This window comes from Luteibacter sp. NPDC104163, assembly GCF_055584245.1.
In genome coordinates, this window is sequence record NZ_JBVJMK010000013.1 from 1 (window position 1) to 55484 (window position 55484).

Sequence of the window (55484 nt, forward strand, 5' to 3'; positions counted from 1 at the left end):
AATGGCCTGAGTCCGGTTGAATACCGGACCCAGGCCCTAGCCGCCTGACCCCGCTGTCCAACTTTTGGGGGTCACCTCATTGCGCGCGATGGCGTTACGGCAAGCACCCATCGCGCGCGAGCGCGCTCCCACAAAAAAGATAAGCAGCGGGGTTACGAAACCAGCGGCGCCTCATACATGTAGTAATGGCACCGCTCCATCCCCAACCCACCATACGTCGCCTGCGCCCGCGCATTCTCCGTCTCGACGTAAAGCCGCAACCCCACCGCCCCGGCACCCTCAGCCATCGCCTTCACATGGTGGTACATGGCCTTGAACACCCCGTGCCGCCGCGCCTCCTGCGCCACGTAGACACTCTGTACCCACCAGAAGTCGCCGCAACGCCAGTCGCTCCATTCGTAGGTGACCAGCAGGCAACCCACGGGCGCGCCATCGAGTTCCGCCACGAGATAGAACCCGCGCCGCGGCTCATCGAACACCGCGCGCACGCCGCGGCCGATGGTCTCGGGATCGAGCCGCTTCTCCTCGGTCTCCCAAGCCATGGCGATGTTCCAGCGGGCGATGTGGTCCGCGTCTTCGACGGCGGCGCGGCGTACTTCAAGCGTCATGATTGTTGTCCGGTGATGGGCGCCGCTTGCGCGACGCGCCCAGTTTGCGTGTCAGGGTATTGCGGCCGACGCCCAAGGCGATGGCTGCCTGCTGGCGGTGGCCTTCGTTGGCGACCAGCGCGGCCTGCAACAGGGTCTTGTCCATGGCTTCGCGGGCACGCGCGTGGATATCCGGCTCGCCCTGGGCCAAGGCGTCCTGTGCCCAGGCGCGCAGGGCGTCGGTCCACTCACCCGTGCGCGTGCCACGCGGCGGCAGCGCGCCGAGGTCGGCGCTCTGGATTTCCACGCCCGGCGAGATGACGGCGAGGCGTCGGCAGAGGTTTTCCAGTTCGCGGACGTTGCCGGGGTAGTCGCGCTGTTCGATCAGCTTCATGGCACCGCGCGAGAAGCGCTTCACCGGCAGGTTCAGTTCCGCGGCGGCTTTCGCGAGGAAGTGCTTTGCGAGCAGCGGAACATCGCCACGGCGCTCGCGCAGCGATGGCAGCGGAATGCGGACGACATCGAGGCGGTGTTTGAGGTCGGCACGGAACAGGCCTTGCGCGACGCGTGATTCGAGGTCCTGGTGCGTGGCGGCGATGATGCGGACATTGCCGCGCATCAGCTCGCGACCACCCACGCGGTAGAACTCGCCGCCCGCCAGCACACGCAGAAGACGCGTCTGAAGGCCGAGCGGCATGTCGCCGATTTCATCGAGGAACAGCGTGCCGCCGTCGGCCTGCTCGAAGCGGCCAGCCACGCGACGCGTCGCGCCGGTGAACGCGCCTGCTTCGTGGCCGAAGAGTTCGCTTTCCAGCAGCTCGGAGGGAATGGCCGCGGTGTTCAGTGCGACATACGGTTTGCCGGCCCGGGCGCTTTCTTCGTGCAGGGCGCGGGCGACCAGCTCCTTACCCGTACCGGTTTCGCCCGTAATCAGCACGTTGAGGTCGCTTGCCGCCACGCGGCCGATCAGGCGGAAGACTTCGCGCATCGCGGCGCTCTCGCCAATCAGCGCGTGCTCGTCGGTGCGCTGCACCGGGATGCTGACTTCTTCGTTCGCCGCGGCGAGCGCGCGCTCGACCGTGCCCACGGCCTGGTCCAGGTCGAACGGCTTGGCCAGGTAATCCGCCGCGCCGGCGCGATAGGCCGCGGCCGTCGTGGCTACATCGGTGAAGGCGCTCATGACGATCACCGGGCCGATATTCCGGCGCGTGAGGTCTTCAAGCAGCCGAAGACCGTTCTCCCCGGGCATGCGCACGTCGGTGACGAGCAAGGCCGGGCGGCTTTCTTCTAGCGCGGCCCGTACCGCATCGCCGGCGCTGAATTCGCGTACCGTGTGGCCGGCATCGCGCAATGCTTCGGCCAGGACAAAGCGCACGCCACGGTCATCGTCGGCGATCCAGATCTCACTCATGCGGGCGTTCCATGGGGAGGTAGAGGGAGAACACGGTGTCACCGGGGCGGCTCACGTAACGCAGGTCGCCGCCGTGCTCCAGCGCGATCTCGCGCGACAGCGCAAGCCCGAGGCCGGTGCCGTCGGGGCGGCCGCTGACCAGCGGCTGGAACAGCACATCGCGAAGCTCGTCCGGCACACCCGGGCCGTCATCCGTCACGTCCACGCGCAAAGCCGCACGCACCGTGCGATCGCCAAGGCGCGCCCCGTGTTCGATGCGCGTGCGCAGCGTGAGCGTGCGCGCGCCGGCTTCAATGGCATTGCGGGTGAGGTTGAGCAAGACCTGCAGGAGGCGGTCGTTGTCGCCGAGCACGTCCGGGAGGCTCGGGTCGTAGTCGTGGCGCACGGCCGGCGCATTCGCCTCCGCCGTCACCAGCCCCTCCAGACGTTCCAGCAATTCGTGGATGTTCACCGGGCCGATGCGCGCGGCGCCGCCATGGCGGAGCAGACCATCGGCGAGAGCAGCGAGGCGGTCCGCCTCGGCAATGACCATGGCCGCCAGCGAGCGGAGGTCGTCATCCGCCACCCGGCGCTCCAGCAGCTGCGCCGCACCACGCAGGCCAGCGAGCGGGTTCTTCACTTCGTGGGCGAAGCCACGGAGGGTCGCGGAGAGGGGGGTCTCGGTGACGCTGAGGTCAGGGGCCAGCGGGTGGACTTCGATCAGGACCCGCCCATCACCAATCGGCTGGAGCGCCAGGTCGGCCGTGATGTCCCGGCCGCGGGCGGTGCCGAAGGTGATGGCGCGGAGGTTGAAGCCGCGGGCCTCCGAGGTGGTGCGGGCCAGCTGAGCAGCCAGATTGGGCTCGCGGATGAGTTGGCCCACGAGCTGGCCGACCGCCGTCCGGGGGCCGACATCCAGCATCTCGCCCAGGGCCGGGTTGATCCACGCGACACGCAGGTCCGCGCCCACGACCGCCAGGCCGGTGCCGAGAAGGGTTAGGAGTTCAGCCTGATCGGGTGCATGCATTGCACCAATTTAGGGAGGGTTTTGTTGCGGTGCAACTGGAGGGATTCCTAGGGGTACGCTTTCTTAAAATGAAGGCCACTCCCCGCCCTTGCGTCTGATGCGTGCGGCTCAAGGCATGTCACATGGCTCGTGACGGCTGCGCAATCCAGCATTGGACGGGTCAGGATGCAAGGGACGCTGGAACTTCCGATCTTGGCAAGTAGTTCGCCATGCCGCCCGAGAGTCGACCTGCGGCGCTGCGCGGCCGCTAGTGTCGTCGTATTGACGGACGCCGCATATGAAGTATTTGACTGGACGTTGAACGCGCTGCGCGCACGTATAACCAACTGGTTGATTTCCGTATATATTGCTCATGACAAAGTAGATCTGACACGAAAGAAACCATGCATAGGCATGATTCTTGCTTCAGATTAGGATGAGGTCACGTTACCACGGCAGGGAATGATGAAAGCGCCCAACACGAGCTTAAGCCCATGAAGCCACAAGAAATTTTGCTGGCGGCCCTGGCTTCCGGATCGCGGCCCGACTTCTCGCCAGTGCAGCTTCAGAAGCTGATGTTTTTAATTGATAGGAACATCGGCGAACCGCTAGGCGGGCCGTTCTTTGATTTTGCTCCATACGACTACGGCCCTTTTGACGTGGGCGTGTACAACGCATTTTCCGGCCTTGAGTTCCAGGGTTTAGGCGAGGCATCGGGTTACGGCAAGGAACGCCGATACAGTCTCACGGCCGCTGGGTATGCGAATGCCCAGGAAATTGTAAATACGCTGCACCCCGCTTATGCAAATTACATAATCGAAGTTGCTCAATTTGTCCAAAGGGTATCTTTCACCGAGCTTGTTTCATCGATTTACAAAACTTATCCGGAAATGAGAGCCAACAGCGTATTTCGAGGCTGACCGTGACAGCACTTGTAGGAATTTATTGCAAGGATGGAGTGGTAATTGGTGCCGACAGTGCAGCCACTTCCTCCACGGCAGGGGGACAAAGGACCATCGAGCAGCCGGTAATGAAGATAGAGATCGTTGACGATCGGATCATTATCGCGGGAACTGGACAGATTGGCCTTGGTCAGCGCTTTTGCGCGCACGTTCGCGGTCTGTGGGCGGCGAACAGGTTCTCCGGTTTAGACGCGTTCGCGATGACTAGTCTGATTACTAGCACCACTGTCAGGGACTTTCAAACGACTGGTGCTCCCATGCACCAATACGGGGCTTTAATGGCGTTCCCGTGCAAACGTGATCGTCATCTTGTGGAGTTCGCAACAGCAGACTTTCAGCCCGAGTTTAAGAACCAGAACCTGTGGTACGTATCAATGGGCAGCGGGCAGACGATTATTGATCCGTTCCTCGGTTTGATGCGTGAGGTCTTTTGGAGTGATGGCCCGCCCTCCGTCAAAGATGCCATATTTGCTACGACCTGGATGCTTGATCATGCCGTTGCCATTAATCCTGGCGGCGTTAATGCTCCGGTCAAGATTGCTGTAATGGAAAAGCAACGGGACGATTGGCAGGCTCGAATTCTCACTGAGGACGAGCTGTTGGAGCACCGCGCAAGTGTGGGCGCGGCGAAGGAAGCCCTCCGAAACTACAAGCGAAATCTCGGTGGCGAAAGTGCGGTGGACCTGCCTGTTGTGCCGCCGGTTCCAGTTAATGGCGCTCAGGCCCGAAGCGCAGTAGCTGACCAGCCCTTGGGATTATGAGATGCTAGGAAGACTATTGTTCGCTCGACAGGGATGAACTCGGTCGAAGCCGAATCCATATCGACGCACGTCTAAACCAGCGGTCGTACGCAGTCCTAGTCACACGGATACTATGAGAATTCAACATTTCGATCGTGTGGTTTACAAGAATAACCCTCTGGCCGAGGTCATCTGCCAAGCGAGATTTTTGCGCGGTAGCGATCTCATCGACCCAGATGGCTTCGTTAGTGATCTCAGGACCGCGGGCTATCCAATTGCTCGTATAAACGCGCCGCTCAGCATTCATATCAACATTGCTGGTCATGCAGTTGCGGCCGAACAATCGGCCAACACTGAGGGTGAACGAGCCGCTGTTGCAGACCCGCAACAAGCCACACTCCGGCCGTCGTACACCAGCACTAGCGCAGATGGCGTTTGGTCGGTCGCCTTCAACGAAGAATCAATTTCACTGACGTGTACAACGTACAGCGGCTGGCAGGACTTCATGCCGCGATTCACCGAGCTGGTTGAACTGTACGGAAAATGGTTCCCTGGCGCCAAAGCGGTTCGCCTAGGTCTCCGCTATAAAGACGTCATTGACCGAGAAAAAATTGGTCGACCTGGCGAGCATTGGCACACGTTCATCGAACCCTTCTTGCTAGGCGCACTTGCTGAAGGTGTGTTTGCTGATGATGCTGTAATTCCCGAAGAAAGCGTATCGGCCTCGCTAACGCAAGCGATCGTGAAGCTCGACGAGTGCGCGCTCACACTTCAGAGCGCGCTCCTTCGTGCTGTCTTAGACCCAACAAAGACCGTCTTCCTAATCGATGCGGACTTTTCAACAGATTCTGACGACATACGGGACATCGCGTATTCCGAAGATCAGCTCAAACGTAACCTAGCTGTACTTCACGAACATGCCGGTGCAATGTTCAGGCGTAGCATAAAGGAGAAGTTGCATGTCGCTCTCGACCCTGCTTGATTATGCCGAGGTTGAAAGCTCCATCAGTGGTGAGCGCATGGTTACCGCTGCGAGGATGTACCACATCGCCACGCTAAGCGTCCCTGGCTATGGAAACGCGTATCAGCTCGACGGAACCGAGGGCGTGAACGAAAACGTGTGGGGTTACCTCTACCGAGAGACCAAGAATGCACTGGTCACGCAACCGTGGCTAAAGTGGATAAGCGCTAAATACGCTCCCGTCGACTCGGCTGCGCTACAAATGACTGCCGACGCGGCTTTCGCCGCAATTCGCGCGGGCGGACCGTCGTCGATTGATCTTTCTTTGGTTGATCCGGTGGAGGTAAACGGTGAGCATCTTGCGATGCTACTCCGTTGCATCTCGTCATGGGAAAGCCAGCTGCCTGGTTGGGACCGAGCGATCCGTATTGCTACCGCCGCTTTGGAGCGGGAGCGAAAACTGCCTGAAGATGCGCTTTTCGGAATGATCTAGAATGGCATTAGCTCCACTGAACCCAATCGCCTTCACTGCAGACGAAGTCGTCGTGACGCTGTCTCGCGCCCGCACCCCCGAGGGACATACAGGCATTGGCTTTTATGACGAGCAGGGCAATGCGATGGTCTATCACCTCGATGGCCATCACAACGTAAAACTAGAGCCAGCAGGCGCTAAGGCCGCAGGCTGGCTATTCGAGACGCTTGATTTAAGTCCGTTGGTACGCAAGCAACTTGCCGTGTATGTCCGGTCCGTTGTCAAATGGCTTTCATCGATCAACAACGCTGTCGACTACGGCATTGACTTCGTTGCAGCGAAAGGGAGCTTTGCCGCGAACGGCATATATACGCCTCCAGCGAATTCCACCGGACTGACATGCGCCTCGTTCGTCGTGGAGATACTGCGTGGAGCACGCATCAACCTCATAGACGAAACCACTTGGATCAGTTCTCCAGCGAACGTGCAATGGGCGAATGACTTGGCCGATCTTCTTGATCACATTTCGCTTGGGCGCCGGCAAGCTGGGGACAACGCCCTCGCAGACACTCTGGCTGAGCGTGCGGTCTTGATCCGCAACTCGGCACCGTTAGGCTTGCGGCTGCTTCCTGTTGAGGTCGCCGCGATCGCAGCGATGCCGAGGGTGACGTGGCCAGTAGCCTATAACGACGCGCAAGGACCTGCTGGCGTCGCGCGCGCGACACTCGCCGCGATCTAAGTGACCGATTGTCCCATTCTTGACGCAGTCGATCGATAGCCCGACTAAGGCTTGGAGCAAGATCTCAATCGTAGAAGGGGATGCAGACGAATCGCTTTCAATGGCGTATGGCCTGGCCTCGAAGGTGGACCCGGTCAGCGGCCAACAGGCTCTCAGGCGACCGAGGCGTCCACAGCATCGCGTATGTGTCATGACTCTTGAATGGCCGACCAGAACGCTTGCCCATTTCTGTCGCGCACATTCGATACTGACTGCATTGCAGTTGCCCGACGGTGCCGTACAGAGGATGTCATGCCAGGCACTTCCATATCTTAGGTCATCGGCCGTTCGCGGCTGATTTCCCAAGCCCATTTAGCATGAGCACGCGCAACGCCCTCAGTTCCCGTCCGCATCATCGCCGCGACCGCTTCCAGCGACAAGGCCAACTGCTTCGTCTCGATACCCTCAGCTTCATGGACCAGGTCAGCCAAGGTAGCCAAGACTCCCCGGGCATACTGCAGCCAAGCTGTCGCTTCATTCAAAAGCTCATGCACCGTCGGCTCATCGGCCGAAACCTCGCCCCGGCTCGCGCCCGCAGTGCTGAAATCAAAATCCCTCATACCTTCCCTCCGCTGCCACACCAACACGACCTAACGTGGCACAACAGTCAACCACCGACCTGCCATGCCACGGACCATACGATCGCGGGTTCACCGGCTGCCTGTGTCCAGGCGCCGGGTGGCTTGATTGATGACGTGTTTGCGGGCGTCTACCGTCCATGAGGTTCGCCAGGCGTAGCGCCTGCCTCATTCGATCAAGAATTGCCTCAAAGATGGACGTCGCTGCGGTTCTTCAACCGTGCCTGCGGCTTATGCAGGCGGCCCGTGGACCGGTGGGGTGTCGCCGGGGGGATTCGGCGGGCGAGCGAGTGCCGTATGATCAGGGGTAGCCATAATCAACTCTTCTTCAGTTGGTTTGGTTAGCGAGGTAGGTGTGTTGCTGCACGCCTGCCTCGCGACTCTCACCGCCATGGCGGTGGTTGCCTCGGTAGTTAGTGACCGGCGAGGCAACGAGGTCACCCTAACAAAACGCTTCTGCGTTGTCTGTAAGACAAATCGTGCTGTGCGTAAGCGACAGCCCTGGGAAGCAAGCGTTTTGTCCTCCGGCGCGACACGACTGGCGCCGCAGTGGAGTTGCTTTCGCTGCTGCGGGTTAGGCTGGTTGGGTGACGAATGCGTGCGCGTATCGAGCCAGCCTACTAGCGCCAGCACTCGGCAAAGAAAAGTATTCAGGCGCTGCTGCGGAACTCAGTGACTTCCTGCTCCGGACGAATTAGCCCCCGCGCCGAATTCGTACGGGTACGCCCTTCGCCGCCGGCGTCTTCGACGCCTCGTCGTGATACCAGAGTGGGACCAGCGGATTCATCTCGGGGTAGTAGCCGCCGACGCAGCCCCTGGGAAGATTAAACGCCGTCACCGTGAGGCCCTCCACTTCCCTCGTCACGCCATCGCCTGCATCGGTGACCAGGGTCACCACGTCGCCGGGCAGCAGGCCCTAACCGGCGATATCGTCCGGTGCCATCAAAAGTACCATGCGTGAGCCTTCCAGCCCACGCAGGCGATCGCTGAATCCATAGATCGTGGTGTTGAACTGGTCGTTTGAACGCATGGTGATGAGGTGCAGCCTGCCTTCCGCGTCACCGATGCCCAGGGCAGTCTGGACAGTGGGCGTGGTGAATTCCGCCTTGCCGCTTTCCGTTTTCCATTGGCGCTCGTGGGCGGGGTTGCCCCGGTAGAAGCCGCCGTTATGAAACATCCGCGCCGAGTAGTCGCGGAACATATCCGGGTAGGTCGCCTCGATCAACGTCCGGATGCGCGCGTAATCGCCGCTCCAGGTCAGCCAGGGGCGCTTCGGATGCGCAGGCAGCACAGCGTTCGCGATGCCGGCCACGATGGCTGTCTCGGAACGCAGGTGCGGGCTGGCCGGTGTGGCGTGTCCCATGGAACCGTGGATGTGACTGAAACTGTCCTCGATGGACACGGCTTGCGGAACACCCGCCTGGACGTCGGTCTCCGAACGGGCGAGGCACGGCAGCAGGTAACTGGCCTTGCCGTGCACCACGTGGCTACGGTTAAGCTTGGTGGCGACGTAGACGGTGAGGTCCAGGCTCCGCCAGGCCGGTTCCATGGCATCACGGTCGGGTATCGCGCGCACAAAGTTACCGCCGAGGCTGACGAACGCCTTGACCGACCCGTCTTGCACGCCCTCGCACACTTCGACCGTGGTCCGGCCTTTTTCGCGCGGTGGCTCGAACGCGAATAGTTCCGCGAGGCGATCCAGCGGCACTAGCTCGGGCTTTTCGGAAATGCCGACCGTGCGCTGACCCTGCACATTGGAATGACCGCGCACCGGACAGATCCCGGCGCCCTCGCGTCCGATATTGCCGCGCAGCAATAGCAGGTTGACCAGCATGCCGATACTTTGCGATCCATGGACATGCTGGGTCAGTCCCATGCCGTAGACACCGATGACATTCCCGGCCTCGCAGTAGACGTCTGCCGCGGCCTCGAGGTCGGACTGGCTGAGTCCCGAGTGCCGTTCGATGTCTTCCCACGATGCCTGCATGGCAGCCTCGGCGAAGGTATGAAAGCCCGAGGTATGTTCTTCGATGAAAGCGCGATCGATAAGCCCTTCGCCGCCCGAGTCACGTAGCGCAGCGTCTCGCGCCAACACGTGCTTGCAGATGCCCATTAGTGCAGAAATGTCACCGCCGGGCCGCACCTGGAGGTACATGTGCGATAGCTCCGTTGGCGTCTGGGTGACCATCTGCATGGGGTTCTGCGGATTGATGAAATGCAGCAGGCCAGCTTCGCGCACCGGATTGAAGGTGATGACCTTGCAACCGCGCTTCACGGCGTCCTGCAGTGGATGAAGAAAGCGCGGGCTATTGGAGCCGGGGTTCTGCCCAAAGTAGAAGATGGCATCGCAATGTTCAAAATCTTCAAGGACGCACGTCCCCACGGGCGAGCCGGTCACCTTTTTAAGGCCAACCGATGTCGTCTCGTGACACATGTTCGAGCTGTCGGGAAGGTTGTTGTTGCCATAGACGCGCGCCATGAGTGCGTAAAGGTACGATGCTTCGAGCGACGCCTTGCCCGATGCATAAAATACCGCTTCCGGGGGCGCCAGCTTTTTTAATGCCTGACCGATGCCTTCGAAAGCCTCATCCCATGTGCAGGCCACGTACCGGTCAGCCGACGCGTCGTAGCGTAGCGGCTCGGTCAGTCGGCCAACCATTTCGAGGTCGTGGTCCGACCAGGTGCGTAGTTCGCTGACGGTGTGATCCTGGAAAAACGCCGGCGTGCAGCGATCGGTGGTCAGCTCCCATATCGTCGATTTAGCGCCGTTCTCGCAAAATTCAAAAAGATGCGGGCTTGCGGGCTTGCCCCAGGCGCACGAGGTGCACATGAATCCCCGCGGCTTGTTCTGCCGCCTTAGGGTTTCCAGAGCGCCCTTTGGGTGTTCCCTGGCGTAGACCTTCTCCATGCCGGATACGGAACCCCATCCGCCGGCTGTCTCCTCGGGCGGGGCGGAGCCGACCTCATCAGTACCGGATGCCATCACCATTCTCCTACCTAGCGCGCGCCTTCGTCGCGCTGTGATGCTCTGCTGCGGCGATGGTGCCGCAGATGGCGGAACTGGTCAGGCGGACAATGGCATCAGTGTCGGCTTGCAACGTGGGCTCCGGCACATCATCGAGACGGATATCACCGGGACCATGGAAGACGACGGCTTTCATGGGCGGCACTCCTGACGGAAAACGTCGCCATAGGCGGTGTGCCGTGAACCGGGAGGCCCCGAAGTGTCGCGGTTGGATGACGGCTCTGACAGCACGCGGGCGCCCGGAGGCGCCCGCTGCATGTGGTGGTCCAGAATCAAGTCAGGCCTTTTCGGCGGCCTTCTGCTTGCCCATCTGCTCGGCGAGCAAGGTGAGCTTCTCGTCGGCCGCTTTTTCTTCTTTCAGGGTCGCCTGCAGAAGCGGCACGGCCTTGGTGTAGCCAAGCTGGTTGGCCAGGGCAATGAGGACACCGTAGCCTGCAATCTCATAGTGCTCGACCCGGTTGCCGCCGCCGATGAGAGCGACGTCCCGTAACGGGCCCTTTTCGATTTCATCGATGACCTCCTTGCCTTCTTCGACAAGGCCTTCCATGGCTGCGCACTTCATGCGCTTGAGCCGAATGCCGAGGAGTTCGACAATTTCGTCGATTCGCTCGACCTGTCCTTGCGTTTCTTCCAGATGGGATTCAAATGCCGTTTGCAGGTCCGGACTCGATGACGCACGGGCCAGACGCGGCAAGGCTTTTGTCAGCTGCTTTTCAGCGCTATAGATGTCCGAAAGTTCATGGATGAACAGGTCTTCAAGGGTTTTCACAGCCATGGTGCTGTCTCCGGTTGTTTAACGTTTGGCTTCAACGTGGGGGGTTGAATCCCGGGCCAGAAAGTCGTCCGTCAGCTCCGGGAGATGATTGAGCAGCCACTCCGCCATGGCCTGCTCCTGGGGAAGGATTTCATCCACGGCCTGCACGGTCTCGGCGTCGCCTTCGGCAAGGGCCGCAGCGCGCAACGTCGTGTAGGTCGCGATTTCAAGGTTTTCGAACACGTAGCCGGCGATGGCTCCCTTGATGATCTCGTCGGAATTGACCGAACCACCGATGGCCTGGCCGAAGGCCATCATCTTGCCCATGGCGTCCTTGGTGACGGACGGCTTCGTGTCATAGCGCGCAAGGCATGCCTCAACGAGCCTCTGCTGCCCAAGCGTCTCCTGGAGATGCTGCTCGATGCGTGCCTTCAGCTGGGGGTAGTGCTCGATGCGCGCCGCCTGGGCCTTGAGCATGTGCTCGGCCTGTTGCTCCATTGCATGGGCGTCGCGCAGCCAGTCAATAAGGTTTTCCCGAAGCTCGGCCATGGATGTATCCCGTTTGGAGGTTTCGGAATTTTGGGAGAGCACCCATCAACAAGATTTCTTGCGTGCGTGAATCGAATCTGCGTTCCCCCTCACGAATGTGTTTTCCGAGAGCTCGTCTCACGCGCGTCAGGGTTAAATCACAGCGTTAAAGCAACCCATGCACACACGCACCGCCAGTGTCCGTTGGCCAGCCACTGAAGGAGCCAGCGCATGTTCAATCACAACAAACGATTGCAGTACACGGTGCGGGTGGGCGAAACAAACCCTGCCCTTGCCAACCTTCGTTTAGAGCAGTTTGGAGGTCCGCGGGGCGAGCGCGCTGCCGCCATGCGGTGCGTTACGCCGCCGACTTGCGCTTCAACATTGCTGAGGCGACACCACCGGGCCATGGTGTGAGGGCAAGGGCTTTAGCGAGACAGCGGTTCCTGAGAAGGAGGCGCTTCCCGTCGACGACGGTGACGGGCAGGCATCGGTCACCTTGAACGGCAAGTAGCAGGAAGCCGTGGAAGCCTCTGCAGCACGCGGGGCGCCGGCCCGTGACCCGGTTACGGGTGCGGCTGCTGCGCCTGCCTTTTCATGCTTTAGGCGACACAGCCCGCTTCCGGGGCGCCGATCCCCGACTTGACGACCACGAAGCCCTGCGCGGTCAATTTAGCCAGGAAATGGGGAAGGTCGTCGCATTCTGAGCATAGGTTAGCTCCGCCGGGATAGTGGATAACCCGAGAGCCCCGCTCCTCAATAAGCAACACCGGCTCGTTCTCGTTTTCTACGACCGCCCATCCGACTGTTCGCATGCTTCTTACCCGTACGCCCATGAGGAACTCCGACCCTGCGGAGCCAGAGCACAGCTGATACTGGCGGGGCGCAAGAAAGTGTGAAGGCCATTTGGGCGGTATCGAGGAGGTGTCGACTCGGTAAGCATGGTTGCTGCGCAATCAGTTGAATTGACCGCTACCAGTACGACTTTCCGACCTTGGGGCGTTCTCGCCGAAGCGGATTAGCAGTTCCGCTAGCTCAAGCATTGCATTGCCGAATCCCAGCGTGGGTTCGCTGCTCGAAGGGCCAAGTAACAGCACGACGCGCAACGCGGCAGCCTGTAAGTCCAGTTGACCGGAGCAAGCGGATTGCCTCGCGATGTGCGACGCCCAGAATCGCGCGCCATCGAAGTCCCCAGCGACCGCTGCCCGGTTCATCTCCAGAGCTGCATTCTTTAAATCTATCGCCAGCGCGACGAGAGACTGATTCCCCATCTCCGCACTCCTCCGAAGTGCTCCGGCGAAACCAAGTGTTCTGGAGAATAGGAATGCAGAATCAACGCATGTTCGGCGTGTAAAATGGCCGCGTCGAAATTTCACACAGAGGTTTCAGACCAAGTTTCGGCCAACCCCAACCTCTACTTGCCGCGCTCGCGGTACGTGGGGGAACGCATACGAAGAAGGCTTATGTGTGGTCAGCGGCTGACCGGAGTCAGCGGCGGTACGTTCCGCTCATAACCGCTGCCGTGCGTTCGGCGTCGAGCGTCGCTCTTTCGATCGCCTCACGTTCTGATGGGAAAGTTGCCACCCCACCCGAAGCGACCGGCTTGCTGCTCTGTGCCAATTCGCGACTGGTATATATCGCCCAGCTTGCCGTCCAATGACCTGACAGGCCCCTTGCCTCCCTGGGCTCGATCACTGCCCAATGGGCGCCGGCCAGCGTTTCCTCTGTCATGCAATGGGCCCCGCAGTGGATATCGGTTGGATAGTACCGAAGTTAACCCGCGCCGCTTATTCAGCCGGCACCCAGGCCGGCCCGGATCGAGCACTCTACCGCGAGCTGCACTTCGGCGCTCACGTCGCCATCGGCCTTGTCGGCCTTGAGAAGCCGACCGTGTGGGCGAGCAACCGACTCATCGCCCTTGCGAACCTGCGCGGTCCAGATCGCAACGTCGGGCGCCGCCCTATCCCACATCACGACGTAGCTGTACCCGTCGTATTCACCGGTGAACTCAGCCATGCGTGCACTCCGGCCCTCTTCTCAGGGTCGATCGTGCATGCCATCCCCAAAAGTCGCAAGGTCGCGCGGCGCCATCACGGATTGCCGACGCCGTCGGCCGCATTCTTCCGCCCGCTTGGCGTCACCCCATCCCCCCGCGCCCAGCACTCGCCCCCGTCCATCAGCGGGGGCGTTTTGCTTCAGGGAGGCGGGGACGCCTGCTCATACGAGTCCAGAAACTGCCCCGGCCCCCGACCCGAAGCCGCACGCCGACCCCACCCGCGGTAGGGGCTAACAACCGATCACTTGCCTGGATGCAGGACGACCTTCGTCCAGCCATCTTTCCGGTCATCGAAATTTCGATAGGCCTGCGGTGCTTCTTCAAGGCCGAGCTCATGGGAAATGATGTCTGACGGTTCGGCCTTACCGCGGTGGATGAGTTCGCACAGCTGGCGGTTGTAGTGCTTTACGTTCGCCTGCCCCGTCCTCATGAACTGGCCCTTGAACCAGAAACTGCCGAAGTCGAAGGCGATCTTTCCTTCCTTGGCTAGCTCATCCTCTGCACCAGGATCCTTCGGAACAAACACGCCTACGACACCCAAGCCGCCAGTAGGGCGAACCGAGGCAACCAGGTCATTCATCGTCGCGTTCGGTCGCTCATGGCCGTGGTGGTCATGGCACTGGTAGCCCACGCACTCGCAACCCCGGTCGGCACCGCCCTTGGTTAGCTCGAGGATCCGACCGACGTGGTCGCCTTTCGAGTCGTCGACCACGGTAGCCCCAAGCTCCTTTGCAAGCTTCAGCCGGTCGGGGTGGCGGTCGACAACGATCACCTCAGACGCACCCTGGATGCGCGCGGAGAGCGCGGCCATGAGCCCGACGGGTCCGGCGCCGTAGATGACGATGTTCTCCCCGGGCTGCAGGCCAGACAGCACGGTGGCGTGCCAGCCGGTAGGGAAGATATCGGAGAGAAGCACATAGTCGAGTTCCTTTTCCGTCGCATCCTCCGGCAGCACGAGGCAGTTGAAATCGCCGTAGGGCACGCGGAGCAGCTCAGCCTGGCCACCACTGTAGGGTCCCATGTCGGCAAAGCCATAAGCCGCGCCCGCACTGCCCGGGTTAGTGGTCAGGCAGAAGCCCGTCAAACCCGCCTCGCAGTTGCGACAGAAGCCGCAGCCGATGTTGAACGGCAGCACGACCCGATCGCCAACCTTGACGCGATCGACCGCGTTACCCACCTCGATCACCTCGCCCATGTTCTCGTGTCCGAGGATCTTGCCCTGCTCGACGCTGGTGCGGCCTTCATACATGTGAAGGTCCGACCCGCAGATGTTCGTGGTCGTGACGCGTACCAGCACATCCGTGGGCTTTTCGATCTTCGCATCCGGGACGGTCTTGACCGCGACATCTTTCGGGCCGTTGTAAACCAGCGCTTTCATGGCAACTCCAGGCGGGTGGGGACAGCCACACCTTCGCCAATACAGGTGCAGGCGCACGTCCCCGGCCGGTGAACAGACGTCCACTTCCGTGAAGAGGCTCCGCGCACATGCTTCGTCACACACACACGCTAATTCAAATCCCACCACGGCGCATTCACCGTACGGCGACCCGGGACGCGACGAAATGGAGCGATCCAAGCCAGAGCACAGCCATGAAGCCCGAGACCGCTTTCCCCGTCCGCTACTCGCCATCCCTTGAACAGATCGCCGACGACGAGGCTGACGTACACGCCGACCTGGTCGAGCAACTGGAGAAAATCGGTGACACCACGTATGCCCATGGCCATCAGGCGCTGCGCAGCGTGCATGCCAAGGGCCACGGGTTGCTGGTTGGATCTATCACCGTGGCCGACGGGCTGCCGCCCGAGCTCGCGCAGGGAATGTTCGCGTCGTCCGGCACGTACGACGCCGTGGTCCGCCTGTCCACTCCCGCGGGTGACGTGCTTGATGACAACGTCTCGCTGCCGCGCGGGATGGCCGTGAAGATCATAGGCGTCGATGGCGAGCGACTTGCGGCATCACGCGAGGGTCGGACCCAGGATTTCGTGATGGTCAATGGCCCGGCATTCGCCAAACCCGACGCGAAGAGTTTCCTTCGCACGCTCAAGCTTCTCGCCGCCACCACCGATAAGGGCGAAGCGCTGAAGCGCGCCTTGTCTTCGACATTGCGCGCGGTGGAAAAGGCCGTCGAAGGTGTCGGCGGGAAGAGCCCGACGCTGCTCACCATGGGCGGTCACCCTGAAACGCACATCCTCGGCGAGACGTTTTTCACCCAGGTGCCACTGAGGTTCGGCGACTACGTCGCCAAGATCTCGTTCGCCCCGGTTTCCGCGGAACTCACGGCTCTGACGGGCGCACCTGTCGATCTTCACGACCGCCCCGATGGGCTGCGGGAGGAAGTGATCAAGTTCTTCCGTGAATCGGGCGGAACCTGGGAAATCCGGGCCCAGCTCATGACCGATCCCGAGAAGATGCCTATCGAGGACGCGTCGGTGCCCTGGCCGGAGGACGAGAGCCCGTATCGCGTTGTCGGGACGCTCACCGTGCCTCCCCAGGCGGCATGGGACGCGGAGAAAATCCGGGCCATCGACGACGCAGCCTCGTTCAACCCCTGGCACGCCCTGGCCGCGCATCAGCCGCTCGGTGGAATCATGCGGGCACGGCGGGTGGCATACGAGACCATGTCCCGCATCCGAAGGGAGCGGAACGGAACGCCGGTCCGGGAGCCCACCTCCCTGCAGGATTTGCTCGCAGCCCGGTCACCCGGCTAGGAGCCTGCCGAATGCTCTAACCGGCTCTCCCACACCCACTTGGCGTGGGCTCGAGCGACACCTTCGGCACCTGTTCGCATCATCGCCGCGACCGCCTCCAGCGACAAAGCCAGATGCTGGCCTTCGATACCTTCGGCCTCATGGACGAGGTCCGCAAGTGTCACCGTGACACCTCGAGCGTAATTGATCCAGATCGTTGCCTCATTCAAAAGCTCGTGTATCGATGGTTCACCGCCTCGCGCTCCCGGGTGCTCGCCGCTTGCGAGATTCAGATCTGTTTCGCTCATTGCCTTCTCCACACTGCGCCGGTCGCGATCTAACGTGGCACAACAGTCAAGCACAGACCTGCCATGCCACGGACCATACGATCGCGGGTTCACCGGCTGCCTGTGTCCAGGCGCCGGGTGGCTTGATTGATGACGTGTTTACGACGTCGACCGCCGATGAGGTGCGCCAGGCGTTATGCCTGCCTCGTTCGATCAAGAATTGCCTCAAAGATGGGCGTCGCCGCGGTTCTTCAACCGTGCCTGCGGCTTATGCAGGCGGCCCGTGGACCGGTGGGGTGTCGCCGGGGGGATTCGGCGGGCGAGCGAAAGCCGTATGATCAAGGGTAGCCATAATCAACTCTTTGTCAGTTGGTTTGGTTAGCGAGGTAGGTGTGTTAGCGCACACCTGCCTCGCGACTCTCACCGCCATGGCGGTGGTTGCCTCGGTAGTTCGTGACCGGCGAGGCAACGAGGTCACCCTAACAAAACGCTTCTGCGTTGTCTGTAAGACAAATCGTGCTGTGCGTGAGCAGTCCGTTCGCCCCACACGCAAGGTGTGAGACGAACGGACACATGGAGCAACATCGCACGGCGGGCACGCCGTCGGTACATCACTCGCTCAAGGTATGTACGCCGGATTACGCGTAACAGCCGACACCGTAGCAGTCCCCACGGGAATACCCTGCGCGAACGCAGTCACACCAAACGCACCATTGAGCGCATCAGCAGCCTGCGCACTCAACGCCAGTGATGCCCCATTGATCGTCACCGACCCGGCAACGCCGGTGCCCTTGATCACCGGATTGCTGGTCAGCGTGATGTCGAACAACGGCAGGCGGCCGACGAGGTCACCATTAGCCGTGACCAGCCCGGTCAGGACCGGCGCCGGTCCCGTCGTATCGATGACGAAGTCAGTAAGGCTAACTGTTGTCGCGCCAGCTTTCAGGTTGAGACCGCCGGTATGCACGATCTCGCCTTTGGCTGTACCCAGGTCAATTTGCCCCGCCGGGATCGGAAACTTGGCGGTGGCACCGCCCAATTCACCCGGGAACTGGCGACTTGGTTTCACGCCCAACGAGGTCAGGGCATTCAAAAGCACGGGGGATAACGTCACCGTCGTGCTTCCCGCATAGGTGCTCACCGTGGGTGCGGCGAAGGTCGGCGCGGCGAATCCCAGCGCGAGGGCGGCCGTGAGGAGGGGCAGACGAGCAAGCTTAGGAATCATGATCATCTCCGGATTTGGGTTATGCCAGGCGTGACCGCTCATGACTGCTCCCCCTCAGCCTTGTCGTGACCTGCCCGACCCAGCCTCCTAAATACGTTGAAAGTGCAGAAACGGATGCAGCCCGTGCCTTCCCGCGATCGCGTGGAAGGCCCTAGCGAGACCGTCGTATCAGCGTAATTTTCCCGTTCGGCTCCAGACGGCCAATGAGCACGTCCCGCTCATCCTCGAGGCCGGCCGCGTGGAGCGCCCGGTCCAGTGCTGCGTCAGTGAGGCTCTGTCCGCGCATCGCCGCCGGGTCCCGCTTCCCGTCGCGTACCAGCAGGGTCGGAAAGCCTTCCATCAAGCGGTTGAACCATGCCGAGCGCGCACACGCCCAGGCGATGGTTTTGTCCGTCGCCAATATGCCGGCAACCCCAAGGAACGGCCCCAGCATGCCGTGATCGTCGCCAATGATCGCAGTGCGCAGGGTGCCGCCGGCAAGGGCGATGACGACGACATCGAATGCCGACAACTCACCGAAACTGCGTTTGCCGGCCAGGCGCATGAGCAGCAGCAGAATGAGATAGGTGGCAGCGCCGCGGACCAGGAACGTCCACCACGGGGCGGAAAGGGTCAGGATATCGCTCATCAGATGCTCCTCCGGCCAGGTCCTTCACGCCCAACGCGCAAGCAGGAGCCTACCGTCCCGCCATCTTTCCCCACGCGGCGTTGTGCCGATGTGGGCGCCGTCTCCAGTGCTGCATAGCTGTGAATTCGGCAAGCCCACTCCACTGACGCGCCTTCCACGCGCCCTGCACCGAACGCACCCCACCCTCCGCGTTCCCTACAGGACGCTGCCATGACCGACGCCGCTCCACCGACCCTCACCGAAGAGGGACGGCCCTTCCCTCTGGGCCCGTCTTTCGATGGCTCCGGCACCAATTTCGCCCTGTTCTCCGCGCACGCCACGCGGGTGGAGCTGTGCCTGTTCGACGAGGATGGCAACGAGACGCGCGTCGACCTGCCTGGCTACACGGATGAGATCTGGCACGGCTATGTGCCGGACGTTCGGCCGGGCCAGCAATATGGCTACCGCGTCCACGGCCCCTACGAGCCGGCGAACGGCCACCGCTTCAACCACAACAAGCTGCTGGTGGATCCGTACGCCCGGGAGCTGGCCGGCGACCTGATCTGGCGTGACGAACTCTTCGGCTATACGGTCGGCCACGCGGACGCGGACCTCAGCTTCGACGAACGCGATAGCGCGCCCTTCGTCCCCAAGGCCGTCGTGGTCGAGGAAGACTACGAGTGGGGCGACGATGCCCGCCTGATGCACCCGTGGGAAGACACGGTCATCATGGAAACGCACGTGCGCGGCTATACGATGCGGCATCCCGGGGTGCCCGAGGACCTGCGCGGAACGCTGGCCGGCCTGGCGCAGCGACCGATCACTGACTACATCCGCTCGCTGGGCGTCTCGGCCGTCGAGCTTCTCCCCATCCATGCGTACGCCGACGACCAGCACCTGCTCGATGCCGGCCGGCGCAACTACTGGGGCTACAACACGCTGGCCTTCTTCGCGGTGAAGCGCCGTTACCTCGCCAGCGGCCACCGCAACGAGTTCCGCGATGCGGTGCGCAGTCTTCATGAAGCAGGCCTCGAGGTCATCCTGGACGTCGTCTACAACCACACCGCCGAAGGCAGCGAGCTCGGCCCCACGCTGTCGTACCGCGGTATCGACAACGCGTCGTACTACCGCCTGGCGGAAGACCGCCGGTACTACATCAACGATACGGGCACCGGTAACACGCTGAACGTCTCGCACCCGCGTGTCATCCAGATGATCACGGATTCCCTGCGCTACTGGGTGCAGGACATGCACGTCGATGGCTTCCGCTTCGACCTGGCGACCATCCTGGGGCGCGAGCCCAGCGGTTTCGACCAGCGCGGCGGCATCCTGGATGCCGTGGGGCAGGATCCGTTGCTGGCGACGGTGAAGCTCATCGCCGAGCCGTGGGATTGCGGCCCGGGTGGCTACCAGGTCGGACATTTCCCACCGGGCTGGGCAGAGTGGAACGACCGCTTCCGCGACGACATGCGCAGCTTCTGGAAGGGCGACGAAGGCAAGCTCGGCGACTTCGCCAGCCGCTTCACGGGCTCCGCCGATTTCTTCAACAAGCGCGGCCGGCGCCCGTGGTCCACGGTCAACTTCATCACGGCGCACGATGGCTTCACCCTCGGCGACCTGGTCAGCTACAACGAGAAGCACAACGAGGCCAATGGCGAAGACAACCGCGATGGCTCGGACAACAACCATTCGTGGAACGGCGGTGCCGAAGGCCCCACCGACGACCAGGGCATCCTTGCGCTGCGCGAACAGCAGATGCGCAACCTGCTGGCATCACTGATCTTCGCCCGCGGCACGCCCATGCTGCTCGCCGGCGACGAACGCGCGCAGACGCAGCACGGCAACAACAACGTCTACGGCCAGGATAGCGAGATCGCCTGGATCGACTGGGAGCGCGATCCCACCGAGGGCCGGCTAACCCGGTTCGTGCAGGAGGCGATCGCGCTGCGCCGGAAGTATCCACTGCTGACCCGCTCGCGCTTCGAGACCGGGCGGGCCCAGCCCGAAGACACGCGGCTCGTGGCGACGTGGCTATCGCCTTCGGCAGCGACCATGCAGGACGATCAGTGGGCGGGTGATGCCCGGGCGGTCGCGTTGCGCATGGATGGCGTTACCGGGGTTTCGGACGATGGCGCGAGCGTGTCGGGGAGCTTGTTGATGATCGTCAACGCCTGGGCGGAGCCGGTTGAGTTCACGTTGCCCGATGCAGGGGACGAGGGGTGGCGACTCGCCTTGTCGTCCATGCTGGACGCGACAGGCGGAGCACCGGCGGAAGGCACATTCGTCGCTGTCGGTCGCTCGTTCACGGTCCTCGAATCGACCCCGCAATCCGGACACTAACCGCAGGAACCCAGAGGCAACGATGGCCCTTGTACGTATTTTCATCATGTATCCCGCCGCGCAGAGCAAGACCTGGCATGTCTCCGTGGATGGGGCCGAGGGGAGTTCGCATACGGATGGTCTCCTCGCCATCCAGGCGGCCGTGGAGCGGGCAAGGGCGTTGGAGGACATGGGCCACGACGTCGTCGTGAAACAGGAAGGCGCGGATGGTAGCTGGCAGGTCATACGGGAATGAAAGCCACCGGATTCCTGAGCGAGATCGGCTTCCCCGCGCCACGCCTCTGGTAAGGTGAGCAAATGCCCCGTCAACTGCTTGCTGTCGTCATCGAACCCAGCCTGCCGCTAGCGCAGGCTGTGAGCGACGTGCTGCGCCAGCGGGGCTATGAAACGCTGACATCGCCGACCCACGCCGGGGCTGCCCGGCAGGTTGAGCAGCGGGAACGCGTCGATGTCCTTGTGGCCGCAGTGCCGGCCCCCGGCGAGGAGCACGCGGGCGCCTACCTCGAAGAGGCCCGGAGTAAGAACGGCTCCATGAGCATCGTCATCATGCTCTCGGACCCCAATGAGCCACTGGACGATGCGCCTGCTGACGCCCTTCGGCTCATCAAGCCCTTCAGCCGGCAGGAATTGACCGACGCGATTGATCGCGCCACAGGTAGCCACGTTCCGGAGTGAGTCGTCGTCAAGCCGTTGTCGACGATCCGTCGTTTTCTTCACGGAAGTTAAAGCGGGCGCATGACGTCCGCACGGCTGGCCGACTGCATCTGCACACTTCGCGCGCGATGGTTAGGGTGTCGTCCACCATCAATAATTCCATGTCGACATCCGCCCCCCTCGCGTCGTGCCGCGTATTTATCATCCACGAGGATCCCGTTCTTGGGTCGACGCTGGCGTCTGCCTGCGAGCACCGGGGTGCCCGGATCGTGGGCATTCACCGCAGCGCCGAGCAGGCGCTTCAGGCGCTCGCCTTTCACGCGCTTGCCCACCACGACGACCTCGTCGCGATCCTGGACAGCCGGGTGGCCGACGCGGCGAGGGTTGCGCACGCCTTGTCAGACCGCGGCGTGCCTTACCTTGTGATCGAGAGCCCCAACGAAGGTGCGGGGGTGGACCTGGGCGGGGAAGCGACTCTCACGGCACCGGTTCCGCGCGGCGTCCTTATGGAGGCAGTCACCGGACTGTGCCGGGCCATTGGCCCTCACCATGGTTAGCTCGGGCCCGTAACCGGTCCACCAGATCGGTAGCTGGTCAGAGTCGTGGGTGGCAATCAGCAACCCAGTTCCTGCAGAGCCTTCACAAGCCCCTCCGACCCTAGCGGCTTTTGAAGGAACGGAATGTCCCGGTACTCCCTGGGGACGACGCCCTCGTCGTATCCACTCAGGAACATGCACGGGACACCGCGCTTTCTGAGCGTTTCGATAACCCCGTAGCACCACGATCCCTGTAGGTTGATATCCAACAGCGCACCGTCCAGCCGTTCCGTACGACCGATCAGCTCTAAGGCGCCTTTCACGTTGCCTACCGGCCCGACGACGGCCGCGCCAAGGACTCCTAGCATCTCCGCAAGCGTCTCGGCGACGAAATAGTCGTCCTCGATCACCAGTAAATGGCATCCATGGAGCGGGGAATCCGTCATCAGTTTGCCTTTGTTCTCAAAGACCACAAGACGCAGGGTGCACCTTCGTTAGCTAACAAACGGTGACAGCCATCCAAATATCGCAAGACGCGCCGGTAGACGCCCATCCGTAGCTGCCGATTATGTGCAACCGCCAGCCGCCGAAACCTCGGCCAGGATATTAATAACGCATCGGAGCTCCACTGGCTTCTGCAGGGACGATGGAGCGCCCGGGCGCATCGGTCTCCAGGATGCTGGGGCCTTGCTTGAGCGGGAACGTGATGTGGCATTGAGCCCCACCCGGGGTAATGGTCAAGCTTGCACTGCCGCCGAGTTCGTACGGAATACGGGCCTCGATCAGCTCGGTGCCAAATCCACGTCTGCGCGGGCTTTGCGCCGCATCTTCTGAATGTTCCGGAGCACCCGTTTCCTTCCACTCGAATATCAGCCAGGGCTCGTCGTCTTTTGTCTCTACGGACCATGTGGCCACGACCTTCCCCGCTGTCACTGCAAGCGCTCCATGCTTGACCGCGTTGGTTGTCAGCTCGTGGATGGCAAGGGTCAACACTTCCGTGGTTTTGGGCGATAACACGATATCCGGCCCGTTCATGACGAACTGACCTGCGTGAGTGGCTTGCGCGAGAAGTTCGTCGTGGACGACAGTATGAATTTCAACGCCTGTATTCGCCTGGTGCGTCAGCAACGCCTGGACGCGGGCGAGCGCCAGCAGCCTCCCCTCGAGTACGTGCGAGTACTCCTGAACATTTACTGCGTTGCGGGCCGTGCGAACCACGATCGATCGTATGACCGCCATGATGTTGCGCACCCGGTGCTGAAGTTCGCCCAGCAGTACGCTCTGGTGTTCGACAGCCAGCCGGGCTTCCGTGACGTCCTCGGCCAGACCGCCGATTCGTTGCACGCGGCCCTCGTTGTCGAACAGCGGAAAGTCGGTATTGCGTATCCACCGGAACGTACCGTCGTCGGGGCGCTGGATGCGGAATTCGTGCACCACGGCTTCGCCCTGCATGGCCTTCTCGATGTGCCCCAAGGCTACGTCGCGATCCTCGGGCACAATAAGGCTCGCCCACCGCCGCATGTCGCCGAGGAACGCGCTTGGCTCCACGCCATAGATGCGAGCGATGGCGGGACTGACATATTCCATCGCGAGAGTCGCGGCATCCCTGATCCACATACCGGCGGCCGAGGCATTGGCGAATTGCTGGAACCGCGCCTCGCTCTCGCGCAGCGCCGCCTCGGCGAGCTTGCGCGCCTCGATGTCGATGTTCACGCCGGCCCATTTTTCGATCTGGCCATTCGCATCGAGTACCGGCGCAGCCCGGACATTGGTCCAGCGCCATCCACCATCCGGGGCGCGAAGCCGGAACTCGGCGTCGACGACGCGGCGAGCCGCCATGGCCTCCCGCCACTGCCGCTCGGCGTAGGCGCGATCGTCCGGATGGATCGCCTCCAGCCAGCCGTAGCCGAGCCATTCGTCCAGGGTCTGGCCGGTGTAGGCTCGCCAACTGGGGCTATCGCGCACTACAAATCCCTCGGCGTCGGTCTCCCATACCGCCTGGGTCCAGCTCTCGATCAGGAGCCGGTGCCGGACTTCGCTGTCCCGCAAGATAGCGTCAGTACGGCGGCGCTCGGTGATGTCGTCGTAGAGGATCGCAAAGCGATCGCCGGCGAGTGGATAGGCCTGCACTTCGAACCACCGGCCGAAGGCGGGCTCCTCGCGCTCGAACTGTTCGGGCTTGCCGGTATCCACGACGCGCCCGTAGACCTCCAGCCACGCGGGATCGAGATCACCTACAAGCTCTCGCGCAGTCCGGCCGAGCGCGTCGCTCGCCGGGATGCCCGTGAGTCGCTCGAATTGTGGATTGACGGCCCTGGTGAGGTAGTCGAACGGGTGCCCGTCGGCGTCTCGGATTAACTCGTTCTCGAGGTAGCCCTGCCGCATCGTCTCGAACAGGTTGCGGTAGCGCGCCTCGCTCTCGAGGAGCGCTGACTCCGCTCGCCGTCGCTCGCTCTGCGATACCGTGAGCAGGGCAGCCTCAGCCACACTCGCTCGTCGCTCCGCGTCGGCAAGCTGTAGGCGCAGTCGTTCGACATCGGCAGGCTCGGTCATGCTCCCGTATACGCGTTTCAGCGGTGTTGCCGCAATAGGACGGACGGCTGCAATTGACAACAAAACGGTGAAGGAGGTGGCTTTACGACCGAGATTTACCTTCGTGAAGACCAAAGACGCGTCATCGACGGACAGTTGACGAACGACCCATGACGCTTGCGCTTTAGAGGAGCCGATCATGGGTGACGACAAGCCGAGCCGGGGGCCTGCGGACAAGCAGCGCATCAACGTGCACGAGAATCATGAAATCCGGTACTGGACCCGAGCGCTCGGCGTTACCGAGGAAAGGCTCCGCGAGATAGTGGGTCGGGTCGGTGTGATGTCCCGGGATGTCCGAGCTGCCATCAAGCAGTGAGCGAGTTCACATGGCCCGGACCGCCGCGCGCAGCGGTGCTATCAGGCCTGCTGTAGCTCGCCTTGCATGGATAGCGCGTTGGGCACCGCCGCGCCTCGCGCGGTGTTGTCGAAGATGCACCACGCGTCTCTTCCGGAGGTCCGCGCGCGCTCCATCCGGCCGGCCGTGGTCGCTATAAACGGCTCGTCATAGGACGACTGATAGATCTGCGGCGAGCCGTGCAAGCGGAGGTAGAGCATTCCCGCGCTATCCGGGTCGGCCCTACCCGCTACAGGTGCCGGATCGGCCGACACCCAGGCCACATTAGCTTCCGCTAGCACCTCAGCCCCACCTTCTGTGAACCACGAGGCGTGCCGTGGTTCGCAGACAGCAGGAACTGCCGTGAGGGTCCTCAACAGGGAGAAGAACCGGCTGGCGACTTTTGGTTCCAACGCCAGGCTTGGAGGGAGTTGGATCAGCAGGCAGCCAAGCTTTTCTCCGAGGCCCGCGACCTCACCGTAAAACCGGCGCAGGGGCTCATCGCAGTGGTCCAGACTAAGTTCGTGGGTAATCGAACGCGGAACCTTCACGCTGAAAGCGAACCCAGCAGGAACACTCGCCGCCCACCGCCGATATGTTTTCTCCTGGTGCGGCCGATAGAACGAGCTGTTGATTTCGACACAGGAGAAGCGCTGTGCGTAACGCTCGAGATGGCTTCCTCCAGCCGGGAATTCGGCGGCAACTGCCGCTGGCAAGGACCAGCCCGCACACCCTACCCGCGCGATCGCCACGGCGCAGACTCCTCGTCAGCCAATGACGTACTCAATAGGCTTGAATCGAAAGTTATTCGACAAGCCCGCCGAACATGCAGTGAGGCCGATCACCAGATCCATCTGCGCGACAAACGAAGTGGTATCTCCAGCCTTGCTCAACGGTGGTTCGACCGAGAGCGCGCCAGTCGTCCCGTCTACCTGCACGTTCATGAACACATTAAACGCGGTCGGGATACAGTCCGGCGCGATGCCGTACGGCTCGAGGGCCTCGGCCAGGTTCCCGAAACACCCACGGTGCGGTTCCGTGTGCCCGTAGAGCTTCGAGAACATCTCTTTTGAACACGGGGCCAGCAGGAAGTCGTGACGCTTAACGTCGTCCTGCCCGATCACCAGCATGGGACTGCTTCGGTTCGAATACAGGGTATCGCCCGTGGTCAGGAGGAACTTGCTCGCGTAGTCCAGCGAGCGTCCGCTCGATAACCACTCGGCCGTGTCATCGGCATTAAATGCTACGAGGTCACTCACTTGCTGCCCTTCCGGGTCGATAACCGTCAGGCGCTGGCCACGCCGGAGGACAAAGGCCGTGCCGCTCTGCGGCGGGATCGTAACTCGGTTCAAGCCGTCTTCCTCATGGGGGACATGGATCGCGGTGCGAATGGGCATTGCCATTCACCCGTGTTGTTACGCCCGCTGTACTGTCGGGCTTCAGAGGTTGAACCGTGAACAGCCAGCATCGGGTTGGACGACCCATTGCGCTCAATGTCCTGGTCGATGATGGCTGACTTCAGCCGATCGTAGCGACCTTCCTGGCGCAGGAACTCAAACTGGGCATGCAGGTTGAATACGAGCGCCGCATGGGCCAGCCGGCGGCCCGGGCGCGAGGCTCCGGGGTGCAATCCGACCACATAGAAGCCCTTGCCACCAATGCTCATGCTGAAAGCCGGGTCGTCGGGATCGTCGCTTACGGCGGGATCCCAGCCATACTCGCCACGATCAATATCATGGATCCCCTGGAGGCGCCTGAAGAGCAGCTTCTCGAAAGCTTCCTCTGCCATGGGTGCTCCATCGACGAAATGGACCACAAGGCTGTGGAACGTGTCCTCGGGCTTTTGCGCGTTCGCGAAGGCCGCGATGTCACGAGCGAGCCTTGCGTCATCCGCAGGGCAGGCCATGGCGCCAGCAAATACATGGGAGACCTGGCCGCGGCGATGGGCCGTAAGACCCATAAAGCATGGAAAGGAATCGCCCTCGAGCAGGCGGTTGAATTCGGCGAGTGCCGTCTTTTGGGCGTTTGCAGTCATGCGCCCAGCCTGTCTGCGAATCCGTGAATCGCGGACAGAAAGGTGTTGAAGACGGCGACTACATAGGTGAGGCCCTTCACGGCGGCCTTTCACATCCCCGGCGGGACGGGAGCGGCGTTGTGCATACGGCGTACAGGGTGTGTCACGCGGACCGCCCCGCGCTGACGCGTATTCACGCCAACCGCACGTCAGCCTGCAGTCCGGCCTATCTCGCCGCTGGCCCTGCCCCTCTTTCGACTACTCAGGTAAGCCCGCAACGGAATGTCGTAGAACCTCATGACCAGGTACGCGAACCCGACCATGGCAAGTACGCCCCCGATCACCACCAGCGCCAGCTCCGTGGAACCGGGATGGGTCTTGTCGTAGTAATTGCCGAATACATAGATGACGGCGTAGTGCGTCATGTAAAGCGGATACGAGATCTCACCGGCCAGCTTGCAGAACTTTTTCGAGCGTTCGCCCAGCGTGGCTCCCGCCCCCAGCATTACCAACAGCGGAAAGTAGATGATCATCACGGCCGCTTCCCGGATCCAGCCGCCCTTGGCGTATGGCATCACCAGCGCGAGCACGAGTAGCAGCGCGGGAAGGAAGAAGCCAAGCCGGTTTTTGATGACCAGGCCGTATCGATAGACCAATAACCCGGCCAGGAACGAGAAGTTGACGCGGGCAGCGCCGACCCAGAAGGTCTCGCCATTAAATCCGGCCCACAGGTTGCCGTACCTGTAGCCCACGGCGCAGAGAATCAGCGCCGCGCCTGCAGTAACTATGCCCAACGCCCGCCGGCCAAGCCGGCACAGGAACAACGCGTAGACGATATTCGCGACGTATTCCCAGAACAACGACCATGCAGGCGAGTTCAGGCTGAACAGGCAGAAGCCGCGCTCCTGCATGGCCGGGTAGGGAATCAGGAAGAGCGACGCCAGGAAGATAAGGCTGACCTGCCCTGCACTGTACGGGAGAGCTCCCGACCGAAACGGATCCACATACAGTGTGATCAGACCGAGCACCGACCCAAACACCACCATCGGATGCAGGCGAATCAGCCGGACCCTGGCGAAGCTCCATTTCCCCATGGAACCGATACGATCGTCATACGCATAGCCGATGACGAATCCGGAAAGACAGAAGAAGAAATCGACCGCCAGCCAGCCATGCCCGATAAACAGGTCGCTATAATTGCCGATCACCATCTCCATGAAATGGAAGACCACAACGGCTATAGCGGCGACGCCGCGCAGCCCATCGAGGGCGGGAAAGTGTTTCCGGGCTGGGGTGGGCGCCTGGATGTCCGTTAGAGCCGAAATGGGCATGCCTTGCTGCTTGCTTAAAACCGAGGTCAACGGACCACACTAGAGCAAGCCGCCTATAACCGATAGCGACCTTGTCACGTCGGCGGGTGCTGGTCATCATTAGCCGGTATCAGGGATATTCCCATATCGATCAAAGGCATCCCCATGCGCGTCCATTTCGTCGTCCACGAAGCTTTCGAGGCACCCGGTGCGTTCGAGACCTGGGCAAAAGCCCGGGGCCACGCGATCACGTATTCGCGGGTTTATCTGGGCGAGTCCCTACCCGCCTCGGCAGAAGATATCGACCTGCTCATCGTCATGGGCGGACCGCAAAGTCCGGCGACTACGAAGGAAGAATGCCCGCACTTCGACGCAGCCGCGGAATGCGAGCTCATCAGCGATTGCGTGAAAGCCGATCGCGCGGTCATCGGCGTCTGCCTGGGCTCGCAGCTCATCGGCAATGCGCTAGGCGCGCCGTTCGAGCACAGCCCCGAAAAGGAAATCGGCAAGTTCCCGATCGCCCTGACGGCGGCCGGCGTCGGCCACCCCATGTTCCAGCACTTCGGCGCGACGCTGGATGTCGGTCACTGGCATAACGACATGCCCGGCCTTACCAAGGACGCCGTGGTCATTGCCTACAGCGCGGGCTGCCCACGCCAGATCATCGAATACGCGCCGCTGGTCTACGGCTTCCAGTGCCACATGGAACTGACGGCACAGGAAATCGAATTGCTGATCGCGGCCTCGGAGGCGGAATTCCCTGCGCTGACGAGCCATCGCTTCGTGCAGCAGCCGGATGCCCTCCGGGCAAACGACTACCGCGCGATGAACGAAAAGCTGTTCGGCTTTCTGGATCTGCTTGCTGCCGCTTGCCGTCGCGAAGCGGCCATGCCCACAGCCTGAGGCATCAATGGTTCGCCATCGGCGAAGGTGCGGCAACTGCGGTGGCCGTCGCGGTCGATGACGATTTCCACTCGATGTGCGTGCTGATGAAGGAAAATGCTGCCGTGCCTACGGGCCCGATGACGGCGACCAGAAGCACCATGCCCCAGACCTTGTGCTTCCAGGACACGAGGTCTTTTACGTCCCGCTTCAATTCCTCAAAGGGCTTCTTGAAGCTCACGAATTCCGGGCCCAGCGCATCGACCTTAACGTCGACACGCCTGACATACGCTTCTACATCCTTGACGGATGCGTCGAGCTGGGTGATCGACCCTTCGATGCGCTTGATGTGTCCTTCAAAGCGGACCTCCATGGCCTTCATGGAGCTTTCGATCCGGCCTTCCATCGACATCATGGCGCCGAAGAAGCGTTCCTCCGCGCCTTTGAACCATTCCGAGTGGTCCTCGACCTTCTGGTCCACCCGGGAGAGGCGAGACGTGATGTCAGTCAACGGATCGATGGCTAGCGGAACCTGTGTTCGCGGCACGTAGTGCCAGCCCTGCTGCTCAACGTGCTCCAGGCGCGGCTGTACGGCTTCTTCGATACTCATGCGCTTCCCCTCTCTGCTTCGTCGAGAGCGGAGCTTGAACCAGTTTCCGCTGCTTCAGACGTACGTTCATTCTCATCGCGGCGCCACGCGAAGGCGATGATGCATCGCGGCTGTTATCGATCAATGAGTTAGCGGCCGCCTCTCCGGAGATTCGCAGCGTTTCCCCTTCACATTCGACGTGCCGGAGCTAGCTTCGTCTTGCCCCTTCGCGCCCCGCCGCGCCTTTCGCGCCTGAGACGCATCGTAGATCGTCCTGTGTCAACTACTAAGCATGTAGTTGACAACACCTCACCCACCGGCCTATATCTACTACACATCTAGTAGATAACCACACGGGGAACTACGCATGAAGATCTCACTCGCCGGCTTTGCGCTGCGCGGCTCGGTCGTTATCGCCGGTATCCTCGCGGCCCCCGCCGCCACTCGGGCCGCTACCTGCCCTACTCCCGATGAGGCCGCAGGCGGTCCCAGCAACGCCCACACCCGCCATATCGAGACCCACCTGCAACCCGCGGTCATCAAGCAGGGCGATCAGCCATTCACCCTCGCCGAACGCATGCAGCACTACGGCGTACCCGGGATAAGCGTCGCCGTTATCCACAATGGGAAAATCGATTGGGCTCGAGGCTGGGGCGTTCGCGATACCGTGGGTTGCGCGCCGGTAACACCGGATACGGCCTTCCAGTCGGCGTCGATCAGCAAGGTGCCAACGGCGGTGCTCGCCCTGCGCCTGGTTGAACAAGGCAAGATCGGGCTGGATGCGAACATCAACGATGCGCTCAAGTCCTGGCAGCTGCCAAAGGATCCCAAGCTTGCGCCGAATGGAGTCACCCTCCGCCAGCTGCTGAGCCACACCGCCGGCCTCGGCATGCACGGCTTCAGCGGCTATGCACCGGGCGACAGACTTCCTACTCCGGTGCAGCTCCTGGACGGCGTCCCGCCAGCCAACACCGGCCCTGTGCGCAGCATTCTCCCGGCGGGTGCCCAGTTCGAATATTCGGGCGGCGGATATGTCATTACGCAGGTTGCACTCTCCGATGTCACGGGCTTGCCTTTCGATGAACTGGAGCAACGCGAGGTCCTGCGCCCGCTAGGCATGACTCGCAGTTCGTATACCCAGCCCCCATCCGAGTCGATCCGCACCAACATCGCGTTCGGCCATGAGAACGGCAGCCCGATTCCGGGTAACTACGAGGTACTTCCCGAGGAGGCTCCCGCAGGCTTGTGGACCACGGCCAGCGATCTGGCCGGGCTGCTTATGGATATCCAGGCCTCCGCTGCCGGGAAGAAGGGTCACCTGCTTTCACCCGCCATGGCCCGGCAGATGCTGACGCCAGTGAAAGACAACTGGGGCCTTGGCGTCTTCCTCTTCGAGAATGGCGCTCCGCGGTTCGGCCACGATGGCGTCAACCGAGGGTTCCAGTCGTTCATGGTGGCTTACACCGGCAAGGGCGAGGGCATCGTCGCGCTGACCAACGGTGGCGACGGCCGCCGGCTTATGGAGGAAGTGGTGCGTGCTGCCGCGACCGACTACCGCTGGCCTGAGATCGCCGCGCCAGCCACTGAAGAAAAGACGCTTACACAAGCCCAGCTAAGCAAGGCCAACGGCCGTTACGTGGGTGGCGGCTTGGATGCGAAGGTGGAGGCGCGCCCGGATGGACTGTATGCCGATGCGGGCCGGCCCGAACGTTTGATCGCACTTTCGCCCCGGCGCTTTCGCGTGGAGTCCCTCGGTATCACGGTTGAGTTTGCCCCCGACTTCTCGAGCATCGCGATCGTCGAGGGCGGCCCCCCTATGAAATTGCTGCGTGTCGCGCCAAAGCAATGAGGAGCTGCGCGCCAGCGACGGCAACCCCTCAAGCCATCAGGGTGTCATCACGATCTTCCGACAGTCATCTTCCTTCTTGTCGAAGATCTCGTAGCCGCGCGCCGCGTCGGCCAGCTTCATGCGGTGCGAGATGATGATGTCCGGATCGAGGCTACCTTCCTCGATAAAGTCGAGCAGCTCCGGCAGGTAACGTTGCACATGGGTCTGGCCCATCGCCAGGGTCAGGCCCTTATCGAACGCATCGCCGATCAGGAACGCGTGGATGAATCCCGCATAGACGCCCGGGACACTCACCACGCCACCACGGCGCGTCGCTGTGATGCACTGGCGCAGGACTTCACCGGAACTGGCTTCGAGCTTGAGCGTGCTGAGTACGGTCTCGGTGGTACTCCCCTTCGCCTCAAAGCCCACGGCGTCTATGCTGGCATCCACGCCACGCCCACCGGTGTTCTGCAGGATGAACTCAGATGGATCCACGGCGCTGAAGTCGACCGGGATGACGTCATAGGCGCTCACGGCGAAGTCCAGGCGGTACTTCACCGAGTCGATCATGTAGATGCGCTCGGCGCCAAGCATCCGGGCGCAGGCGGCGGCCATCAGGCCGACCGGACCCGCACCGAAGATCGCAACGGTCGAGCCCGCCCCCACCTCCGCGTTGAGCACCGCCTGGTAGCCGGTGGGCAGGATGTCCGAGAGGAACAGCACGCGTTCGTCCGAGAGACTCCCCGGAATCACAAAGGGCCCGACGTTGGCCTTCGGAACCCGTACGAATTCCGCCTGGCCGCCAGGCACGCCACCGTATACATGTGAGTAACCGAACAGCGCCGCGGGGGGCGTCATCTTCGGGCGCTTGCGCAGGCTCGCACCCTCATCGGGATTGGTCGTCTCACAGGCGGCAAACTGCTCGTTCGCACAGAAGAAGCACTGCCCACACGCGATGACAAACGGGATAACCACGCGGTCGCCCTTATTCACATTCGTGACGCCGCGCCCTACGTCTTCGACAACACCCATGAACTCGTGGCCGAAAATGTCACCGTCCTTCGTCTCGGGAATCTTGCCGTGGTAGAGGTGGAGATCGGACCCGCATATGGCCGTGGCCGTTACGCGAAGGATGAGATCGTCGTCTTCGACCAATACAGGGTCGGGCACATTCTCGACGCGTACGTCCTTCGAACCGTGGTACGTGAGTGCTTTCACAAGAATCTCCTCGGCGAAAGCAGCAGGTTTCCATGCGGTGCTTCTATAGCTGGTGACGACTTCACGCCCAGAATTGAACGCTGCGCATGCAGTGGCGAGGCTCAGGCTGGAGGCTCGCAACGGGAGACACCCATGAACGACGACAAATCAGCGCACGCCGATACCACGCCCCACCAGTACGACCAATCAGCCGACAAGCGGGTCGAGAAGCAGCCGGCGAAGAAGGAATCGCCGCAGCAGGAACACAACGATGAAGACCACGGCTGAGGGCGCCCGCATGGCTGACCGGGATTACAAGCCGCAATCGGGCGACCGCAACCTCAACTACGTGGCAAAGCAGGACAAGCCGCAGCAGGAGAAGCGCGACAAGGCCATTCAGGAAGGGGAAGAAAAGATGGATAAGGCCTCGAAACGCGACGAAGGTGTGCGCTAGCAGCCGGAATATCGCTGAACGCGCGGGGCTGGGCCGTGTGTCTTTGCACACGGCCTTGACATGTGTGACGGCAGGCTCATGTGTGGTCCTAGGAAGGCTCCTGATGCCGTCGGAAACCCGCACCATGACGACACTCCCACGAAGCAGCACAGGCATCGATGGTCTCGATGCCATCCTCCGCGGCGGACTCCCCGTCAACCGCCTGTACCTGCTCGAAGGCCGGCCCGGTTCCGGCAAGACCACCCTGGCGTTGCAGTACCTGCTCGAAGGGGTACGGCTTGGCGAGCGCTGTCTCTACGTTACGCTCTCCGAAACCGCTGACGAGCTGAGCGACGTGGCGGCCTCGCATGGGTGGTCGCTCGACGGCATCGACCTGTTCGAACTGGCTGCGGCGGAGGCGGTGCTCGGCGATGGTCGCCACCAGTCCGTTCTTCACCCCTGGGAAATGGAACTCGACGGAACGATCCAGCTTATCCAGGCCGAGATTGAGAAGGTCAAACCGACTCGCGTCGTGTTCGACTCGCTCTCCGAGCTCAGGCTCCTGGCGCAGGAACCGCTTCGCTACCGCCGCCAGGTCCTCGCGCTCAAGCAGTTCTTCGCCCCGCGCAAGGTCACGGTGCTGCTGGTCGACGACCTCGCCGGCGAGACCGGCGAGCGCGACGCCCACCTCCATAGCCTGTGCCATGGCGTCATATCGCTCGAGCGCTTCACGCTCGACTTCGGCTCCGCCCGCCGGCGGATGCAGATCCAGAAACTCCCCGGCGTGAACTTCGTCGCCGGCTACCACGATATGGCGCTGGTGACTGGCGGCCTGGAGATCTACCCGCGCCTGGTCGCTTCGGACCACCACGCGCCGTTCGGTGGAGAGCCTGTCTCCAGCGGCGTCGAAGAGCTCGACGGGCTACTGTATGGCGGGCCGCTCCGGGGCACCAGCACGCTGCTTACCGGCCCGGCCGGCAGCGGCAAGACCAATGTGACCTTGCAGTATGTCGCCGCGGCCCTGAAACGCGGCGAGCGGTGCTGCGTGTTCGAATTCGACGAACGCATCGGCACCTTGCTTACCCGATCAAAAGCACTTGGCAACGACCTGCAGGAATTCGTTGACTCTGGCCTGCTTGAACTCAGGCAGGTCGATCCTGCCGACATTTCACCGGGTGAATTCGCCTGGTCGGTACGCAAGGCGGTGGAGGAACGTGACTGCCGCATCCTCGTGCTCGACAGTCTCAACGGCTATATCGCTTCGATGCCGCAGGAAAAGCAGGTCCTGCTCCAGCTGCATGAGGTCCTGTCGTACCTCAACCAGAAGGGCGTGACGACGTTCCTGGTCAATCCGCAGCACGGGCTGATCGGCAACATGTCGACCGGCACCATCGATGTGTCCTATATCGCCGATGCCATCGTGCTGTTCCGCTTCTTCGAATCGCGCGGCCGCATCCGCAAGGCCATCAGCGTCATCAAGAATCGCGGCGGCGGCCACGAGGATACGATCCGTGAACTGCGTATAGATACACAGGGCATTCGCCTGAGCGAACCACTGGAGCGCTTCCGCGGCGTGCTCACCGGTACGCCGGAGTTCGAGGGAGGTTCGGACCGCTTGCTGGAAGAGCGCAGTGCCTAAGAGCCGGCCCGTATGCATCCTCGCTCCGTTCGGGCGGGATGCACAGAGTATCGCTGCCATCCTCGACGCCGATGGGATGCTCCCGCAGGTGGTTAACGATGTCGCGACGCTGGCTGACGCGGTTCGCAGCGAGATCGGCGCGGTGGTGGTTACCGAGGAGGGGCTTGCGGGTGGTCTCGGCGCCCTTTCCGATGCGCTGAAGGCGCAGCCGTCGTGGTCCGACGTGCCGTTCGTCCTGCTGCGCGCGCGTGGCCCCTCGGGCGGGTTCCGCCGAGTGCGCTTGCCACCGGACGCCATCAACGTGATTGAGCTCGAGCGTCCTCTTTCCACCGTTTCGCTCCTGAGCGCCATCGATAGCGCGCTCCGTGCGCGTGCCAAGCAGTTTTTCATCCGCGACCAGATGGTGGAGCTGGAGCAAGGCCGCGCCGCGCTCGCCGCGAGCGAGGCAGAGCTTCGCCTCGTTGCCGATTCGCTTCCGGTACTCATAGGCTTCGTCGATACGGGCCTCGTCTATCGCTTCGTGAACCTCGCCTACGAGCGCTGGCTGGGGCGTTCCGTGCACGACATCGTCGGTCGCAAGGTAGAGGACGTCGTCGGCCCGGATCTATGGGCCATGCGCAAGCCGGATATCGACAAGGTTCTCACTGGCTTGCCGGTCACGACGGAATTCCGTTGGCCGAGCCAGGATGGGGCGAGGCGTGATGCGGAAATACGTCATATCCCGCGCTTCGATGCAAGCGGTGTGCTGGACGGATTCCATGTCTTTGCATCGGATGTGACCGAGCGGAACCTCGCCCTCGAAAACACCCGCGAACAGGCAGCGTTGCTCGAGACGCGCGTGAAGGAGCGCACGGCCGAACTCCGTGAGGAGATGGCGGCCCGCCAGCAAAGCGAAGAGGCGCTGCGCCAGGCGCAGAAGATGGAGGTCGTCGGCCAGCTCACCGGCGGCATCGCACACGACTTCAACAACATGCTCACCGGCATCCTCGCCGCGATGGAGCTGGCCCGTGCAAAGGTCGACGTAGACCGCACGGATGGCGTCGCCCGCCTGCTCGATATCGCAACGTCGTCCGCACAGCGTGCCGCAGGCCTTACCCAGCGCCTCCTCGCATTTTCACGGCGGCAGGCACTCGACCCGAAGCCGGCGGATGTCGGCGCACTGGTCCGTTCCATGGAAGACTTGCTGATGCGCACGCTCGGCGAACGTATCCGCCTGCGGATCACGTCGAGCGAGGCGATGCCGCGCGCCATGGTCGACGCCAACCAGCTTGAGAGCGCCCTGCTTAACCTTGCCATCAACGCCCGTGACGCCATGCCCGATGGAGGTGTCCTGCACATCGACACGTCACTAAGGCGACTGCCGGAATACGGCGATCACGGCGGTGATAAACCCGGCGGCACGTTCGTGGCCATGTCTGTAAGCGACACGGGCATGGGTATGGATGATTCCACGCTGGAGAAGGTTTTCGAACCGTTCTTCACGACCAAGCCGATCGGCCAGGGCACGGGCCTCGGCATGTCGATGATCTACGGCTTCGTCAACCAGACGGGCGGGCATATCCGCATCCGCTCACGGGTGGGTGAAGGCACCACGGTGCGGCTTTACCTGCCCATGGCGGAAGCCGACGCGAGGGCGGCGATCCAGGCGACGGTCGGTGACGTGACGGGCGGTTACGGGCAACGCATCGTCGTAGTCGACGATGACCCACAGGTTCGCACCCTCGTGACCGAACTGCTCTCGTCGCTCGACTATGCCGTGCACGCCTCGCCATCGGCCGAGGCGGCGCTCGAATACCTTGCCGGCGGGACCGCCGTCGACCTGCTGCTCACCGACGTGGGCCTGCCCGGCCTCAATGGCCGGCAGCTCGCCGACATTGCGCGGCAGACGCGCCACGACCTGCCGGTGCTCTTCATGACCGGCTACGCCTTCGGCGCGGTGGACCCCGCGCAACTCCTGGACGACGGGATGGCGATGATCGGCAAGCCGTTCCGCCTGGCTGAGCTCAGCCAGGCGGTGGCGTCGATGCTGCCGTCGCAGCGTTGAGGCGGCCCGGCTAGGGAACCAGCGGCCAGCTCACCTGCTGCACGATCGGCGGTAGCGGCAGCAACCAGCCGCCGGCCGGGAAGCCGTACTCGTAGGTCACGCTGTCCTGCATGGCGAACGAGTGCATCGGCTGCGCCTGGCAGACCACATCCCTGGCGGGCATCACGCCATAGGTCAGGTAGGCGAACTCGGTGTTGTTGGTGCACGGGTTATCGTCGTACATCACCGCATGCGTCGCGGCGTTGTTGACCAGCACCATCCGCACGCCGTTGCCGTTGAGCAGCCGGTCCTTGAAGGCTTCCGAATACGGCGTGGAGGGATCGAATTCGTTCTGCACCATCAGGCCATGCACGCTCGTGCGCGCTTCCAGGCTCCTGTCGATGACAGGCTTCCACGGCCAGTTCTCGCAGGTATCGACCAGCGTGGAGGCACCGATCGCCCAGTACCTGTGCACGTCCGCGATTTTTTGCGAGAGGTTGCGTGGGTCGGAGGAGCCGGAGTCGTTGCACTGCAGGGCGTACTGCATGGGGTTGAACGAGGGCAGCGTGCGCGGGTCGGCGTAGACCGCCGCGGCCATCTCCTCGGCGGCGGCGATGTGGGCCGGGTCGCCATCCAGCGCCTGTGACATCGCGCTGAGCGAGGGCGCCACCAGCAGGTCCCAGAACACCCACATGCCGGTGCCATCCATGGCCGCGAGCGCCTGATCGGGCGTGACGGTGCCCATCCGGTGCTCCGAGGTGGCCTTGTAGATCCGCTGGAACGTCGTCAGCACCTGCTTCGGTGTCGTGCCCATGTGGAACTGGTCGTCGTGGCGCGAGATGAACGGGATCAGGGCCTGCTGCACGTTCAACTGGTCCATGGCGATCCGCGAGACGGCCTGCTTCTGCCAGTCGAGGTGGATCCAGTTCATGTTGCTGTCGATCACCACGCGATCGAACGTATCGGGGAACATGCGCGTCGCATAGGCGACGAGGCTGCTGCCGCTCGATACGCCGAACAGATCGGCCTTCTGGAATCCGAGCACCGCGCGCACCAGGTTCAGGTCGCGCACGTGGTTCGGGGTGTTGATGCCTTTAAGGAACGCCGCGTGCTGCTTCAGGCACGCGCTCATCGATTGGTTCCACCAGGCCTGGTGGGCGCGCACGCTCGCTGCCGTGGGGTTGCGGCTATCGCCATCCATGAAGTTCTCCGCGCCGGTGCGCGGTGCATAGGCACAGCTCACTTGGGTGCCGGTCCCATCGGTAATGCCACGCAGGTCGACGCCGACCACGAGATGGTCCACCTCGACCTGGGGATGGAACTGTTCCAGCATCTCGGCCTGCGACGCGCTGGAGTTATCGGGGCCGCCAGCGTTGACCAGGAGCAGCCGGGTGTAGGGCTGCGAGTTCAGCGGCTTCGAGATACCAATGGTGATATCACCCCGGCGCGGATCGGCCCAGTCGATCGGCACCGTGATCAAGGCGCACTGGATGGTGCTGCCATCGGTGAACAGCGAAGGCGGGCAGCCGCCCCACGTCACCGCCTGATGGTAATAGCGGGCGTAAGCCGGGTCGGCGCTGTGGTCGTCGATACCGTGGGCAGTGGCCAGCGACGTGCAAAGCAGCCCGCCGAAAAGCGCCACCAGCCTGCGCACAGGCGATGTGAGTAGTTTCATCCTGATCATTTCCTGGTCAGCCCGGAGCGGGCGGTCGCGGCGGCGGGGCCGCGTGACCCGGGTCCTGCCTGCCGTGGCATGATTCTGTTCGGGGCGTGGGGGATCGTAAATGACCGGTCGCGGGCATTTTCGATGTATCCACTTCGGCCGCATCGGGGAGCACCGGTCTTGAACGCGCAGCAGAACAACGAGCCGAAGTACGTCCGGGTGGCCGAATCGATCCGGCGTGATATCGACTCAGGGCGGTTCGCGGTGGGCGCCGGCCTCCCCGGGAGCCGCTCCATGGCGATCGCCCTTGGGGTGTCGCGGACCGTGGTCCTCATGGCCTATGACCAGCTCGAAGACGAGGGCTACCTGGAGTCGCGCACCGGCAGCGGTACGTATGTCCGCGCACGCCTGACGACCGGCATCACGCGGGATGCCCGCGCCGAGCCCCAGGTGGCGGCGCCTGGGCCACCGCGGTTGTCGCGTCTGGCGCGGCGCGCCGCCCTGCCCGTCGGCCCGGGCATGAGCACACCCGGAAGCGAGGCGGACGTGATCGACCTAGCGCAACCCCGCGTGAAGTCCGACCCGCGGAGCCTCCATGCATGGAAGCAGAACCTGACCGCCTTATTGCGGCGACGCGATGCGCCTGACTTCCCTGAACTGCAGGGCGCGATCGGCCTGCGCAAGGCGGTGGCGACTTACCTTGGCGTCGAGCGAGCCATCCACGTCGATCCCGACGATATCCTGATCGTCAGCGGCGCCCAGCAGGCGCGTGACCTCATCGCCCGCGTGTTGCTCGACGAGGGCGATAGCGTCGGCGTGGAAGAGCCCTGCCACTGGAGCGTGCGGCATACGTATGAAGCGGTGGGTGCACGTGTCGTGCCTTGCCACGTAGGGCCGCAAGGCCTGGACATCGGCCGGCATGCGGCCGCGGTGAGCGGCGTGCGCCTTTTGAATGTCGCACCGTCGTTCCAGTTTCCCACGGGCGTCGTGATGCCCGAAGCGCGCCGCCGCGAACTCCTGCAGTGGGCGTACGCGCACGACGCGTGCCTGGTGGAAGATGACTTCGATTGCGAGCATCGCTTCGGCGTACCCACGGCGCCGACCTTGTGGTCGCTGGACCAACACGGCCGGGTAATCCACGTGAGCAGCTTTGCACGCTCGATGTTCCCCGCCTTGCAGCTCGGCTACATGCTGATCCCGCGCGCATTGCGCGAGCGGTTCCTCGCAGTGAAGTGGCTCGCGGATCGCGGCAGCATCTCGATGCAGCAACATGTGCTCGCCGCATGCATCGGCAGCGGACAGTACCTGCGCGATCTGCGTCGTATCGCGCATGGCCTGGCTCCGCGGCACCGTGCGCTCGAAGCGACATTGCACGCGCGCCTCGGCGATGCCATGGCCGTGCAGGGCGAGGTAGCGGGCGGGTCGCTCTTCATGCACTTGCCCGAGCTGGCACGCGGTGCCACCGATGCCTTGCTCGCCGAAGCGCTCGCGCGCGGCGTCCGGGTCCGTTCCGCCGAGCGCTTTTACCGAACGCCGCCCGTGCACGCCACGCTCGTGCTCAGCTACGGCGGGCTGCCGGAGGCGAACCTGAAGCGTGCCGGGGCACGGCTCGCGGATGCGTACTTCGCGATCAAGGCGGATCAGCCCGACCGCTTGTCCCCGGCATAAGGCCGCTCGTCACGCTCGTCGCCCACTGATCCCGCAAAAGGCGACGCCCGCAGGCGTCGCAGGTACGTTTGTGATGGCCAGGCCGTGGGGTCGGGAAGGTATGAGGCCAACTAACGACACTGTCCCCCCTGCGGGGGTGGCTCGATACTCGGCCCGTTGCGTGGAGGGACGCCCGTGAACGACCCCATGGCCTGGCCTGCCTGGAAAAAGTACGCCGCCGCGTTCGGCTTCTGGACGCTGCTTGGTCTTTCCTACACCGCCAGCGCGGTGATTTCCTCGCGTGCGGAAGGCCACGACGCTGGCTGGGCGCGTTCGATGGTCTGGTCGTTCAGCGATTTTTACCTGTGGATGCTGCTGACGCCGCTGGTTGCGTGGCTGGGTCGCATGGGTGGCCGGGGCACGTGGCGCCGCTTCCTCGTGGTACATGTGCCGGCGAGCCTGGCGCTGGCCGCCTTGCAGACGGTGGTCACCGTCTCGGCGTACTGGTGGCTGTGCGGACCCTCGCCATCGATGCAACGCATGAGCTTCACGGGGTTCCTGCGGACCAGCTTCGTCTACGAAACCCACCTGGGCCTGATCACCTACTGGGTATTCCTGGGAATGTTGCGGGCCATCGATTCGCAGCGACGCCTGCGCGACGAACGCCTGCGCAACTCACTGCTTGAAACCCAGCTGGTGCAGTCGCAGCTGCAGACGCTGCGTGTGCAGTTGCAGCCGCACTTCCTTTTCAACACGTTGAATGCCATCTCCGCGCTTGCGTTGGCCGACCCACTGCAGGCGCGGCTGATGATTGCCCGGCTCAGTGACTTCCTCCGCCTGACCCTGGAGGAGCGCCACGCCCAGCAGGTGCCGCTGTCGCGCGAACTTGAGTTCCTTGAGTGTTACCTCGGGATCCAGCAGGTGCGTTTCCAGGACCGGCTCGTGACCCACATGGATGTCGCGTGTGACAGCACGCAGGCCCTTGTACCCAACATGATCCTGCAGCCGCTGGTCGAGAACGCATTGCGCCATGGGCTGCTCGACAAGCCCGAGCGCGGCACGCTGCACATCGTTGCGCGTCGCGACGGCGATCATCTGCAGGTACGGATAGAAGACGACGGCCTCGGGCTTCCCCCGGGTGGCGCAAAGGATGGCATCGGCCTCGGCAACACGCGGACGCGGCTCGACATGCTGTTCGGTGATCTTGCAACGCTCGAGCTTTCGCGCCGGGACGATGGCGGCACGCGGGTCGAGATGCGCTTCCCGTATCGGGAACAAGCCGCATGAGCGTGCCGATGATCCGCGCGCTGATCGTCGACGACGAGGTGCTCGCCCGGCTTGCCATCCGCCAGGCATTGGCCGCGCATCCCGATATCACGGTGGTGGGTGAATGCGGTAACGCCGCCGAGGCGAAGCAGGCCCTGGCCGCCCTGGAGCCCGACCTGATGTTCCTCGACATCCGCATGCCGGGGATGGATGGCTTTCGCCTCCTGCACGGCATGCAACGCGGTGCGCTACCCATGGTGGTCTTCGCAACGGCGTACGGGCAGCATGCGCTGCGCGCGTTCGATGCCAACGCGATCGACTACCTGCTGAAGCCGATCGACCAGGCCCGGTTCGACCAGGCCATGGCGCGTGTGCAGCAGCACTGGAAGGGGCTTGGCCATGCGGCGGCTTCTGCGACGCCCGCCTATCTGCAGCGCCTGAGCGTCGCCTGCGGCGAGCACGTGCGCGTGATCGCCGCTGCGGATATCGACTGGATTCGCGCTGATGGCAACTACGTGCACATCCATGCCGGCGGCGTCTCGCACCTTCATCGTGAAACATTGACCGGTTTGCTGCGCAGCCTGGATCCTGCACGCTTCCTGCGGATCCATCGCGGCATCGCGGTGAACGTGGATCGTATCGCCGAGGTGCATCCGTTGTTCCAGGGTAGCGCTGAGGTGGTCCTGCACGATGGAACACGGCTGAGCCTTAGCCGGCGCTTTCGCGCGAGTGCGCGCCATGCGCTGGGCATGAGCTGACCGCTTACGGCACCACTCGTGCCGCTCGTCCCAGCGATGGCGCCACCGGTACCAACACGCATGCATTGCCTTCACGTGCAGGGCATCGTTGCCCGGTGACCTGCCCCCGCAAAGGAACGTACCCATGCATATGAACGCGTTGCTCCTGGCCACGGCCGTGGCCCTTTCCTCTCTCACCCCGGCCGCGGCGGCCGGTGAACTCTTCGGGCCGGGCGTCATTTCCACCGGCCTCGCCGAGACGTCGTCGGCCTTCAGCCCGGATGGGCATACGGTGTATTTCATGCGCTCGGATTTCTCCGAGAAGGACGACACCATCCTGGTCTCCCATCTCAACGGTAAGCAGTGGTCGGTACCCGATGTCGCTCCGTTTTCCGGCCAGTGGCACGATTCCGAACCCGCCATGTCACCGGATGGCAAGCGGCTCTACTTCGTTTCGAATCGCCCCGTCACACCGGGCGGTGAGCCGCTCACCGTGGAAATGGCGGGACAGCATTACCCGGGAACGAACCTCTGGTACGTCGAGCTGCAGGCGAGTGGCAAGTGGGGCGCACCGGTGCATGTCGATGGCGCGATGAACGACGGGAACCAGGTCTACAACCCGTCGATTGCCGCCAACGGGAATATCTATTTCTCGGCACACCGGCCGGATTCGGGCAAGTTCTACCAGGTGTATGTCGCACGCCGGACGGCGAGCGGTTACGCCGCGCCGGAGCGTCTGGATCTTGGTGATCCGACGCAAAACCGGATGGATCCGGGTGTCGACCCTGCCGAGCGTTTCATCGTCTTCGCCAGCGCCGGCCCGGACTCGTTGGGTAGCGCCGATATCTACATCAGTTACCGCGGCACGGATGGCCAATGGAGCAAGCCGGAGCACTTGCCTGGCGACATCAACAGCACGGCGCTGGAGAACGCGCCGGTCGTAGGGCCGGGGTTCGGCGACCTCTACCTGTCCAGCAGCCGGTCCGATGCCCCGACATACCCCAAGCCGCAGGACACGCTGGTGTCACTGCAGCATCGGCTCGCATCGGCGCTTAATGGGTCACGCAACATCTGGCACTTCGATATCTCCGAGACCCTGAAAGCCCAGGGGATCGACCACTGACCGGAGTCGCACGGCCGGGGAGATTCGCGGGCATGGGAAAGCGTTCAGCTTTACGGCCAGCGATTCATTTTCGGGCAAGGCTTTCGAGGGCATGCTCGGATCGGTTAAACCCCGGCCTCGCGCCACGTACGGAGATAGACCCATGCGCCAATCCGCCCTGCTGCTTGCGGCTGCCCTCGGCTTTGTCGTCGCCTCGCACGCCGCCGCTTCCGACCGCCCGGATCCGGGCAAGCTGACGACGAAGTGCCTCGATGCCGCGGCCAAGAAATTCGACGTAAAGAACGATTACATCCAGCTCCAGCCGATCCAGGCCGCTGATTCCGGTTACTCCATTGCCGGCGTCGCCGACGCGGGCATGGACGGCAAGAAGAACTTCAGCTGCGAATTCGACAAGAAGGGCAAGCTGGCTAACCTCGTTCCCGAGGCGAAGTAACACGTTTGCCGGTGGCCGCGCGCAGGGGCGCGGCCACCCCCCGGCAATTGCCGGGATTCCGCGTGGGAGCGGCTAGACTAAGGGGCAACCTCACCGGTCAATCGCTTCCCGCCATGCTGCTTCCGAATACCGCGTCCCCCGCCCTCCCCGTCCCGCTCTATCGCCAGACCTACGTGCAGGTACTGGTCGCCATTGCGCTGGGCGCGGTGCTCGGCCATTTCTTCCCGGCTTTCGCCGAGCAGATGAAGCCGCTGGGCGATGCCTTCATCAAGCTTGTGAAGATGGTCATCGCTCCGGTGATCTTCCTGACCGTGGTCACGGGTATCGCGGGGATGCCGCACCTGAACGCCGTGGGCCGCGTGGTGTTGAAGGCCATGGCCTACTTCCTTGTGTTCTCGACGCTGGCTCTTGTCGTGGGCATGGTCGTAGCCAACGTGGTGCGGCCGGGCGCGGGCCTGAACATCGATGCCGCCAGCCTTTCCACCACGGAAATCGCGACGTACGCCTCGAAGGCGCACGATATGTCGCTGACGCATTTTCTGCTCGACATCATTCCTGACACCGTGTTCGGCGCCTTTACCTCGGGCAACATCCTGCAGGTATTGCTGCTCGCCGTGCTGTTCGGCATCTCGCTGACGCTGGCAGGTGAGCGCTCGAAACCGGTCATCGCGTTCTTCGAGGCGATGACGGCGCCCGTGTTCAAGCTTGTGCACATCCTGATGAAGGCTGCGCCGATCGGCGCCTTTGGCGCCATCGCTTTCACTATCGGCCGGTACGGGCTCGGTTCGCTGCAGAACCTGCTTTATCTCGTGGCGACGTTCTATTTCACGGCGCTGCTTTTCGTCATCGTCGTCCTCGGCACCGTCGCCCGCCTTACCGGCTTCTCGATCTTCCAGCTGCTGCGTTACCTGAAGGCGGAGCTTTTGCTGGTCCTCGGCACCTCGTCGTCGGAGGCCGCCCTGCCCTCGTTGATGGAGAAGATGGAGCGCGCGGGCTGTGACAAGTCGGTTGTCGGCCTGGTCGTTCCCACCGGCTATTCGTTCAATCTCGACGGCACCAATATCTACATGACGCTTGCAGCGCTCTTCATCGCGCAGGCGACCAACACCCCACTCTCGCTCGGCGAACAGGTCGCTTTGCTACTGGTCGCGATGGTGAGCTCCAAGGGCGCCGCCGGCGTGACCGGCGCCGGCTTCGTGACACTGGCGGCTACGCTTTCGGTGGTGCCCTCGCTGCCGGTCGCGGGCATGGCGCTGATCCTCGGCGTCGATCGCTTCATGAGCGAGTGCCGCTCGCTGACCAACTTCGTAGGCAACGCGGTGGCCACTATCGTGGTGGCCCGTTGGGAAGGTGCGTTGGATCGCGAGGCGCTGAGCGCGACCCTGGCGAGTGGCGGTGCCGACCATGCGACCTCGGCGGTTGAAGCGCCCGCCGAGTGACTGCGGCTTCCGCACCTCAGAGCTGACTGAGCCCAGGGCGGAAGTCTCGCATGCGTGCGGCTGCGCCTACGCAATATCGAATCGCACGATCCTGCCTTCGACCACATGAAACACGTGGGTGACCGTCTTGTCCTTCAGGCCATGTGTCTGGCCTTCGAGCGGCTTGCCGTCGAGGTCCAGGACCGTCTGGATGACCTCCACGGCCACGCGCCCATCGGCTGACGGCGCGAACGCGACGGGGGCCACATGCGGGCTCACCATGGACCACTGGCGCGTCCAGTACTCGCGCAAGCCTTCCTTGCCGTGGACATATCCACCGTCCATCCCGTTGGCCCAGGCGACGTCGTCATCCAGTACGGCGAATACGCCGTCGATGTTGCGGGTGTTGAAGTCGGCGTACATGCGCTGGATCAGTGGGATGGCATCGTTCGACATGGCATTTCCTCGCTTACATGGGTGAGGGCGCCGGTGGGCGACTTTAAGCCTTGCCCCGCGGCATTGCCTGATATATATACGTACATATCTATTTTCTCGTCAAGCGGAATTCGCCATGAATGAAGACGTGCTTTCGACGCCCGGCCACCTGGTAAGCCTGGCGGCGCGTGGGTTCGCGCGGCTTAGCGAGGCGCGGCTCAAGCCGCTGGGCTTCGGGGTAGGCCACGTACCGATCCTGGTCGCGTTGCAGCATGGCAAGGCCAGCACGCAGCGCGACCTGGCCCGCTTCGCCAAGGTGGAACAGCCGCCGATGGCGCAGATGCTCGGGCGCATGGAACGCGATGGCCTGATCGAGCGCACGCCCGACCCTTCCGATGGCCGCAGCAGCTTGGTCACCCTGACGAAGGTGGCGAAGCAACGCCTGCCGAAGGCCACCGCCACGCTGTTTCAGGGCAACCGCGAGGCTCTGGACGGCTTCTCCGATAGCGAAGCCGCCCAGTTCATCGACATGCTCAAACGCGTGATCGCCAACCTGGATCAGATGACCGGCGTCGAGTCTCCCTGACGCCTCACCCTACGCTGCTCCATCCAGTCGTAGATCACCGGCAGGAGCACCAACGTGAGCAGGGTCGAGGTGATGAGTCCACCCACCACGACCGTCGCCAGCGGCCGCTGGGTCTCCGCCCCTACGCCGCTCGAGAGCAGCATGGGAACGAGACCGAGGATGGCGACGCTCGCGGTCATCAGGACCGGGCGCATCCGTAGTGCCGTGCCTTTGACCACGGCCTCCCGCACACCAAGCCCAGCATGTTGCTGCTCGTTGAGGAAGCTCACCAGCACGATGCCATTGAGCATCGCCACGCCAAACACCGCGATGAAGCCGATCGCCGACGGCACGGACAGGTACTGGCCGCTGATGAACAGGCCGACGACCCCGCCAATGGTCGCGAACGGCACGTTGGCGAGGATCAATGCGGCGTAACGCACCGAGTTGAACGCCGTGTAGAGCAGGATGAAGATGAAGAAGATCGTAGCGGGCACGATGATCGCGAGCCGCTTCAACGCGCGCTGCTGGTTGGCGAAGGCGCCGCCCCATTCGGTGTAGTAGCCCGTAGGCAGAGTCATGGACTGGGCAAGGGCCGCGTCGGCGTCGCGTACGAAGCCATCGATATCGCGGCCACGCACATCCATCTGGATCACCGCGTACCGCTGTAGCTGTTCGCGGCGAATGAATGAATACCCCTCCGCCGTCGTCACCTTCGCCACCTGGGCCAGCTGCACCAGCGCGCCGGACGGCGTGCTCACCGGGATACGCTCGATATCCTGCACCGATGCCTTGCTTGCCTCGTTCAGCCGCACGGTGATATCGAAGCGCTTCACGCCATCGAGCAAGGTACCGACGGGCTCGCCGCCGATGCCATTGCGAACCACGGTGAGCACGTCACCGGCATTGAGCCCATAGCGGGCCAGTGCATCGCGGTCCACTTCAATGCGGACCTGTGGCTTGCCGATGTTCGCTTCGAGGGCGAGATCCGCTACGCCGGGTACACCCGCCAGGATATCCTGCGCCTTTGCACTCAACCGGTCCAGCTCACTAAGGTCGTCACCGTAGATCTTCAAGGCCAGCGTGGCGCGAACGCCCGAGATCAGTTCCTCGATGCGCATCTGGATCGGCTGCGTGTAGCTGACCACCGCCGTCGGCAGGATCGCGCTGAGCTCCTTCTGCATGGCCCCCTGGATCGTCTCCAGCGTTTCGCCATCGCGCCACTGATCCTTCGGCTTGAGTGGCGTATACACCTCCATGTAGTTCACATCGGCGGTCTCACCCTTTTCGGCGCGGCCGATCATGGCCAGCGTCGTCTCCACCTCGGGGAATTTCTCCTTTACCCGCCCGGCCACGCGAGCCGAGATGGCGATCGATTCATCCAGCGAGGCCGACGGAATCGATGTGATCCGCCACATGATGGCGCCCTCGCGCAGGTTGGGCATGAACTCCTTGCCGAGGAACGGGAACAACGCCAGCGCGCCGACGAGCGCCGCACCTGCGATGCCGATGACTGCGTTGCGATGCGCCAGCGACCAGCCAAGGACACGTGCATAGCCCCGTTTCAGCCAAGCCACCAGGCGGGTGTCCTTCTCCTCCTTCGGCTTCAGTATCACCGCGGCGAGCACCGGGATCAGCGTGAGCGCCAGCAGCAGCGAGCCCGCCATCGCGAAGCTGATGTTGAATGCCATCGGCTTGAACATCTTGCCTTCGAGGCCCTGCAGGCTGAACAGCGGCAGGAACACCACGATGATGATCAGGATCGCGAAGGCGATGGGGCTTGCCACTTCGCGTGCGGCCTGGAGCACCGCGGCGCTGCGGTCGATGGCCTCACCGTGCGCCTTCTTCTCCGCCATGATCCGGAACGCGTTCTCGACCATCACCACGGCACCGTCCACCATCATGCCGATACCGATGGCCAGCCCGGCGAGCGACATCAGGTTCGCGGAAAGACCGACCTGCTCCATGCAGATGAAGGCGATGAGCATGGCAAGCGGCAAGGTCACCACCACGATGAGTGCACTGCGAATCTCACCCAGGAACAGGAACAGCACGAGCCCCACGAGGATCGAACCTTCGACCAGCGCCCTTACCGCCGTGCCGACCGCGGCGTTGACCAGGTCGGTTCGCTCGTAGACCGGCTTCACGACGGTGCCTTCGGGCAGTGCACGCTTCACCGTATCGAGTTTCGCCTTCACGGCATCGACCACGCTCTTCGCGTTCTCGCCGATGCGGGCCAGCGCCTGCCCCATCACGACTTCCTTGCCATCCCGCGTGACCGCTCCGGTGCGTGGCGCACCCGCTTCGGTGACGGTGGCGACGTCACGCACGTACACCGGTGTGCCGTCCTCGGTTTTCAGCACGATGTTGCCGATGTCCTGGCCGTTCTTCACCAGGCCGAGCCCGCGAACGAGGTACTGCTCGCGACCGACGTCGATGAAGTTGCCGCCGACCTGGGCGTTGTTGGCCTCGAGCGCCTCGATCACCTGCCTGAAGCTGAGGTTGTGCGCGATCAGCCGCAGCGGATCCAGGCGTACCTGGTACTGCTTCTGCTGACCGCCCCACGAGGTGACGTCGTCGACACCGGGTGCCGTGCGCAGGATCAGGCGCACGGTCCAGTCCTGCAGCGTGCGCAGGTCCATGTCATTTGGCGCGTTCTTCAGCGCAGCGTCGGCACGTTCCACCGTGTACCAGAACACCTGGCCGAGACCGGAGGTGTTGGGGCCCATCTCGGGCTTACCGTAGCCCGCAGGCAGCCTGTCGCCGACCTGTTGTAGCCGCTCGTTGACGAGCTGCCGGGCGAAGTAGATGTCCATGTCGTCGTCGAAGTAGACCGCGACGTACGAAAGCCCGAACAGGCTGACGGACCGGATCTCCTGCACCTTGGGCAGTCCCGCGAGCGCGGACTCCACCGGTGTCGTGAGCAGTTGCTCCACATCCTCTGCCGCGAGGCCGGAGGCTTCGGTGTACACGTTTACCTGCACCGGCGTGACGTCGGGGAACGCATCGATCGGCAAGGTGCGCACCGCTCGATAGCCGAGTGCGGCGACCACCGCGAAGACGATTAGGACAAGAATCTTGTACTTGAGGGAAAGGGCGACGAGGCGTTCCAGCATCACTCTTCCCCCAGTTGCGAGCGCAGCATGCGGGCCTTGAGCGCGAACGCGCCCTTGCTCACGTACGCCGTGCCCGGCGTCAGGCCCTTCTTCACCTCGGTCCATCCGTCGCGCGTTTCACCGGGCTCGATGGCGGCCGGTTCGAACTGCCCTGCCTGCTTCCCGCGTACGAAGACGGAGGGCTGGTTCTGTAGCAGCACGATGGCATCGGTGGGGACGGCAAGCACCCGGGTCTGCGCGGCGATGGCGATGCGCGCCTCGACCAGCTCGCCCGGGTGCAGGAGATCCTTGTCGTTGGGAACCTGGATGCGGACGTTGACCGTTCGGGTCTTCTCGTCGGTCACGTGCGAGCGCTGGATGACGCTGCCCTTCAGCTCGGTGCCATGCGCGGCGATGATGACTGCCGCGCCCGGTTGCGCCTGCTCAGCGACTGCCGGAGCCAGGCGGGCTTCCACCCACACGGACGACTCGGCAACGATCGTAAAGAGCGCACGGCCGGGCTCCACGCGCTCACCGACGATGAAGTCGTCCGTCGTGATGCGGCCAGCCTGGGGCGCAAGCAGTTCGAAGCTGCCGTCCGCGGCGCTGGAGCCGCGCTGCACCAGGCGGGTTACCTGCCCGTCGGAGAGCCCGTAGGCTTTCAGCTTCGCCCTGGCCTGGTCGCGCTGCACAAGCGCTTCGTTGTAGCGCCGGGCGGAGACGGCCTGGGGCCCGAGCGAAGCGACGCGCGACCAGTCCTGGCTGGCGACGATCAGTTGCCCCTGTGTCTCAGCGACGTCGACGCTGGACAACGTGACGAGTGGCTGCCCCGCCTTCACCTCATCGCCGAGCTTCACCTTACGGGCGACGACCTGCGATGCGACGCGGGGCGACACGAGCACGGTGGAATACGCATCGACCTTTACTTCGCCGGGCGCCTTCACCTGATCGGTCAGGCTACGCAAGGCGGCCGTAGCGACCTGGATCCCGGCCTCCTTTTGCGCCGCTGCATCGAGGACCAGCGGATTCGCTTCCGCGCCTTCTTCGGCACGAGCCGCGCCGGCGGTGAGCGTGGTGGCCAGCGCCAGGGCAAGGACGGCGGCCGTCATACGAAACGGTGTGCGGATCATGGGGAAGATTCCTTGAGGTTGCCGGTCACCCAGTCGGTGAGGCGGCCGGCGGCGGCGAGATAGTCGAACCACGCCTGCCAGGTCTGGTCCTCCAGGGCGATGCCAGAGAGGGCGGTATCCAGGCTCTGCTTGAGCTGTACCAGGTAGTCGGAGGTGCTTATCTCGCCGGCCTGCCAGAGCTTGTCGAGCAGCGCGGCGCGTTCGTCGAAGGCACCGGCGCGACCTTGGCGGAAGTTTTCACTGGCAGCGCGGAGGGCGGTATACGTCGCCCGCGCCTGCGTGAGCCGCGCATCGGAACGCAGTTCGGCCGCGCGGCGCGTGGCGTAGGCAGCGTCTGCGTCCGCGCGTGCCGCGCCCACCTCGTAGCGACCGCTGTTCAACACGGGTATCGGCATCGAGATGCTCACGCCCACGACGCGGTCGGTGCGCGGACCGCTACGCACTTCACCGCCGGTCAGGCTGATCGTGGGATCCGGCCGGCGGTTGCGGTCGGCGACGGTGACTGCCGCGTCGGCGCGTTCCTGCTCGGCCTGCGCCTGTTGCAGCTCGGGGCGGTCGGAGGTGGGTGCGGCTTTGATCGCCGCAGGCATCGGCGGCAGCGCGACGAACCGGGCAGGCGCTTTGCCGTTGGGACCGCCGCCCAGTGCGGCGAGGGCCGCCGCGGCATCGGCTTGGCGCGCTTCGAGCGAGGATTGCTCGATCTGCGCCTCACCGAGCGCCAGGCCGGCGAGGTCGCGCTCGGTGCTGCTGATATCGCCGACCTTGAGGCGTTGGCCGGCGAGCGCATCGAAGCGGCGCATCAGCGCGAGCCGCTGCTCGCCCAGCGCGGATTGTTCGCGCGTATAGGCAACGCTGGACCACGCCTTCAGCCAGTCGCGCGCGACATCACGGCGCGCCAGCACATAGGCGGCCTCCTGCGAACGCACTTCGGCGTCGCCTTGCGTGATGCGCGCTTCGCGCTTGCCGAAAGCATCCAGCGTGAGGCTCGCACCCGCCGTGCGTCGGTTGACGTCGGCGTTCTCGGCATCGAGTTGGAGGGACGGGTTGTAGACCGGTTGCCCTGCGGCGCTCGCGCGTTCCTGGGCGGCACGGCGGCTGGCGTCGGCGGCCTGGACCTGCGGGTTCACGTTCCACAGCTCGTGGATCGCGGCCTGCAGGCCCGGTGGCGGCATGGGCAGCGTCGGCGTATCAGCCGCGGCGGGGCGGCCCATGGCTGACGCGACGAACAACACGCACAGGGCGCCGAGCGGCGCTGCACGTAAAACGAACATGTTGGGGTTCTCCTGAGACAAGCGAACGGCACCGCTGCAGGGAGCAGCGGTGCGCCATGGCGAGTGCTCAGGCGATAGGTGGCCGCAAGGGCGACGCCATCGGGCGCATGGAAGGCGCGACCGGGGCGTGGGCGTGGATCGAAGGCAGGAGGGCGCTCGCGACCGTATCGAACGACGCGGCGGGCAGCGTCACGGCGTGGGCGCAGGCGCAGTGGCAGCCGCCGGGTTCGCCCAGCTGGCAGAACTCATCGTCCTGGCTATCGGCCGTGGTTGCGGCGATGAACTGGGCTTCGATGGCGGTGCTCGCCTGGACACCGGCCACAACGGTGCGCGGGCCATCGAGCAGGCAGGCCGTCGAAGCCGCGAACTTGATCAGCATGGCAAACACCACAAGCATCCACGCCCCCCGATGGAGGCGCAGGCGCTGGAACAGGCGGGTGGTCGGGGCATGCATGGCGCCAAGCGTAGGGTTGGCAGGGGGTGTTAGACAATTACGGTCGACGGTCTATGAGCATGGCGCCTTGAATCGCGCGCAAGCGCGCTCCCACAAGGGGCTAGTGGCACCGGGCTTCTTGTGGGAGCGCGCTTGCGCGCGATTCAAGGCGCGTCACGGCTTCGTTTCAGGCGAAAGCACGCCAATCGTCCGCATCCACGTCTCTGCCAATGCCGGCCAACGCGTAATGGGATTTTCCGTAGGCCGCAGCCCAAAGGCGTGGCCGCCCTTCGCGTAGATGTGCATCTCCGTCGGGATGTCCGCCTTCTTCAACGCGAGGAAATAGGTCAGCGATTCGCGGACATCGTCGGTCGGGTCGTTCTCGGCCTGGATGATGAGTGTCGGTGGCGCGTCCCGGCTGATGTTCACGCCCTTGTCGAGGGTCAGGCCAGGCTCGGTCCACAGGTGGCCGGGATACATCGCGATCGCGAAGTCCGGTCGCACGCTCTGCGTATCCGCCTCATCCACCGGCTTGTAGCTTCGCTTCAGGTGGTTGCTCGTGTCGGCGACCATGCGCCCGCCCGCCGAGAAACCGATGACGCCGACCTTGTGGGGATCGACACCGTAAGTGGCAGCCCGGGCGCGGAGCAGGCTGATCGCGCGCTGCGCATCCTGCAGTGCCATCGGTTCCTTCGGGTCGCGCCGGCAATTGCATTCGTCGTTCCAGTACGGGCCGGATCCGGGAACGCGGTACTTCACGACGACGCATGTCACGCCTTTGGCGGTGATCCAGTCACACACCTCGGTGCCTTCCAGGTCGATCGCCAGGATCCGGTAGCCACCGCCGGGAAACACGACGAGCGCGGCGCCCGTGTTCTTTCCCTTCGCGGGATACACGGTCATGGTCGGCCGCGACACATGCTCGACCACCGTGACCGGCTGGTTCGCGATCTGGCCCTTGCCCGTACCCCACACTTCCGGCCCCGGATACGCCGGCGCCGCGATCTTCATGTCCTCGGGCCAGAGCGGCGTCTGCACGCCCGGCGCCGCGGGCTCCCATGGTCGGTTCTGCGGGTTGAGCAGGGGCTCGCCGCCGGTGGTGTAGGCGAAGGCGGCCGCAGGCAGCAAGAGCGCCGCGATGAAGCCGATCCACCGGCGCGAATTCTTGTGGGAGTGAGCTTGCGAGCGATGCTCTTTCGCGGACCCATCGTTCGCAAGCTCACTCCCACGGCCCGAAGGGTGGGCTCCTACGGATGTTGCACTGTTCATACGCTTTTCCCTGGGCGGCGTGTACGCGGCATCGCCCACCTTGGGCGTGGTGGCTGGCAAATTCATGGCAGCGCGCTGGAGATACGCCGATGTCACTGCCCGGCATGATTCAACAAGCTGAATGCAGGCGCGGCAAGTAACCCGCACGACACTGCCAGAAAATGCCCGGCATCCGGCTGCAGCACGTGGCCGTATCAGGATCCCGGGGTATGCACGATACAAAGGTCTGGATCACGCTGCTGGCGGTGTCGCTGGCACTGGCTACGAGTGTGCGCGGCGCGTCCACCACACCGGCCGACGAGGGCTTCCACTCACAGTCCGCGCGCGCCATGGACACCATGATGAAAGGCATGGACGTGCCGCCCACCGGCAACGTCGACCGCGACTTCGTGGCGATGATGGTGCCGCACCACCAGGGCGCGATCGACATGGCGGTCGCCGAGCTCACCTACGGCAAGGACGAACACCTGCGACGCATTGCGCAGGAGATCATCGTCGACCAGCAGCAAGAGATCGCCGCCATGCGCCTTGCCTTGGGCGATCCACTTCCACCTTCCGCACCGGCGCCCACGATGGGCGCCATGACGCACAACCACGGGGAATCACGGTGAACACACCCGGCCGCATCACCATCCTGCTTCTCGCATCCACCTTCGCGACGTGGGCAGCCGCTCAGCAGGCGCCCTGGGGCAAGCCCGACAAGCCGATCACGCATGCCGATCGCGTCTATGCGGCCGAGCAGTTCTCGAACACCGTGTCGGTGACGGACCCGGTCGACAACAAGCTGATCGGCGTGATCCGGCTGGGCGAGCCGCAGCCGACCAACTTCACCCCGCTCTACAAGGGCCAGGTGCTCACGCACGGCATGGGCTTTTCGCCGGACGGCAAGACGCTGGCAATCGTGTCGATCGGTTCCAACGGCGTCAGCTTCATCGATACCGCGACCAATACGGTGAAGCACACGACCTACGTGGGCCGTTCGCCGCACGAGGCGTTCTTCACACCCGACGGCACTGCGGTGTGGGTGACCGTGCGCGGCGAAGATTACGTGTCGGTGCTGGATGCGAAGACCTACGAGGAGACCGCGCGGGTGAAGACGCCGGGCGGTCCTGGCATGACCATCTTTTCGCCCGACGGCAAGTACGCGTATATCTGCTCCTCGTTCAATCCGGTCACCGTGGTCGTCGACGTAGCCATGCGCACGCAGGTCGGCGAGGTGAAGCAGCCCAGCCCGTTCTGTCCGAATATCGCGGTGACGCCAGACGGGAAGCAGGTGTGGTTCACGCTGAAGGACACGGGGCAGCTCGTCGCGTTCTCGGCGTTGCCACCCTTCGGCATCCTCAAGACGATGAGCATGGGTCCGATCGCGAACCACGTGAACTTCGCCAACGTGAAGGGCACGCCGTATGCGTACGTGACCGTCGGTGGCCTGGGCCAGGTGAAAGTGCTCCGGGTGAAGGATTACGCGACGGTCGCGACCATCCCGGTCGGTGCGATGCCGCACGGTGTCTGGCCTTCGTCGGATGGTTCACGTGTGTATGTCGGGCTCGAGAACGACGACAAGCTTGCCGTGATCGATACGGCGACCAACAAGGTCATCGCCAACATTCCCATCGGCCAGGCGCCGCAGGCGCTGGCGTTCGTCGCGGACGCCGCCGCCAGCGCGGACGCGGACAAGTCGCTCGCGCAGCTGGGCATCGCCGGGAACACGTTCTCACTCTCGCTCAGCGATGGCACGGGCGAACGCACGCACGTCACGCTGTTCGACCAGGGCCTGGTGCAGGTACTGCAGGCGGCCGTGACAGGCCTCGAACCGAAGAAGGCGTATTTCATCGCACTCGCCGACTCGCCGACCGGCGGCAACCTGCAGCCGCTCGCGCGTTTCATGAGCAACCCGGCGGGCGCGGCGATCGTCAATGCGGCCGGCCCGATTCGCCAGCTGGTGGACCAGCCTGCCTCAGGCGCGCGGCGCTACCTGGTC

54 protein-coding genes and 2 pseudogenes (1 of these 56 running past the window's edge) are annotated in these 55484 nt (G+C 63.3%); 27 read left to right on the plus strand and 29 right to left on the minus strand.

Annotation, left to right across the window (positions count from 1 at the left end; genetic code table 11):
• Nucleotides 1-152: 152 nt before the first annotated feature.
• From ACZ6YI_RS15435 to ACZ6YI_RS15445, 3 genes are read right to left on the minus strand one after another with little or no spacing between them, the layout of a single operon-like run.
• Nucleotides 153-608 carry a GNAT family N-acetyltransferase gene (locus ACZ6YI_RS15435; protein WP_440328793.1) on the minus strand — a complete coding sequence of 152 codons (456 nt, stop codon included), beginning with the start codon at nt 606-608 and terminating at the stop codon, nt 153-155.
• Nucleotides 598-1998 (minus strand): nitrogen regulation protein NR(I), encoded by a 1401-nt coding sequence (ntrC, locus tag ACZ6YI_RS15440; protein ID WP_440328791.1) that lies wholly within the window; start codon nt 1996-1998, stop codon nt 598-600. Before ntrC ends, ACZ6YI_RS15435 begins: the two co-directional genes overlap by 11 nt.
• Entirely contained in the window at nt 1991-3004 is a 1014-nt protein-coding gene (locus ACZ6YI_RS15445; RefSeq protein ID WP_465779432.1) for a two-component system sensor histidine kinase NtrB, read from the minus strand. The genes ntrC and ACZ6YI_RS15445 overlap by 8 nt, the downstream gene beginning before the upstream one ends.
• A 473-nt stretch (nt 3005-3477) precedes the next feature.
• Here ACZ6YI_RS15445 and ACZ6YI_RS15450 point away from each other — a divergent pair, with 473 nt between their 5' ends.
• The 5 genes from ACZ6YI_RS15450 (at nt 3478) to ACZ6YI_RS15470 (ending at nt 6857) form a co-directional block, all read left to right on the plus strand.
• Complete coding sequence (locus ACZ6YI_RS15450) at nt 3478-3903, plus strand: Panacea domain-containing protein (protein ID WP_465779433.1); 426 nt, start codon at nt 3478-3480, stop codon at nt 3901-3903.
• Between the two features lie 2 nt (nt 3904-3905).
• Nucleotides 3906-4706 carry a hypothetical protein gene (locus ACZ6YI_RS15455; protein WP_465779434.1) on the plus strand — a complete coding sequence of 267 codons (801 nt, stop codon included), beginning with the start codon at nt 3906-3908 and terminating at the stop codon, nt 4704-4706.
• A 112-nt stretch (nt 4707-4818) separates the two neighbouring features.
• The gene (locus ACZ6YI_RS15460) at nt 4819-5667 is read left to right on the plus strand and encodes a TIGR04255 family protein (protein ID WP_465779435.1); all 849 of its coding nucleotides are present in this window, start codon (nt 4819-4821) and stop codon (nt 5665-5667) included.
• Nucleotides 5645-6139 (plus strand): hypothetical protein, encoded by a 495-nt coding sequence (locus ACZ6YI_RS15465; protein WP_465779436.1) that lies wholly within the window; start codon nt 5645-5647, stop codon nt 6137-6139. Before ACZ6YI_RS15460 ends, ACZ6YI_RS15465 begins: the two co-directional genes overlap by 23 nt.
• 1 nt (nt 6140) lies before the next feature.
• A complete protein-coding gene (locus ACZ6YI_RS15470; protein ID WP_465779437.1) occupies nt 6141-6857 on the plus strand; it encodes a hypothetical protein in 717 nt (238 codons plus the stop codon).
• A 311-nt stretch (nt 6858-7168) separates the two neighbouring features.
• Here the strand turns inward: ACZ6YI_RS15470 and ACZ6YI_RS15475 are convergent, their stop codons facing one another.
• The 6 genes from ACZ6YI_RS15475 to ACZ6YI_RS15500 all read right to left on the minus strand — a co-directional run bounded on the left by ACZ6YI_RS15475 (nt 7169) and on the right by ACZ6YI_RS15500 (nt 11802).
• The gene (locus ACZ6YI_RS15475) at nt 7169-7456 is read right to left on the minus strand and encodes a hypothetical protein (protein ID WP_465779438.1); all 288 of its coding nucleotides are present in this window, start codon (nt 7454-7456) and stop codon (nt 7169-7171) included.
• A gap of 712 nt (nt 7457-8168) precedes the next feature.
• Entirely contained in the window at nt 8169-8369 is a 201-nt protein-coding gene (locus ACZ6YI_RS15480; protein ID WP_465779439.1) for a hypothetical protein, read from the minus strand.
• Nucleotides 8370-8390: 21 nt separating this feature from the next.
• On the minus strand, nt 8391-10463 hold the full coding sequence (locus tag ACZ6YI_RS15485; RefSeq protein ID WP_465779440.1) for an FdhF/YdeP family oxidoreductase: 2073 nt from the start codon (nt 10461-10463) through the stop codon (nt 8391-8393).
• A 4-nt stretch (nt 10464-10467) separates the two neighbouring features.
• Nucleotides 10468-10635: a hypothetical protein gene (locus ACZ6YI_RS15490; protein ID WP_465779441.1), complete on the minus strand. Its 168-nt coding sequence runs from the start codon at nt 10633-10635 to the stop codon at nt 10468-10470.
• A gap of 141 nt (nt 10636-10776) precedes the next feature.
• On the minus strand, nt 10777-11274 hold the full coding sequence (locus ACZ6YI_RS15495) for a YciE/YciF ferroxidase family protein (protein ID WP_465779442.1): 498 nt from the start codon (nt 11272-11274) through the stop codon (nt 10777-10779).
• Between the two features lie 18 nt (nt 11275-11292).
• Nucleotides 11293-11802, minus strand: coding sequence for a ferritin-like domain-containing protein (locus tag ACZ6YI_RS15500; protein ID WP_465779443.1), 510 nt, complete (start codon nt 11800-11802; stop codon nt 11293-11295).
• A 210-nt stretch (nt 11803-12012) separates the two neighbouring features.
• Here ACZ6YI_RS15500 and ACZ6YI_RS15505 point away from each other — a divergent pair.
• Nucleotides 12013-12144: pseudogene (locus ACZ6YI_RS15505) on the plus strand (manganese catalase family protein); the annotation flags it as partial.
• A 1428-nt stretch (nt 12145-13572) separates the two neighbouring features.
• Here ACZ6YI_RS15505 and ACZ6YI_RS15510 read toward each other — a convergent pair.
• Nucleotides 13573-13797 (minus strand): hypothetical protein, encoded by a 225-nt coding sequence (locus tag ACZ6YI_RS15510; protein ID WP_465779444.1) that lies wholly within the window; start codon nt 13795-13797, stop codon nt 13573-13575.
• Nucleotides 13798-14360: 563 nt separating this feature from the next.
• A pseudogene (locus ACZ6YI_RS15515) lies at nt 14361-15467 on the minus strand (glutathione-independent formaldehyde dehydrogenase); the annotation flags it as partial.
• On the opposite strand from ACZ6YI_RS15515, the gene ACZ6YI_RS15520 reads away from it, so the two are divergent.
• A complete protein-coding gene (locus ACZ6YI_RS15520; RefSeq protein WP_465779445.1) occupies nt 15428-16546 on the plus strand; it encodes a catalase family protein in 1119 nt (372 codons plus the stop codon). The pseudogene ACZ6YI_RS15515 and the gene ACZ6YI_RS15520 overlap by 40 nt on opposite strands.
• On the opposite strand, the gene ACZ6YI_RS15525 is transcribed toward ACZ6YI_RS15520, so the two are convergent.
• The 3 genes from ACZ6YI_RS15525 to ACZ6YI_RS15535 form a co-directional block, all read right to left on the minus strand.
• The gene (locus ACZ6YI_RS15525) at nt 16543-16833 is read right to left on the minus strand and encodes a hypothetical protein (RefSeq protein WP_465779446.1); all 291 of its coding nucleotides are present in this window, start codon (nt 16831-16833) and stop codon (nt 16543-16545) included. The genes ACZ6YI_RS15520 and ACZ6YI_RS15525 overlap by 4 nt on opposite strands.
• A 598-nt stretch (nt 16834-17431) precedes the next feature.
• Nucleotides 17432-18079, minus strand: a complete 648-nt coding sequence (locus ACZ6YI_RS15530; protein ID WP_465779447.1) for a hypothetical protein — start codon at nt 18077-18079, stop codon at nt 17432-17434.
• 109 nt (nt 18080-18188) lie between these two features.
• Nucleotides 18189-18665: a DUF421 domain-containing protein gene (locus tag ACZ6YI_RS15535; protein WP_465779448.1), complete on the minus strand. Its 477-nt coding sequence runs from the start codon at nt 18663-18665 to the stop codon at nt 18189-18191.
• A 210-nt stretch (nt 18666-18875) separates the two neighbouring features.
• On the opposite strand from ACZ6YI_RS15535, the gene glgX reads away from it, so the two are divergent.
• From glgX to ACZ6YI_RS15555, 4 genes are all read left to right on the plus strand, one after another.
• Complete coding sequence (gene glgX, locus ACZ6YI_RS15540) at nt 18876-20984, plus strand: glycogen debranching protein GlgX (protein WP_465779449.1); 2109 nt, start codon at nt 18876-18878, stop codon at nt 20982-20984.
• Between the two features lie 22 nt (nt 20985-21006).
• Nucleotides 21007-21219: a hypothetical protein gene (locus tag ACZ6YI_RS15545; RefSeq protein WP_440328778.1), complete on the plus strand. Its 213-nt coding sequence runs from the start codon at nt 21007-21009 to the stop codon at nt 21217-21219.
• 62 nt (nt 21220-21281) lie between these two features.
• A complete protein-coding gene (locus tag ACZ6YI_RS15550) occupies nt 21282-21659 on the plus strand; it encodes a hypothetical protein (protein WP_465779450.1) in 378 nt (125 codons plus the stop codon).
• 140 nt (nt 21660-21799) lie between these two features.
• A complete protein-coding gene (locus tag ACZ6YI_RS15555; protein WP_465779451.1) occupies nt 21800-22195 on the plus strand; it encodes a hypothetical protein in 396 nt (131 codons plus the stop codon).
• A 56-nt stretch (nt 22196-22251) separates the two neighbouring features.
• Here the strand turns inward: ACZ6YI_RS15555 and ACZ6YI_RS15560 are convergent, their stop codons facing one another.
• Together ACZ6YI_RS15560 and ACZ6YI_RS15565 are read right to left on the minus strand one after the other, a co-directional pair.
• On the minus strand, nt 22252-22584 hold the full coding sequence (locus ACZ6YI_RS15560) for a response regulator (RefSeq protein ID WP_465779452.1): 333 nt from the start codon (nt 22582-22584) through the stop codon (nt 22252-22254).
• A 196-nt stretch (nt 22585-22780) separates the two neighbouring features.
• Nucleotides 22781-24907: a PAS domain S-box protein gene (locus tag ACZ6YI_RS15565; protein WP_465779453.1), complete on the minus strand. Its 2127-nt coding sequence runs from the start codon at nt 24905-24907 to the stop codon at nt 22781-22783.
• Here ACZ6YI_RS15565 and ACZ6YI_RS15570 point away from each other — a divergent pair.
• Nucleotides 24906-25082, plus strand: a complete 177-nt coding sequence (locus ACZ6YI_RS15570; RefSeq protein ID WP_465779454.1) for a DUF3606 domain-containing protein — start codon at nt 24906-24908, stop codon at nt 25080-25082. The genes ACZ6YI_RS15565 and ACZ6YI_RS15570 overlap by 2 nt on opposite strands.
• Before the next feature lie 41 nt (nt 25083-25123).
• On the opposite strand, the gene ACZ6YI_RS15575 is transcribed toward ACZ6YI_RS15570, so the two are convergent.
• From ACZ6YI_RS15575 to ACZ6YI_RS15590, 4 genes are all read right to left on the minus strand, one after another.
• On the minus strand, nt 25124-25852 hold the full coding sequence (locus ACZ6YI_RS15575; RefSeq protein ID WP_465779455.1) for a DUF72 domain-containing protein: 729 nt from the start codon (nt 25850-25852) through the stop codon (nt 25124-25126).
• Nucleotides 25853-25867: 15 nt separating this feature from the next.
• A complete protein-coding gene (locus ACZ6YI_RS15580; RefSeq protein WP_465779456.1) occupies nt 25868-26452 on the minus strand; it encodes a DUF1989 domain-containing protein in 585 nt (194 codons plus the stop codon).
• Complete coding sequence (gntA, locus tag ACZ6YI_RS15585) at nt 26449-27135, minus strand: guanitoxin biosynthesis heme-dependent pre-guanitoxin N-hydroxylase GntA (RefSeq protein WP_465779457.1); 687 nt, start codon at nt 27133-27135, stop codon at nt 26449-26451. Before gntA ends, ACZ6YI_RS15580 begins: the two co-directional genes overlap by 4 nt.
• 188 nt (nt 27136-27323) lie before the next feature.
• Nucleotides 27324-28445 (minus strand): acyltransferase family protein, encoded by a 1122-nt coding sequence (locus tag ACZ6YI_RS15590; RefSeq protein WP_465779458.1) that lies wholly within the window; start codon nt 28443-28445, stop codon nt 27324-27326.
• Nucleotides 28446-28589: 144 nt separating this feature from the next.
• On the opposite strand from ACZ6YI_RS15590, the gene ACZ6YI_RS15595 reads away from it, so the two are divergent.
• Nucleotides 28590-29327 (plus strand): type 1 glutamine amidotransferase, encoded by a 738-nt coding sequence (locus ACZ6YI_RS15595; RefSeq protein ID WP_465779459.1) that lies wholly within the window; start codon nt 28590-28592, stop codon nt 29325-29327.
• Nucleotides 29328-29331: 4 nt separating this feature from the next.
• Here ACZ6YI_RS15595 and ACZ6YI_RS15600 read toward each other — a convergent pair whose 3' ends face one another.
• A complete protein-coding gene (locus ACZ6YI_RS15600) occupies nt 29332-29916 on the minus strand; it encodes a hypothetical protein (protein ID WP_465779460.1) in 585 nt (194 codons plus the stop codon).
• Between the two features lie 346 nt (nt 29917-30262).
• Here ACZ6YI_RS15600 and ACZ6YI_RS15605 point away from each other — a divergent pair, with 346 nt between their 5' ends.
• Nucleotides 30263-31744: a serine hydrolase domain-containing protein gene (locus tag ACZ6YI_RS15605; protein WP_465779461.1), complete on the plus strand. Its 1482-nt coding sequence runs from the start codon at nt 30263-30265 to the stop codon at nt 31742-31744.
• A 36-nt stretch (nt 31745-31780) separates the two neighbouring features.
• Here ACZ6YI_RS15605 and ACZ6YI_RS15610 read toward each other — a convergent pair whose 3' ends face one another.
• Nucleotides 31781-32944: a zinc-dependent alcohol dehydrogenase gene (locus ACZ6YI_RS15610; RefSeq protein WP_465779462.1), complete on the minus strand. Its 1164-nt coding sequence runs from the start codon at nt 32942-32944 to the stop codon at nt 31781-31783.
• 132 nt (nt 32945-33076) lie between these two features.
• Between ACZ6YI_RS15610 and ACZ6YI_RS15615 the strand changes: the two genes are divergently transcribed.
• From ACZ6YI_RS15615 to ACZ6YI_RS15630, 4 genes are all read left to right on the plus strand, one after another.
• The gene (locus tag ACZ6YI_RS15615) at nt 33077-33211 is read left to right on the plus strand and encodes a hypothetical protein (RefSeq protein WP_465779463.1); all 135 of its coding nucleotides are present in this window, start codon (nt 33077-33079) and stop codon (nt 33209-33211) included.
• On the plus strand, nt 33195-33377 hold the full coding sequence (locus ACZ6YI_RS15620; protein WP_465779464.1) for a hypothetical protein: 183 nt from the start codon (nt 33195-33197) through the stop codon (nt 33375-33377). The genes ACZ6YI_RS15615 and ACZ6YI_RS15620 overlap by 17 nt, the downstream gene beginning before the upstream one ends.
• A gap of 124 nt (nt 33378-33501) precedes the next feature.
• Nucleotides 33502-34995 carry an ATPase domain-containing protein gene (locus ACZ6YI_RS15625; RefSeq protein WP_465779526.1) on the plus strand — a complete coding sequence of 498 codons (1494 nt, stop codon included), beginning with the start codon at nt 33502-33504 and terminating at the stop codon, nt 34993-34995.
• A complete protein-coding gene (locus ACZ6YI_RS15630) occupies nt 34988-37039 on the plus strand; it encodes a hybrid sensor histidine kinase/response regulator (RefSeq protein WP_465779465.1) in 2052 nt (683 codons plus the stop codon). Before ACZ6YI_RS15625 ends, ACZ6YI_RS15630 begins: the two co-directional genes overlap by 8 nt.
• Before the next feature lie 10 nt (nt 37040-37049).
• On the opposite strand, the gene ACZ6YI_RS15635 is transcribed toward ACZ6YI_RS15630, so the two are convergent.
• Nucleotides 37050-38693 carry an alpha/beta fold hydrolase gene (locus ACZ6YI_RS15635; RefSeq protein WP_465779466.1) on the minus strand — a complete coding sequence of 548 codons (1644 nt, stop codon included), beginning with the start codon at nt 38691-38693 and terminating at the stop codon, nt 37050-37052.
• Between the two features lie 168 nt (nt 38694-38861).
• Between ACZ6YI_RS15635 and pdxR the strand changes: the two genes are divergently transcribed.
• The 6 genes from pdxR (at nt 38862) to ACZ6YI_RS15665 (ending at nt 45326) form a co-directional block, all read left to right on the plus strand.
• Nucleotides 38862-40349: a MocR-like pyridoxine biosynthesis transcription factor PdxR gene (pdxR, locus tag ACZ6YI_RS15640; protein ID WP_465779467.1), complete on the plus strand. Its 1488-nt coding sequence runs from the start codon at nt 38862-38864 to the stop codon at nt 40347-40349.
• A gap of 174 nt (nt 40350-40523) precedes the next feature.
• Nucleotides 40524-41615 carry a sensor histidine kinase gene (locus tag ACZ6YI_RS15645; protein WP_465779468.1) on the plus strand — a complete coding sequence of 364 codons (1092 nt, stop codon included), beginning with the start codon at nt 40524-40526 and terminating at the stop codon, nt 41613-41615.
• On the plus strand, nt 41612-42352 hold the full coding sequence (locus tag ACZ6YI_RS15650) for a LytR/AlgR family response regulator transcription factor (protein WP_465779469.1): 741 nt from the start codon (nt 41612-41614) through the stop codon (nt 42350-42352). Before ACZ6YI_RS15645 ends, ACZ6YI_RS15650 begins: the two co-directional genes overlap by 4 nt.
• A gap of 124 nt (nt 42353-42476) precedes the next feature.
• Nucleotides 42477-43454 carry a hypothetical protein gene (locus ACZ6YI_RS15655; RefSeq protein WP_465779470.1) on the plus strand — a complete coding sequence of 326 codons (978 nt, stop codon included), beginning with the start codon at nt 42477-42479 and terminating at the stop codon, nt 43452-43454.
• A gap of 142 nt (nt 43455-43596) precedes the next feature.
• The gene (locus ACZ6YI_RS15660; protein ID WP_440328124.1) at nt 43597-43887 is read left to right on the plus strand and encodes a hypothetical protein; all 291 of its coding nucleotides are present in this window, start codon (nt 43597-43599) and stop codon (nt 43885-43887) included.
• 113 nt (nt 43888-44000) lie between these two features.
• Nucleotides 44001-45326 carry a dicarboxylate/amino acid:cation symporter gene (locus ACZ6YI_RS15665; RefSeq protein WP_465779471.1) on the plus strand — a complete coding sequence of 442 codons (1326 nt, stop codon included), beginning with the start codon at nt 44001-44003 and terminating at the stop codon, nt 45324-45326.
• 66 nt (nt 45327-45392) lie between these two features.
• On the opposite strand, the gene ACZ6YI_RS15670 is transcribed toward ACZ6YI_RS15665, so the two are convergent.
• Complete coding sequence (locus ACZ6YI_RS15670) at nt 45393-45761, minus strand: nuclear transport factor 2 family protein (protein ID WP_465779472.1); 369 nt, start codon at nt 45759-45761, stop codon at nt 45393-45395.
• 115 nt (nt 45762-45876) lie between these two features.
• Between ACZ6YI_RS15670 and ACZ6YI_RS15675 the strand changes: the two genes are divergently transcribed.
• Nucleotides 45877-46326, plus strand: coding sequence for a MarR family winged helix-turn-helix transcriptional regulator (locus ACZ6YI_RS15675; protein WP_465779473.1), 450 nt, complete (start codon nt 45877-45879; stop codon nt 46324-46326).
• Here the strand turns inward: ACZ6YI_RS15675 and ACZ6YI_RS15680 are convergent.
• From ACZ6YI_RS15680 to ACZ6YI_RS15700, 5 genes are all read right to left on the minus strand, one after another.
• Nucleotides 46299-49421: an efflux RND transporter permease subunit gene (locus ACZ6YI_RS15680; protein ID WP_465779474.1), complete on the minus strand. Its 3123-nt coding sequence runs from the start codon at nt 49419-49421 to the stop codon at nt 46299-46301. The two genes, ACZ6YI_RS15675 and ACZ6YI_RS15680, sit on opposite strands and share 28 nt — an antisense overlap.
• Nucleotides 49421-50530, minus strand: a complete 1110-nt coding sequence (locus ACZ6YI_RS15685; RefSeq protein ID WP_465779475.1) for an efflux RND transporter periplasmic adaptor subunit — start codon at nt 50528-50530, stop codon at nt 49421-49423. The genes ACZ6YI_RS15680 and ACZ6YI_RS15685 overlap by 1 nt, the downstream gene beginning before the upstream one ends.
• The gene (locus ACZ6YI_RS15690) at nt 50527-51801 is read right to left on the minus strand and encodes a TolC family protein (protein ID WP_465779476.1); all 1275 of its coding nucleotides are present in this window, start codon (nt 51799-51801) and stop codon (nt 50527-50529) included. Before ACZ6YI_RS15690 ends, ACZ6YI_RS15685 begins: the two co-directional genes overlap by 4 nt.
• 67 nt (nt 51802-51868) lie before the next feature.
• Complete coding sequence (locus tag ACZ6YI_RS15695) at nt 51869-52255, minus strand: hypothetical protein (RefSeq protein WP_465779477.1); 387 nt, start codon at nt 52253-52255, stop codon at nt 51869-51871.
• A 153-nt stretch (nt 52256-52408) separates the two neighbouring features.
• Nucleotides 52409-53503: an alpha/beta hydrolase gene (locus ACZ6YI_RS15700; protein WP_465779478.1), complete on the minus strand. Its 1095-nt coding sequence runs from the start codon at nt 53501-53503 to the stop codon at nt 52409-52411.
• A 209-nt stretch (nt 53504-53712) separates the two neighbouring features.
• Between ACZ6YI_RS15700 and ACZ6YI_RS15705 the strand changes: the two genes are divergently transcribed.
• Together ACZ6YI_RS15705 and ACZ6YI_RS15710 are read left to right on the plus strand one after the other, a co-directional pair.
• Nucleotides 53713-54114 carry a DUF305 domain-containing protein gene (locus ACZ6YI_RS15705; protein ID WP_465779479.1) on the plus strand — a complete coding sequence of 134 codons (402 nt, stop codon included), beginning with the start codon at nt 53713-53715 and terminating at the stop codon, nt 54112-54114.
• Nucleotides 54111-55484, plus strand: partial view of a YncE family protein gene (locus ACZ6YI_RS15710; RefSeq protein ID WP_465779480.1) — the 5' portion only. It continues 57 nt past the right edge of the window; the window shows 1374 of its 1431 coding nt (coding positions 1-1374); the start codon lies at nt 54111-54113; the stop codon falls past the right edge of the window. Before ACZ6YI_RS15705 ends, ACZ6YI_RS15710 begins: the two co-directional genes overlap by 4 nt.

What these genes read in the sequence shown, in the direction of transcription:
- ACZ6YI_RS15435 (WP_440328793.1), bottom strand. Translation starts at nt 608, where the DNA reads ATGACGCTTGAAGTACGCCGCGCCGCCGTCGAAGACGCGGACCACATC.
- ntrC (WP_440328791.1), bottom strand. Translation starts at nt 1,998, where the DNA reads ATGAGTGAGATCTGGATCGCCGACGATGACCGTGGCGTGCGCTTTGTC.
- ACZ6YI_RS15445 (WP_465779432.1), bottom strand. Translation starts at nt 3,004, where the DNA reads ATGCATGCACCCGATCAGGCTGAACTCCTAACCCTTCTCGGCACCGGC.
- ACZ6YI_RS15450 (WP_465779433.1), top strand. Translation starts at nt 3,478, where the DNA reads ATGAAGCCACAAGAAATTTTGCTGGCGGCCCTGGCTTCCGGATCGCGG.
- ACZ6YI_RS15460 (WP_465779435.1), top strand. Translation starts at nt 4,819, where the DNA reads ATGAGAATTCAACATTTCGATCGTGTGGTTTACAAGAATAACCCTCTG.
- ACZ6YI_RS15465 (WP_465779436.1), top strand. Translation starts at nt 5,645, where the DNA reads ATGTCGCTCTCGACCCTGCTTGATTATGCCGAGGTTGAAAGCTCCATC.
- ACZ6YI_RS15470 (WP_465779437.1), top strand. Translation starts at nt 6,141, where the DNA reads ATGGCATTAGCTCCACTGAACCCAATCGCCTTCACTGCAGACGAAGTC.
- ACZ6YI_RS15475 (WP_465779438.1), bottom strand. Translation starts at nt 7,456, where the DNA reads ATGAGGGATTTTGATTTCAGCACTGCGGGCGCGAGCCGGGGCGAGGTT.
- ACZ6YI_RS15485 (WP_465779440.1), bottom strand. Translation starts at nt 10,463, where the DNA reads ATGGTGATGGCATCCGGTACTGATGAGGTCGGCTCCGCCCCGCCCGAG.
- ACZ6YI_RS15490 (WP_465779441.1), bottom strand. Translation starts at nt 10,635, where the DNA reads ATGAAAGCCGTCGTCTTCCATGGTCCCGGTGATATCCGTCTCGATGAT.
- ACZ6YI_RS15495 (WP_465779442.1), bottom strand. Translation starts at nt 11,274, where the DNA reads ATGGCTGTGAAAACCCTTGAAGACCTGTTCATCCATGAACTTTCGGAC.
- ACZ6YI_RS15500 (WP_465779443.1), bottom strand. Translation starts at nt 11,802, where the DNA reads ATGGCCGAGCTTCGGGAAAACCTTATTGACTGGCTGCGCGACGCCCAT.
- ACZ6YI_RS15510 (WP_465779444.1), bottom strand. Translation starts at nt 13,797, where the DNA reads ATGGCTGAGTTCACCGGTGAATACGACGGGTACAGCTACGTCGTGATG.
- ACZ6YI_RS15520 (WP_465779445.1), top strand. Translation starts at nt 15,428, where the DNA reads ATGAAGCCCGAGACCGCTTTCCCCGTCCGCTACTCGCCATCCCTTGAA.
- ACZ6YI_RS15525 (WP_465779446.1), bottom strand. Translation starts at nt 16,833, where the DNA reads ATGAGCGAAACAGATCTGAATCTCGCAAGCGGCGAGCACCCGGGAGCG.
- ACZ6YI_RS15530 (WP_465779447.1), bottom strand. Translation starts at nt 18,079, where the DNA reads ATGAGCGGTCACGCCTGGCATAACCCAAATCCGGAGATGATCATGATT.
- ACZ6YI_RS15535 (WP_465779448.1), bottom strand. Translation starts at nt 18,665, where the DNA reads ATGAGCGATATCCTGACCCTTTCCGCCCCGTGGTGGACGTTCCTGGTC.
- glgX (WP_465779449.1), top strand. Translation starts at nt 18,876, where the DNA reads ATGACCGACGCCGCTCCACCGACCCTCACCGAAGAGGGACGGCCCTTC.
- ACZ6YI_RS15545 (WP_440328778.1), top strand. Translation starts at nt 21,007, where the DNA reads ATGGCCCTTGTACGTATTTTCATCATGTATCCCGCCGCGCAGAGCAAG.
- ACZ6YI_RS15550 (WP_465779450.1), top strand. Translation starts at nt 21,282, where the DNA reads ATGCCCCGTCAACTGCTTGCTGTCGTCATCGAACCCAGCCTGCCGCTA.
- ACZ6YI_RS15555 (WP_465779451.1), top strand. Translation starts at nt 21,800, where the DNA reads ATGTCGACATCCGCCCCCCTCGCGTCGTGCCGCGTATTTATCATCCAC.
- ACZ6YI_RS15570 (WP_465779454.1), top strand. Translation starts at nt 24,906, where the DNA reads ATGGGTGACGACAAGCCGAGCCGGGGGCCTGCGGACAAGCAGCGCATC.
- ACZ6YI_RS15565 (WP_465779453.1), bottom strand. Translation starts at nt 24,907, where the DNA reads ATGATCGGCTCCTCTAAAGCGCAAGCGTCATGGGTCGTTCGTCAACTG.
- gntA (WP_465779457.1), bottom strand. Translation starts at nt 27,135, where the DNA reads ATGACTGCAAACGCCCAAAAGACGGCACTCGCCGAATTCAACCGCCTG.
- ACZ6YI_RS15590 (WP_465779458.1), bottom strand. Translation starts at nt 28,445, where the DNA reads ATGCCCATTTCGGCTCTAACGGACATCCAGGCGCCCACCCCAGCCCGG.
- ACZ6YI_RS15595 (WP_465779459.1), top strand. Translation starts at nt 28,590, where the DNA reads ATGCGCGTCCATTTCGTCGTCCACGAAGCTTTCGAGGCACCCGGTGCG.
- ACZ6YI_RS15600 (WP_465779460.1), bottom strand. Translation starts at nt 29,916, where the DNA reads ATGAGTATCGAAGAAGCCGTACAGCCGCGCCTGGAGCACGTTGAGCAG.
- ACZ6YI_RS15605 (WP_465779461.1), top strand. Translation starts at nt 30,263, where the DNA reads ATGAAGATCTCACTCGCCGGCTTTGCGCTGCGCGGCTCGGTCGTTATC.
- ACZ6YI_RS15615 (WP_465779463.1), top strand. Translation starts at nt 33,077, where the DNA reads ATGAACGACGACAAATCAGCGCACGCCGATACCACGCCCCACCAGTAC.
- ACZ6YI_RS15620 (WP_465779464.1), top strand. Translation starts at nt 33,195, where the DNA reads ATGAAGACCACGGCTGAGGGCGCCCGCATGGCTGACCGGGATTACAAG.
- ACZ6YI_RS15625 (WP_465779526.1), top strand. Translation starts at nt 33,502, where the DNA reads ATGACGACACTCCCACGAAGCAGCACAGGCATCGATGGTCTCGATGCC.
- ACZ6YI_RS15635 (WP_465779466.1), bottom strand. Translation starts at nt 38,693, where the DNA reads ATGAAACTACTCACATCGCCTGTGCGCAGGCTGGTGGCGCTTTTCGGC.
- ACZ6YI_RS15650 (WP_465779469.1), top strand. Translation starts at nt 41,612, where the DNA reads ATGAGCGTGCCGATGATCCGCGCGCTGATCGTCGACGACGAGGTGCTC.
- ACZ6YI_RS15655 (WP_465779470.1), top strand. Translation starts at nt 42,477, where the DNA reads ATGCATATGAACGCGTTGCTCCTGGCCACGGCCGTGGCCCTTTCCTCT.
- ACZ6YI_RS15660 (WP_440328124.1), top strand. Translation starts at nt 43,597, where the DNA reads ATGCGCCAATCCGCCCTGCTGCTTGCGGCTGCCCTCGGCTTTGTCGTC.
- ACZ6YI_RS15665 (WP_465779471.1), top strand. Translation starts at nt 44,001, where the DNA reads ATGCTGCTTCCGAATACCGCGTCCCCCGCCCTCCCCGTCCCGCTCTAT.
- ACZ6YI_RS15670 (WP_465779472.1), bottom strand. Translation starts at nt 45,761, where the DNA reads ATGTCGAACGATGCCATCCCACTGATCCAGCGCATGTACGCCGACTTC.
- ACZ6YI_RS15675 (WP_465779473.1), top strand. Translation starts at nt 45,877, where the DNA reads ATGAATGAAGACGTGCTTTCGACGCCCGGCCACCTGGTAAGCCTGGCG.
- ACZ6YI_RS15680 (WP_465779474.1), bottom strand. Translation starts at nt 49,421, where the DNA reads ATGCTGGAACGCCTCGTCGCCCTTTCCCTCAAGTACAAGATTCTTGTC.
- ACZ6YI_RS15685 (WP_465779475.1), bottom strand. Translation starts at nt 50,530, where the DNA reads ATGATCCGCACACCGTTTCGTATGACGGCCGCCGTCCTTGCCCTGGCG.
- ACZ6YI_RS15690 (WP_465779476.1), bottom strand. Translation starts at nt 51,801, where the DNA reads ATGTTCGTTTTACGTGCAGCGCCGCTCGGCGCCCTGTGCGTGTTGTTC.
- ACZ6YI_RS15695 (WP_465779477.1), bottom strand. Translation starts at nt 52,255, where the DNA reads ATGCATGCCCCGACCACCCGCCTGTTCCAGCGCCTGCGCCTCCATCGG.
- ACZ6YI_RS15700 (WP_465779478.1), bottom strand. Translation starts at nt 53,503, where the DNA reads ATGAACAGTGCAACATCCGTAGGAGCCCACCCTTCGGGCCGTGGGAGT.
- ACZ6YI_RS15705 (WP_465779479.1), top strand. Translation starts at nt 53,713, where the DNA reads ATGCACGATACAAAGGTCTGGATCACGCTGCTGGCGGTGTCGCTGGCA.